Annotated in this window: 41 protein-coding genes, 1 tRNA gene and 1 pseudogene (2 of these 43 only partly in view); 30 read left to right on the top strand and 13 right to left on the bottom strand. The window is 36.3% G+C overall.

From position 1 onward, the window contains the following. On the bottom strand, positions 1-22 hold the beginning of the coding sequence (locus B176_RS0111255; RefSeq protein ID WP_017258914.1) for an amidophosphoribosyltransferase. 1,883 nt of this gene lie to the left of the window's left edge; the window shows 22 of its 1,905 coding nt (coding positions 1-22); its start codon is at positions 20-22; the stop codon falls past the left edge of the window. 420 nt (positions 23-442) lie between these two features. On the opposite strand from B176_RS0111255, the gene B176_RS0111250 reads away from it, so the two are divergent. After that, positions 443-862, top strand: coding sequence for a hypothetical protein (locus B176_RS0111250; RefSeq protein WP_154647956.1), 420 nt, complete (start codon positions 443-445; stop codon positions 860-862). A gap of 10 nt (positions 863-872) precedes the next feature. After that, positions 873-1,415, top strand: coding sequence for a lipocalin/fatty acid-binding family protein (locus tag B176_RS0111245; RefSeq protein ID WP_154647955.1), 543 nt, complete (start codon positions 873-875; stop codon positions 1,413-1,415). 135 nt (positions 1,416-1,550) lie between these two features. Here B176_RS0111245 and B176_RS0111240 read toward each other — a convergent pair whose 3' ends face one another. The 5 genes from B176_RS0111240 to B176_RS0111220 all read right to left on the bottom strand — a co-directional run bounded on the left by B176_RS0111240 (position 1,551) and on the right by B176_RS0111220 (position 6,728). Beyond that, positions 1,551-2,528 (bottom strand): alpha/beta hydrolase, encoded by a 978-nt coding sequence (locus B176_RS0111240; RefSeq protein ID WP_017258911.1) that lies wholly within the window; start codon positions 2,526-2,528, stop codon positions 1,551-1,553. A gap of 4 nt (positions 2,529-2,532) precedes the next feature. Next, complete coding sequence (locus B176_RS0111235; protein ID WP_017258910.1) at positions 2,533-3,723, bottom strand: ABC transporter permease; 1,191 nt, start codon at positions 3,721-3,723, stop codon at positions 2,533-2,535. 4 nt (positions 3,724-3,727) lie between these two features. Further along, the gene (locus B176_RS0111230) at positions 3,728-4,690 is read right to left on the bottom strand and encodes an HlyD family secretion protein (protein WP_026063285.1); all 963 of its coding nucleotides are present in this window, start codon (positions 4,688-4,690) and stop codon (positions 3,728-3,730) included. Positions 4,691-4,703: 13 nt separating this feature from the next. Next, positions 4,704-6,080 (bottom strand): TolC family protein, encoded by a 1,377-nt coding sequence (locus tag B176_RS0111225; RefSeq protein ID WP_154647954.1) that lies wholly within the window; start codon positions 6,078-6,080, stop codon positions 4,704-4,706. 87 nt (positions 6,081-6,167) lie between these two features. After that, entirely contained in the window at positions 6,168-6,728 is a 561-nt protein-coding gene (locus B176_RS0111220) for a Crp/Fnr family transcriptional regulator (RefSeq protein WP_017258907.1), read from the bottom strand. 442 nt (positions 6,729-7,170) lie between these two features. On the opposite strand from B176_RS0111220, the gene B176_RS0111215 reads away from it, so the two are divergent. Beyond that, positions 7,171-9,417: an inorganic phosphate transporter gene (locus tag B176_RS0111215; RefSeq protein ID WP_017258906.1), complete on the top strand. Its 2,247-nt coding sequence runs from the start codon at positions 7,171-7,173 to the stop codon at positions 9,415-9,417. A gap of 254 nt (positions 9,418-9,671) precedes the next feature. On the opposite strand, the gene B176_RS0111210 is transcribed toward B176_RS0111215, so the two are convergent. Next, positions 9,672-10,157 carry a peptide-methionine (S)-S-oxide reductase gene (locus B176_RS0111210; RefSeq protein ID WP_017258905.1) on the bottom strand — a complete coding sequence of 162 codons (486 nt, stop codon included), beginning with the start codon at positions 10,155-10,157 and terminating at the stop codon, positions 9,672-9,674. 245 nt (positions 10,158-10,402) lie between these two features. Then, positions 10,403-12,025 (bottom strand): SIR2 family protein, encoded by a 1,623-nt coding sequence (locus B176_RS0111205; RefSeq protein WP_017258904.1) that lies wholly within the window; start codon positions 12,023-12,025, stop codon positions 10,403-10,405. Positions 12,026-12,344: 319 nt separating this feature from the next. Between B176_RS0111205 and B176_RS0111200 the strand changes: the two genes are divergently transcribed. The 3 genes from B176_RS0111200 (at position 12,345) to B176_RS0111185 (ending at position 20,059) form a co-directional block, all read left to right on the top strand. Further along, positions 12,345-13,946 carry a peptide chain release factor 3 gene (locus B176_RS0111200; protein ID WP_017258903.1) on the top strand — a complete coding sequence of 534 codons (1,602 nt, stop codon included), beginning with the start codon at positions 12,345-12,347 and terminating at the stop codon, positions 13,944-13,946. 1,551 nt (positions 13,947-15,497) lie between these two features. After that, positions 15,498-18,869, top strand: coding sequence for a DEAD/DEAH box helicase (locus tag B176_RS0111195; RefSeq protein WP_017258902.1), 3,372 nt, complete (start codon positions 15,498-15,500; stop codon positions 18,867-18,869). 311 nt (positions 18,870-19,180) lie between these two features. Further along, positions 19,181-20,059 carry a sterol desaturase family protein gene (locus B176_RS0111185; RefSeq protein ID WP_017258900.1) on the top strand — a complete coding sequence of 293 codons (879 nt, stop codon included), beginning with the start codon at positions 19,181-19,183 and terminating at the stop codon, positions 20,057-20,059. A gap of 131 nt (positions 20,060-20,190) precedes the next feature. On the opposite strand, the gene B176_RS0111180 is transcribed toward B176_RS0111185, so the two are convergent. Beyond that, positions 20,191-21,165, bottom strand: coding sequence for a polyprenyl synthetase family protein (locus tag B176_RS0111180; RefSeq protein WP_017258899.1), 975 nt, complete (start codon positions 21,163-21,165; stop codon positions 20,191-20,193). Between the two features lie 119 nt (positions 21,166-21,284). Beyond that, complete coding sequence (rnr, locus tag B176_RS0111175) at positions 21,285-23,417, bottom strand: ribonuclease R (protein WP_017258898.1); 2,133 nt, start codon at positions 23,415-23,417, stop codon at positions 21,285-21,287. A 181-nt stretch (positions 23,418-23,598) separates the two neighbouring features. Here rnr and B176_RS0111170 point away from each other — a divergent pair, with 181 nt between their 5' ends. From B176_RS0111170 to B176_RS0111160, 3 genes are all read left to right on the top strand, one after another. Then, positions 23,599-24,639, top strand: a complete 1,041-nt coding sequence (locus B176_RS0111170) for an aldose epimerase family protein (protein ID WP_017258897.1) — start codon at positions 23,599-23,601, stop codon at positions 24,637-24,639. A 105-nt stretch (positions 24,640-24,744) separates the two neighbouring features. Beyond that, positions 24,745-26,757: a PKD domain-containing protein gene (locus B176_RS0111165; protein ID WP_017258896.1), complete on the top strand. Its 2,013-nt coding sequence runs from the start codon at positions 24,745-24,747 to the stop codon at positions 26,755-26,757. 28 nt (positions 26,758-26,785) lie between these two features. Further along, the gene (locus tag B176_RS0111160) at positions 26,786-29,470 is read left to right on the top strand and encodes a CHAT domain-containing protein (RefSeq protein WP_154647953.1); all 2,685 of its coding nucleotides are present in this window, start codon (positions 26,786-26,788) and stop codon (positions 29,468-29,470) included. On the opposite strand, the gene B176_RS0111155 is transcribed toward B176_RS0111160, so the two are convergent. Then, on the bottom strand, positions 29,444-30,172 hold the full coding sequence (locus B176_RS0111155) for a (Fe-S)-binding protein (protein ID WP_017258894.1): 729 nt from the start codon (positions 30,170-30,172) through the stop codon (positions 29,444-29,446). The genes B176_RS0111160 and B176_RS0111155 overlap by 27 nt on opposite strands. Before the next feature lie 255 nt (positions 30,173-30,427). On the opposite strand from B176_RS0111155, the gene B176_RS0111150 reads away from it, so the two are divergent. The 6 genes from B176_RS0111150 (at position 30,428) to B176_RS0111125 (ending at position 36,049) form a co-directional block, all read left to right on the top strand. After that, positions 30,428-30,501 (top strand) — tRNA-Pro (locus B176_RS0111150). A gap of 517 nt (positions 30,502-31,018) precedes the next feature. Continuing rightward, complete coding sequence (locus B176_RS0111145; protein ID WP_017258893.1) at positions 31,019-32,245, top strand: site-specific integrase; 1,227 nt, start codon at positions 31,019-31,021, stop codon at positions 32,243-32,245. A 104-nt stretch (positions 32,246-32,349) separates the two neighbouring features. Beyond that, a complete protein-coding gene (locus tag B176_RS0111140; RefSeq protein ID WP_017258892.1) occupies positions 32,350-33,510 on the top strand; it encodes a Fic family protein in 1,161 nt (386 codons plus the stop codon). 556 nt (positions 33,511-34,066) lie between these two features. Then, on the top strand, positions 34,067-34,339 hold the full coding sequence (locus tag B176_RS0111135; RefSeq protein WP_017258891.1) for a helix-turn-helix domain-containing protein: 273 nt from the start codon (positions 34,067-34,069) through the stop codon (positions 34,337-34,339). A 221-nt stretch (positions 34,340-34,560) separates the two neighbouring features. After that, positions 34,561-35,103: a BfmA/BtgA family mobilization protein gene (locus B176_RS20295; protein ID WP_154647952.1), complete on the top strand. Its 543-nt coding sequence runs from the start codon at positions 34,561-34,563 to the stop codon at positions 35,101-35,103. Between the two features lies 1 nt (position 35,104). Next, positions 35,105-36,049, top strand: a complete 945-nt coding sequence (locus B176_RS0111125) for a DUF5712 family protein (protein ID WP_017258889.1) — start codon at positions 35,105-35,107, stop codon at positions 36,047-36,049. Between the two features lie 600 nt (positions 36,050-36,649). On the opposite strand, the gene B176_RS21280 is transcribed toward B176_RS0111125, so the two are convergent. After that, complete coding sequence (locus tag B176_RS21280) at positions 36,650-36,940, bottom strand: hypothetical protein (RefSeq protein WP_237739823.1); 291 nt, start codon at positions 36,938-36,940, stop codon at positions 36,650-36,652. A gap of 513 nt (positions 36,941-37,453) precedes the next feature. Here B176_RS21280 and B176_RS0111110 point away from each other — a divergent pair. From B176_RS0111110 to B176_RS0111080, 7 genes are all read left to right on the top strand, one after another. Further along, complete coding sequence (locus tag B176_RS0111110; protein WP_017258886.1) at positions 37,454-39,379, top strand: AAA family ATPase; 1,926 nt, start codon at positions 37,454-37,456, stop codon at positions 39,377-39,379. Beyond that, positions 39,372-40,322, top strand: a complete 951-nt coding sequence (locus tag B176_RS0111105; RefSeq protein WP_017258885.1) for an HNH endonuclease family protein — start codon at positions 39,372-39,374, stop codon at positions 40,320-40,322. Before B176_RS0111110 ends, B176_RS0111105 begins: the two co-directional genes overlap by 8 nt. Positions 40,323-40,626: 304 nt before the next feature. Beyond that, the gene (locus B176_RS0111100) at positions 40,627-41,949 is read left to right on the top strand and encodes a metallophosphoesterase (protein WP_017258884.1); all 1,323 of its coding nucleotides are present in this window, start codon (positions 40,627-40,629) and stop codon (positions 41,947-41,949) included. A gap of 4 nt (positions 41,950-41,953) precedes the next feature. After that, positions 41,954-42,976 (top strand): GTPase-associated system all-helical protein GASH, encoded by a 1,023-nt coding sequence (locus tag B176_RS0111095; protein WP_017258883.1) that lies wholly within the window; start codon positions 41,954-41,956, stop codon positions 42,974-42,976. Then, on the top strand, positions 42,973-43,977 hold the full coding sequence (locus B176_RS20280; RefSeq protein ID WP_017258882.1) for a TRAFAC clade GTPase domain-containing protein: 1,005 nt from the start codon (positions 42,973-42,975) through the stop codon (positions 43,975-43,977). Before B176_RS0111095 ends, B176_RS20280 begins: the two co-directional genes overlap by 4 nt. Beyond that, complete coding sequence (locus tag B176_RS0111085) at positions 43,977-44,822, top strand: TRAFAC clade GTPase domain-containing protein (protein WP_017258881.1); 846 nt, start codon at positions 43,977-43,979, stop codon at positions 44,820-44,822. Before B176_RS20280 ends, B176_RS0111085 begins: the two co-directional genes overlap by 1 nt. A gap of 8 nt (positions 44,823-44,830) precedes the next feature. After that, positions 44,831-47,455: a GAP1-N1 domain-containing protein gene (locus tag B176_RS0111080; RefSeq protein WP_154647951.1), complete on the top strand. Its 2,625-nt coding sequence runs from the start codon at positions 44,831-44,833 to the stop codon at positions 47,453-47,455. 847 nt (positions 47,456-48,302) lie between these two features. On the opposite strand, the pseudogene B176_RS20635 reads toward B176_RS0111080, so the two are convergent. Further along, positions 48,303-48,446 (bottom strand): annotated as a pseudogene (locus B176_RS20635) (site-specific integrase); the annotation flags it as partial. Between B176_RS20635 and B176_RS0111070 the strand changes: the two are divergent. The 8 genes from B176_RS0111070 to B176_RS0111035 form a co-directional block, all read left to right on the top strand. Further along, positions 48,382-49,359, top strand: a complete 978-nt coding sequence (locus B176_RS0111070) for a DUF5712 family protein (RefSeq protein ID WP_017258878.1) — start codon at positions 48,382-48,384, stop codon at positions 49,357-49,359. The pseudogene B176_RS20635 and the gene B176_RS0111070 overlap by 65 nt on opposite strands. 204 nt (positions 49,360-49,563) lie before the next feature. Further along, positions 49,564-50,586, top strand: a complete 1,023-nt coding sequence (locus B176_RS20275; protein WP_017258877.1) for a type IV toxin-antitoxin system AbiEi family antitoxin — start codon at positions 49,564-49,566, stop codon at positions 50,584-50,586. Next, positions 50,579-51,352 carry a nucleotidyl transferase AbiEii/AbiGii toxin family protein gene (locus B176_RS19450; protein WP_154647950.1) on the top strand — a complete coding sequence of 258 codons (774 nt, stop codon included), beginning with the start codon at positions 50,579-50,581 and terminating at the stop codon, positions 51,350-51,352. The genes B176_RS20275 and B176_RS19450 overlap by 8 nt, the downstream gene beginning before the upstream one ends. Before the next feature lie 507 nt (positions 51,353-51,859). Further along, a complete protein-coding gene (locus B176_RS19445; protein ID WP_237739822.1) occupies positions 51,860-52,741 on the top strand; it encodes a site-specific integrase in 882 nt (293 codons plus the stop codon). Beyond that, on the top strand, positions 52,702-53,112 hold the full coding sequence (locus B176_RS21415) for a site-specific integrase (RefSeq protein WP_237739821.1): 411 nt from the start codon (positions 52,702-52,704) through the stop codon (positions 53,110-53,112). Before B176_RS19445 ends, B176_RS21415 begins: the two co-directional genes overlap by 40 nt. Further along, positions 53,112-54,110: a PDDEXK nuclease domain-containing protein gene (locus B176_RS0111050; protein ID WP_017258875.1), complete on the top strand. Its 999-nt coding sequence runs from the start codon at positions 53,112-53,114 to the stop codon at positions 54,108-54,110. The genes B176_RS21415 and B176_RS0111050 overlap by 1 nt, the downstream gene beginning before the upstream one ends. A gap of 679 nt (positions 54,111-54,789) precedes the next feature. Then, on the top strand, positions 54,790-55,923 hold the full coding sequence (locus tag B176_RS0111040) for a FecR family protein (RefSeq protein WP_017258873.1): 1,134 nt from the start codon (positions 54,790-54,792) through the stop codon (positions 55,921-55,923). Positions 55,924-56,048: 125 nt separating this feature from the next. Then, on the top strand, positions 56,049-57,671 hold the beginning of the coding sequence (locus tag B176_RS0111035; RefSeq protein WP_017258872.1) for a TonB-dependent receptor. It continues 1,818 nt past the right edge of the window; 1,623 of the gene's 3,441 nt are visible here — the first part of the coding sequence; the start codon lies at positions 56,049-56,051; the stop codon falls past the right edge of the window.

Genomic DNA, 57,671 nt, shown 5'->3' with positions numbered 1-57,671 from the left:
CGTGTTTGATTTGATCGCTCATTATAGAGTTTTAATGAAGCTCACAAAATTAGCACTTTCTAAGGTTTTGAGAAATATAAACAGTCATATCGTTCACATTTATTTGATTTTTTTTAGAGCGTTTGATTATAAGGTGATTACGAAGGGGCGTAATAAGAAATTCTGCTTACAAAATGTTTTGTTTTAGCCAAGGTTTCGGGTTAACGATGGAAGCGGATACCGGCCAAAAGCTTAAGGCCTGTGGCGTATGAGCGGACAGCGTGTTAAAACGCCCAAAAATTTATTTTTCTGTTAAGCATTTGACAATCTGCTTATTGGATATTTTTTAGCACATAAATAAGTTCGTACATGTTTACTTATCGGTGTTTTAAAGATACTGATGGACGTTTTCAAAAAATGGTCTTCTTATTGTAATGTAGTTCCAAAACAAAATAAGAAAACTATGAAAAATTTAAGAACAGGGATTGCAGTATTGGTTTCACCTTTGTTGATTATGGCTGCATGTAGTAACAAGGACTCGAAGTATAAAAACTTACAGACCGGTGAAAATGTATATATTATTAAGTCTGAAACTGGACAAGCGATTGACAGTGTAAGCGGTAAGCCAGTTGAGTTTTATGTTAATACGGAGACTAAGGACACCATATATGGAGAAACCGGTGTTGTTGTAAATAATAAGGTTATAAAAACTGCTGATGGTGTTTATAAGCTAGATGAAAGTAAGTTTAAGACTGACGTGGAAAAGCTTTTGGAAAGCGGTGACGACGTTAAAGTAAAAGTTGACGGTGATGAGATGAAGATTAAAACCGACGATAAAAAGATTAAGATTGACGGTGACGAAAAGAAAGTTAAGGATAGATAATTAAGGAATTATGAAAAGGATATTTTTAGGTATGGCGGTTGTAACCATGTTAGCAACTGCCTGCAATAACGGAAATAAACCGGATAGCAACGCCGATACTACCAATTTTAACTCGGAAGATGGAACTATAACGGTTGCTGAGCCGGTGGTTAGGGAGGGGGAATACGTAAATTTGGCTTCGGGCGAAAAGGTGACTATTGTTAAAGACCCAACTACCGGGATTGCGATTGACAGTAAAACGCAGATTCCTGTTCAGTTTTATTATGACCCCGTGACTTTGGACACCATGTACCAGAGCGGTATGGTAGTAAACAACTTGTTGATCAAAGAGGGTGAAGGGAAATACAAACTTGACGATATGAAAATTAAGGTTGACGGCGATAAAATAAAAATCAAAACTGATTCGACTAAGTTGAAGGTTGATGGTGAGGAAATGAAGATGAAAACCCCTGATGGGAAAATGAAAGTTGACGGTGAAGACGGTAAAATTAAAACCGATGAGACCAAGATAAAAGTAGAGGATGGTGATACGAAGGTTAAGCCAAGAAACTAGGAAAAAATAAGGTTATAAAGCAGTCTCATAATTTTGAGGCTGTTTTTTTTTGCCCCAAAATGTACTCGGTATATTTCTTGCAAATAACAGAAAAATCTACGAAATAACACGACCGTAATAGGAGTGTTAATTATATCAAAAATTGATGTCCAACCATTCAAATACTTTTTTGTAGGTTAATTCTCTTACTGGTTCTTTGGAGAGGAATAAGTCGTGTATGCCGTTTTCTATCTCGCAAATTGTAACTTTACCTTTAATTCTATTGGCATAATGGCGCATGTCATTTACGTTTAAAACGGCATCTCCTTCTTTTAATATCTCGGACCACTTTTTTTCGTAAACAGATTTACTGCTGTGCAATACAAGCATTGGTACATCTAATATTAAATTATTTTTAATGTTTTTCTGGGCGTTGTGTATTGCGTGGATAAAGCCCAGATTTACTTTTGGGATTTCGAACGGTTTCCAAGCTAAGGAATAGTTCCATTCGCCATATTTTTCGCTATGGAGACTATAGCCATATAAATTTGTAAATCCACTTGGGATCCGCAGGTTTGGAAAATATTTACCTAGAAATGAAAGTATAGGAATTCCTAATTTTCTTTCAATAAGGTTAAGGTTAAATTGGTAAAACGGACTGTTACAGATTACTCCGTGAAATAGGTCGCTGTTTAAATGTCTGCCTGCGTAATTGGTGATGATGAGTCCGCCGGTGGAATGCCCCATCAGAATTACTTCGCTGTTGTTTTCTGATTGGATGATTTGCAAAGCTTTGTTGAGTTCTTCATCATACTCCAATAATGAACGAACGTTGTTCAATTTTTGATGATTTAGGAGAGAGCGGCCGTATTTTCTTAAATCTAGTGCATAAAAATTGTAGCCCTTTGTACAAAATCGGTTTGCTATCTGGGCCTGAAAAAAATAATCATTAAAACCATGGATGTATAAGATAGCCTTGTTTGATGATTTTTGAGATTTTTTGCGCACTAAAGTAGCAGCGGCTTCGCCTTCATAATCGGGCAGTAGTGATAAAGTCAGCTGCTCAAAGCCATCACCCAGTACATCGGGAAAATAATCTATCTCGCTATTACTCATCGTTATTTCTTCTTTCATCTGATTAATTTTGAGTTTCGGGTATTACTCCGATACTTTTTTGTTTTTTTTGAGCAGCAGCAATCTTGAATTGGAGCAGTGCTACCATCGCCAAAAATGCCGCCAAAGTGATCAACACTAACATGTAAATCTCTGATTTAATAGCTGACAGATTGCCTCCATAAAAAGCAATTTTTCTGAAACCGCTTAGAAACTGCGTAAGTGGGATGTATTGTGCTATACTCGTGATGGCATCGGGGATTGCCAAGGTTGGCCAGGTGAACCCGCTCAGTACGAAGGCTGGCGTAGAAATCACCATTAAAAGTTCCGTAGCTTTTAATTGACTGGGGATAGCTATAGAAAAAAGCATACCTATACACATGGATGCCAAGCTTAATAAAACTACCAAAACCAACATCGGGAAATTGTAAATGGCTGCATCGATGTTGAAATAAGGGATAAAAAGGCTAACGAGCATCCACATGAAAGGAATCATGAGTAAAAACGGGGTAGATTTAAGCGCTATATGGTATAAAGACCATTTGCTTTCCTGCACCAAATCAGAAAAATAACCATCTTCAAAATCCCGAGCAAAAACCAAGGCCATGGCTAAAAATATAATCTGTTGCATAATGGCGGCAAGCAATCCCGGAAGCATAAAAGTTACGTAGTTTCCGGTAGAATTATAGAGTTTGTTGAAATTGATTTTAAAACTTTCATAAGCACCCGCGGCCTGGTTAGGATGCATTCCTTGTTTTTTTAATCCCTCTATTTCTATTCCGGCATTCATGGTCATCAATACCTGTTGAATATTATTGCTAGCCGTGTTTGCATTCAATATATTGGCCATGTTTAAATCCACCCGAACTTCCGGATGACGTTTTTGTAGGATATCCGCTTCAAAGTTGCTTGGAAAAGTAACAACTGCCGCATATTGTTCTAAGGGCATTTCCTCCATAATATTTCCTGGGCTGTACCTTAAGTTTTTCACCAATAAGCCTTCATTATCCTCAAAAGCATCAATAATTTTATCTGTGGTAGGGCTTTGGTCTTGGTCTACAATAACAATAGGCAGGTTTAACACCTTTGCTTGCTGATAAACATAGCCAAATAAAGCTCCATATAGGATTGGCGCCCCAAAAAATATAGCGAGCAAAACGTTATTTGAAAATATCCGCTTAAATTCTACGCTAAGTAATCGTATAAACTTTTCCATGCTTTTATTCTTTAATTAAGATGGTTGCGTTTGCATAAAGCAACTGGTTGTTACTTGAAGAAGTTGGAACCACCTTTAACTCGTAAATAGATTCTGACAGCTCGTATAAAGGCGCAGTACTTGTAATATCTGCATACTGCGCCAATTGCTTTATGGCTACAATTTTAGCACTAAACTCTTCTTTGGTGTGCGGGTTGATTAGTGTTAGCTGTTTGCCAACTTTAAAGTTGTAGATTTTTGATTCGGGTACTGTAAACCGGATGTAAACACTGTTTTTTTTATAACCGTTAAACAGTGTAAAGCCTGGCGAAAGCAATTCCCCCTCTTTTAGGCTGATTGTTTCTATAGACATATCTGCCGGAGCGATGATGTATTTTTCGTTGGCAGCAGAAACCACTTCTTCTTTGGCGCCCACGGCCCGGTCTAGCTGACCTTTTGCTTGTGCCAGCTGTTCTACTCTTGCGCCATTGGTCGATTCGGTACGCTTTGCTTCCAATGCGGCTACCTGTGCTTTTGCCATGCTCAGTTTCATTTTTACTTCGTCAAATTGTTGCTGGCTAATCAGCGAATCTTTATACATGGCCTGCATCCTATTAAAAGATTCTTTTGCAAAATCCAGTTGTGCCTTGGCCGAGTTGAGTTGTCCATCGATTTGATTGAGTTGATCCTTGGTTGCACCATTAGAAGCCATATCCAATTGACCTTTGGCAGCCTTAATGGCACCATCCGCTTGGGTCATCTTTGCATTTACTTCAGGTATATCAATAAAGGCAAGGGTATCTCCTTTTTTCACTTCCATACCTTCTTCTACGTAAATTTTACTGATTCTGCCTGCCAGCTTACTGCTGATAGAGATGGTTTCAAACTTCACCTTTCCCCTGTAAGCGGTAATCGGCTCACGGTTTCCACAAGCGCTTAAGCTGATACTTGCAATACCGATAATCAAAATATTTCTGAGTGTGTTCATTTGGTTTCTGTGTTTAGTTATAAAAAGATGTAAGTGTGCCATTGGCATAAAGCAGGTCTGTCAAAGCTCGGCGTTGACCAAAGAAAGACTCCTGTAATTTAAAATTCGCTTTTTCTAAATCGCTTAAAGCATCAAGCACATCGTTGATAGACGATAAGTTATTTTTAAATTGTTTGTTTACCATGTCATAGGTGGCCTTTGCCAAATCAATTTCCTTTTGAACTATTTTGGTGTTTTGAAGGGACGATTCGTAGTTCAGTTGTGCTTTTACAATGCTTAATGAAATCATTTCCTCAGCTTCTTCTATCTGTTCTCTATATTTCTGGCTCTCGGCCAACGATTTTTTACTTTTTAACTTCGATTGAAAACCATCAAACAAATTCCATTTAATACCTACACCTACAAACCATTTTGGATCTAACAACGATAGATCATCTTCTATGAACTCATAATGCCCCTTTAAAGCTACTTTGGGGATAAAGTTGCTTTTTTCCATTTTAGATTTATACAGGGATGCTTGTTCTGCTTGTTCTAATGCTTTAATCTCGTTGCGCTTATCAGTGTTGGGCAGCGAGGTAGTTGAAAAAGACTGCAATTGCGGCCTAAGCATGGTTAGATTTTCCCTGGTTTCGCCAGTAAGCTGGTGCAACAGCTCTATCAGCAAAGTTTTGTTATGATTGAACTCCAACTCTTTAGAAGCCAATTGCTGCTGTGCCAGTTCAATTTTTTTACGACTAATAGGCGTGGCCAAACCGTTTTCAATAGCTTTTTTGACGTAGTGTTCTTGCTCGGTTAGGTAGTTTTTGGAAGTATTTATCGCTTGTTCAGAGGCATATGCCAAGGCCAGTTGATCATAGGTCTCCATAATTTTTAAAGCGATTTTATCCTTTTCGGCGATTCCTAAATAACTCAAGGAAGCTTCTTTATACTTGCTTGCCTTAATGGCATTGCTTACTTCAAATCCACTAAACAAAACCCAGTCTACACCGACAGAGGATTTTAAAAGATTTTTGTTTTGGAGGTTAGGCACTTCTGTTAAGGGAATGCCTGTTGGAAACGGCGAGTTAAACGGAACTCCAACTGCTTCTTTAATCAGCAGTTTTTGTGTGCCAATCAATAAGTTCTGCGTTTCCTGATCAAAAGTAATGTCATCATTTAACCTCGTAAAACTCCCGTTAAGGGTCACTTTTGGCAATAAAACTGCCTTAGCTAAACTTTGGTCTATTTTTGCCTGTGCGGCATCTAAATTATTGATGTTTAAACTGCGGCTTTTGTCTAAACCTTTATTGATCAATTCTTTTAAAACGGGATCTAGCTGTTGAGCTGTAGATTTCATGGGATTGAGCCACGCTAAAGCGATGAAGAGGATACTGATTCGTTTGATACACATTGCAAATGATTTTAAAACTGAATTACAAATATCTTAAGGATATAAAGACTTCCTTTTGACCTATATCAAAAAGTAGGTGCGAGCAGGTTATTCTTTTCTAACCCGACTAAGCGTTTCTTGTGTCATCCCCAAATAAGAAGCAATATGACCAAGCGCTACCCGATGCGAAATGTTTGGGAATTCGGAGGTCATATAATCATAGCGCTCTTTTGCAGTTTGAAACTGAATGGCATTGAGCTTTTGGACAACTTTCGTGAGCATTTGCGTAACTAGCAGTCTAGCAAACTTTTCCATTTGGTGATACTTAGCTAATAATAATTCCATCTTTTCATAAGAGATACAATACAGCACAGATTCCTCTAAAATCTCCACATAATAATCACTGGGGCTTTGGTTAAAAAAGCTGTCGGCACTCGCCATAAATACATCCTCGCCAAAAAACCATTGGGTAATCTCTTTGCCGTCTTCTTTGAGGTAATAACTTCTTCCTATTCCTTTTTCTACAAAATATAGAGTCCTACAAACCTGTCCTTGTTTAACCAATAGTTTGTTTTTTTGAACCTGTTCTTTCTCAAAATGAGAGAGGATGTCGTTGAGTTCATCGTGTGAGAATGATACATAAGTTATTAGAAAGTCTGCTATATTCATTGTTTTAGATTGCAAGTACTCAAATTGGCTGTTCTGCTACAGAACCTTTAGTCAGCAAGTACCAATTTAAGTAAAGATATTGAAGGAAGATGAGGATTAACGGTTTTTCTCTGCCTGCTCTTTCCCGCTTCATCGGGAGGTTGCAGGTTTGAGAGATGGAGAAAAGGAGTTCTCCGTTGCCCTGAAAACTCCTTTTCTCTGCAACTGCCTAAAACAAAAAGTGTCTACAAGCTGTTTAAGTTTGTAACGTCAATAAACCCGGCGTTCTCGAAAAGAGAAACCCTGTTTAGTCTACGGAATTCTCCCCTTTATGCCAGTTAGGAATCTAATATTAACTAAGTTTTAAGGCTGATAAACCGAAATATGTATTTTGGTAACATTAATTTAACATGGAAGTGGAATTCTTACCCGATGTTTGTACCAAACAAAATTCAATATAAGGATGGAGCAGATTTATATCGTGATGTTGATTGCCTTAGGCGTTTTAGCCGTCGTAGATTTGATGGTTGGTGTAAGCAATGACGCGGTAAACTTCTTAAATTCTGCCATCGGCTCAAAAGCCATTTCTTTTAGGCTAACCATGATTGTTGCCAGTGTTGGCGTATTGGTTGGTGCCATGTTTTCTAGTGGGATGATGGAAATTGCCCGAAGCGGTATTTTTGTTCCCAGTATGTTCAGCTTTAACGATGTGATGATCATCTTTTTGGCAGTAATGGTAGCGGATATTGTATTGTTGGATATATTCAACTCCTTAGGCTTGCCCACCTCAACAACCGTTTCTATTATTTTCGAGCTGTTAGGAGCTTCGGTGTGTTTGGCTTTGTATAAAATATACACCACAGATGATACTTTTAACAATCTTGGCGCATATATAAATACGGCGAAAGCCTCGGCAATTGTCTATAGTATTTTGCTCTCCGTAATTTTATCTTTCTCTATCGGTAGTTTTGTTCAGTATATATCCAGATTGATTTTTACTTTTCATTATGAAAAGAAACTCAAATATTTTGGCGCTGTTTTCGGTGGTATTGCCATTACAGCCATCACTTTCTTTATTTTAATTAAAGGTTTAAAAGGTGTTTCCTTTATATCAAAAGCTCAATTTGAATGGATTGATAAACATCAGTTCTTGATTCTGGGGGTAAACTTTGTAGTCTTTGTTTTGCTTTCTCAGGCGCTGATTAGCTTTTTCAAGGTTAATATTTTGCGGGTTATCATCCTGATAGGAACTTTTGCTTTGGCACTTGCCTTTGCAGGGAACGATTTGGTAAACTTTATTGGAGTACCTATTGCTGCGTTTAATTCGTATGAGATTTTTGCGGGCAGTGGCGTTTCTGGTGATGATTTTATGATGGGTGGGTTGGCAAATGATAATATCGTTGCCCCATTTTATTTTTTATTAGCGGCCGGTGTAATTATGGTGATTACACTTTGGACCTCTAAAAAAGCGAGAAGCGTAATTGAAACGGGCGTAAACCTGTCTCGGCAAGGAGATGGTGTTGAAAAATTTACGCCAACTACCGTCTCTAGAGCTATTGTCCGTTTAGCGGTTTACATTGGCGGTGGAATGAATTACTTTTTGCCAAAGCGCTTACAGATTAAAATTGATAGAAGGTTTGAAAGTGTGAAAAAGCCAATTAAAAAGTCAGACGATGAGCCTGCTTTTGATATGGTGAGAGCTTCGGTAAACCTGATGGTTGCCAGTATCTTGATTTCTATTGGTACGTCGATGAAATTGCCTCTTTCTACAACCTATGTTACGTTTATGGTTGCCATGGGAACTTCATTTGCAGATAGAGCTTGGGACAGAGAAAGTGCAGTTTATAGAATTGCGGGCGTTTTTAAAGTAATAGGCGGTTGGTTTGTAACGGCAATCATCGCTTTTATTATGGCGCTTGTTGTTGCTTATATCTTGAAAATTGGAGAGGTTTTCGCTTTTGTTGGTTTGCTATCAATGCTTGGGATTATGCTTTATAAAAGTGCTAGAAAGCACAAACAAAAAGTCCAAGTTGAAACAGAAATCAAGAGTTTGCGTAGGGAAGACGTAGGAACGGTAAACGAGATGATCAAAGAAAGTTCTGCTCAAATTGCAAAAGTGTTCTTTAAAATTAGTGCTTTATATACAGATCTTATCGATAATCTAAGTCAGCATGATTTAGCCAAGTTAAAAAAGAACAAAAAAGACCAGAAAAAGCTAGAGAAAGAGATAGATGAATTAAAGAGCAATGTTTTTTACTTTGTTAAAAACTTGGACGATAACTCTGTGGAAGCCAGTAAATTTTACATCCTTATTTTGGGTTACCTGCAAGACATGGTTCAGTCTATCGACTTTATGACGGCAAACAGCTACGCTCACGTTCATAACAACCACAAGCAACTTAAGCTAAATCAGGTCACTGATCTTAAAACAATTGATACGCAATTGCAACAGTTATTACAATTGTTAGAGGATAGTTTTAAAACGGAAGCTTTTTATAAGATAGACCATATTTTGAGCGAAAAGGATGTGGTTTTAGATACCGTTTCTGAACTGATAACCAAACAGATCAAAAGAATTAGAACCACGGAAACTAGCCCAAAAAACAGTAAACTTTATTTTTCTTTATTGTTGGAAACCAATGATTTAGTTAAATCTGTGATGAACTTGTTGGAACTGTTTAAAGAGTTTAATAAGCTGAATAATAAGTAGGGGAGAAGAATTGATTTTGATGATTTAAGATTTGCCCGTAAATAACAAACGCAGGGTTCTCAAAAGCAGAAACCCTAAATCTCGTTATTTAAGCGACACCGTCATGTTGAACGACAGTGAAACATCTCACAAATAGGTAGCAAACGCTATGTGCAGACCTTGCAAATGAGACGTTTCGTTACCTCAACGTGACGAATTTTCCCTTAACTTAACGACATTGGAGAAACCCTGCTTGGACTTAAATATCTATTTGCTCAACCTTGTTTCAAGTATGCGCTGTATTCTTTTTCGATGAGCTTTAGTTTTGGCGAGATATACCGCTCGCAAAACACACCTTCTTTGTGTTTGTTGTAATAATTTAAGTGTTCTTCTGAATTTAATTTAAACTGACCGAACACAAGGGATTTCGTAATAATGGGTTCGTTAAAATCTGTTTGATAAGTTTCGCTGAGTTTTTGCGCTTCTTCAATTTCTCCATCGAAAACATAAACTGCAGAACGATATTTCTCCCGAAAGCTATGGTTTTTTGTGGATGCGTGGGTGTGTAAATGGATGCCGATTAAAACTTTGAGCGGAATAATTTCTGTGTCGAAGTGTACAATTACAGCTTCCGAAAAAGCATTATTTGGAGGGATAGAATTTATCCAACCTTGTTCTACTCTTTCTACGCCTTTTAAAGATTGAAAATAGGCTTCTGTACACCAATGACAACCGCCACCAAAACCGATTTTTTTGAGCATTGTTGTTTAATTGATTTTTAATTTCATGATGCTCATTTCAATGTTCCTTCTTCAGGGTCGCTGAAATGCTTTTAGGATGGAGAGGACTATGTCCGGTTTTCCAAAGCAAATTTCTAGACTGATAATATTGTTCTATCGATGATTTGAAAAGTCTATTTTTTATACCTGACACAGTCCTCTACTAAATATTTGGATTTAAGAGGTCGCTGACAAAGCGAACACTTAAACCAGTTTGAGAAATATTTTTAGTTGTTATTTTTATCTTCTTGATAAGCATAAGTTAAAAAATCAAGTATGCAAATGCACTTTCTAATATGTGTTGAATATGGGTGCTCTTTTTTTCCGAGCTCCTCCCAGTTTTTTTTCAAAAAAGTTAGTAAGACATTTGTATCGATTTTTTCTTGACTCAAATACGGTATACGTTGTATCGCGTGTATTTCAGAGCAGTCATCAATAAGATCGGATAAAGTATTATATTTTCTCACTAGCTTCATAGTTTTTGTTTTCATCGAATCTACTCGATAATCATCCATCGATATCGAGGCGGACCTAGATAATGTGAAATTTGTACCAGCATGTTGTTTTAAAGAATTGTCTTTATTTAAGTTCTTATATCCACGCTGATATTTAAAAAACGGTACGAAGGTGTTTTGATGCACTACCGATGGTAATAATTTTTCAACAATTTCCGAATAATTGTGTGAAGAAATTTGGTCGAATAGAATATCTTCCATCAAATCACCAGTTTTTAAACCAATAATTCCCTTATCTTCGAGTTTCGAAATATTACCAAACCCAACAACAACTTCTAAATTCTCGATTTTATCTAATTCGTCAATTCCGTTGACAAAAACTTTTCCCATAGGTTTTGAAGTTGTTACAAAATCGAAAACCATGCTTTGTAATTGACGTAGTGTCTTTACGGAAAGTGTTCTAGGTAGCTGGGATAAAACTTCCCAAACATCTATATAATCATGAACCTTAATTTTTATTAAAGGAATTGTGATTGAAGCCATTGTATAGGTAGAGTGTTCTAATGATGGTTCACATGGTTTTGTTTGCCATTCAACAAAGAACAATCTGTTTTTTAGTTTCTCAACATGAAATAAATCCTTATCCAAACACGAAATCAAATTTTTTATAATCAACTCTATATTATGGTCCGAGAGGGAATAACCTACAAACATAATTGGGTATTCTGCAAAGAGGGTCAAAAGCTTTGCGTTGAGATAGTGATTGCTTGCAATAAACTTATGGTAATCTGCAGTTGTTACAACAAGCGATTCTGGCTTTGATGTACATCCGTGGATTTTATAAAGTTCGCCAATTGCTCTTTGGTCAGCAAAAATAGCTTCCTTTTGCCCGATTTCAACTTGAAAATCCGTAAAGGTGTTTTGCATGAAATCATCCCAATTTGTTGTCAAAATACCACTGATAACCGCTGACGAGAGAATATCAATTTCACTTAGCAATTCTTCACTATGTTTTATCGACCTTTCGACAAAATTTGATAGCTCAATTTTAAAAGCTATTTCAGTATCTTGTCCAGCAATTTGCTGATGCTTTTCGCGACTAAGATTGTATTTTTCTGATTTCCACCAATATTCATGAAACTCTTCTGCTAACTTCGACGCAATTCGTAGCGGGTCATTAGAACACTTTGATGAATAATAACCAAACTTATAATCAAAACATTCCCGGTTATCTTCAACAAATGCCTCCAGTAAGTCCATCCATGTTGGGATTGAATAATATCTAATTGATATACCTGATCCAACAAATAAAAATGGAGGTCGTTGTGAATCAACTAAAATATCTCTAAGTTTTCTCTTGAATTCTTGTTTTGTAGACTTTACAATTTCTGTCATTAGAATTTTAATTATTAATAAAGGTTAGAGAAAACTTAACTTAGAAAATCATATCAGCAAAATCTTTTGAAAGTAATTCAAATTTAAGGAGATTCTAAATCAATTATTTTGCAATATATTTAATTTTTACGTTATGAAACGCTCGTTTTTCTTTTAGTTTCCGAAAAAATACTTTAGAATAAATTAGTAACTGCCCCAGAAATCCAAATCTCATCCCTCCAATTTTTTCTCTTATATTTGCGCAAATTTTAAACAAACCGTTTAAAATTAAAAACCGTTACATTTCATTAAGCAAGAAACAAAAACGGCTCTTCAAATTATGACAACATTACAAACAGAAATAGCCAAGAGACGTACTTTTGGAATTATTAGTCACCCCGATGCAGGAAAAACTACTTTAACAGAGAAGTTGCTTTTGTTTGGTGGTGCTATCCAAAAAGCGGGAACGGTTAAGCGAAATAAAGACGAAAAAACGGCAACCTCCGATTTTATGGAGATTGAAAAGCAACGTGGAATTTCCGTGGCGACTTCTGTAATGGGTTTCGAATATAAAAATGCCAAAATCAATATTTTGGATACGCCGGGTCACAAGGATTTCGCGGAAGATACTTACCGTACATTAACGGCTGTCGATTCGGTTATTTTAGTGGTGGATTGCGTAAAAGGGGTAGAGGAACAAACTAAAAAACTGATGCAGGTTTGTAGAATGCGCCATACGCCGGTTATTATTTTCATCAATAAAATGGACCGTGAAGGTAAAGACCCTTTCGATCTGTTGGAAGAATTAGAAAAAGAACTCAATATTTCTACCCGCCCGTTAAGTTGGCCAATCGGTATCGGACATTCATTCAAAGGTGTTTATCAGTTAAACAACAAAATTTTAAATCTTTTCGGTGCCAACAAAAAATCGATAGAAAAAGACCAAATCAGCATTGCAGATTTAGCAGATCCGCAGGTTGATCAATTGGTGGGTGATAGACTTGCTGCTAAATTGAGAGATGATGTGGAGTTGATTGAAACCGTTGCAGAACCGTTTGACAGAAGTTTATACTTAGCAGGTTATTTAGCTCCGGTATTTTTTGGAAGTGCCATTAATAATTTTGGTGTTCAGGAATTGTTGGAAACCTTTATTGAAATTGCGCCAACTCCTCAAGGTCGCGAAACAGACACCAGAAAAGTAGAAAGTTCTGAACCTAAGTTTACCGGATTTGTGTTTAAAATTCACGCCAATTTAGACCCAAACCATCGTGATAGAATTGCTTTTTGCCGGATTTGCTCTGGAACGTTCAAACGAAACACTTTTTATCATCATAACAGATTGAACAAAAAGCTAAAATTTGCTTCGCCAACCAGTTTTATGGCTGACAGTAAAAGTTTAGTTGAAGAAGCTTACCCGGGTGATGTAATTGGTTTATATGATTCTGGAAACTTTAAAATTGGCGATACTTTAACAGAGGGAGAAAGCTTGCAGTTTGTGGGTATTCCGAGTTTTTCGCCAGAAATTTTCAGAGAATTAGAAAATAATGATCCTTTTAAAACCAAACAACTGGAAAAAGGAATTCACCAGTTGAGTGATGAAGGTGTTGCGCAGCTGTTTATCCAAAATCCGGGAAACCGCAAGATTGTTGGTACAGTCGGAGAGTTGCAGTTTGAGGTTATTCAGTTCAGATTATTGAACGAATATGGCGCTGCCTGTACTTTCCGCCACATGAACATCACGAAGGCAAAATGGGTTTCCGCGACTTCTGAAGAGGAATTGAAGAAATTTATTTTAAGACATAGTTCAAAAATAGCTTACGATAAAGAAAGTAAACCGGTGTTTTTAGCAGGTTCTGCTTGGGATATTGAGTATGCTACCAAGCAGTATCCTGAAGTTAGTTTCCATGATACTTCTGAATGGAGTTTGATGGATAAGAAGTAAGATTTGGTTTGTTTGTTTGTTTGTTTGTTTGTTTGTTTGTTTGTTTGTTTGTTTGTTTGTTTGTTTCGCTGGGTGGATATACTGCGTTTAGGCTTCCACACATGCTTTCCGTCCCTCTTGAGCGGGACAAGCTCAAGTTCTTTTTTCCTTGATGAAAAAAGAACCAAAACCCGAGCGGAGCGAACACATGAAAGCCTATAAAAACAATAAATTAATTGAATAAAATCAAGGCTTCAGAATCTTTGTTCATTCCACCTCAATAAATCTTTGAGCGCAATCCAAGTCGTGGGAACGGCAGTGGTTTAACAAATTTTCTACACCATTTCTGCGGATTGCTGACGCCTGTGGTTTAACAAAGGAACTACAAAAGATTTATTCGGCTCCAATCCAAATATTCAGATGCCGGATTTCATAGTGGCTCTGCTAATCCAATACAAGAATAATTTTGAAAAATAGTTTAGAATAAAAGCACTACCATTCATAACCGATAAGTTCGCCCTTGGTCTTTGCGGTATTGATGAAGAACTAAAAGCACTTCCTTTGTAGCAAAGGGCGCAGGCGAGAGTTTTTTTGGTTACTTTTTTGCGGAAAAAAAAGTTACTAGCCTTTCCGGCGGCAATGAGCCGGGGAGATTTCAAAACAAAATTCTACTTTAATTAAAAAAAGACAAAAGTTAGTGCAAAAAAAACGCGGGGATTGCCACAGCGCCCATACACAGCCGACAGCTTTGCTTCGCAATGACGCAGTAAAAGCAAACGCAGGGTTCTCGAAAAGAGAAACCCTGCTTGGACTCGAAGATTTTAAAATAACGAGCTCTTAAAAGCACAACCCTTTCATAACCGATAAGTTCGCCCTTGGTCTTTGCGATATTGATGAAGAACTAAAAGCACTTCCTTTGTAGCAAAGGGCGCAGGCGAGAGTTTTTTTGGTTACTTTTTTGCGGAAAAAAAAGTTACTAGCCTTTCCGGCGGCAATGAGCCGGGGAGATTTCAAAACAAAATTCTACTTTAATTAAAAAAAGACAAAAGTTAGTGCAAAAAAAACGCGGGGATTGCCACAGCGCCCATACACAGCCGACAGCTTTGCTTCGCAATGACGCAGTAAAAGCAAACGCAGGGTTCTCGAAAAGAGAAACCCTGCTTGGACTCGAAGATTTTAAAATAACGAGCTCTTAAAAGCACAACCCTTTCATAACCGATAAGTTCGCCCTTGGTCTTTGCGATATTGATGAAGAACTAAAAGCACTTCCTTTGTAGCAAAGGGCGCAGGCGAGAGTTTTTTTGGTTACTTTTTTTGCGGAAAAAAAAGTCACTAGCTTTCCGGCGGCAATGAGCCGGGGAGATTATGATAGTTAATAAGAAATTTCTTAAAAGAATAAATTAAAAACAAACGCAGGGGTCTTCTGCGAAAGACCATGCTTGGACATAAGTTAGTGCATAAAAAAACGCGGGGATTGCCACAGCACCCTTACGCATTCCGGCGCTTCGCTTCGCCATGACGCGGTAACAAAGGAAGATTTTACTAAATTGCCCCGAAAGAAAAAAACAATTAATGCCCAAAGAATCCCATCCTCAAACCCACCGTTTCGTATTCGAAGATTTTAGTTTTGAGGATTTCTCTGAGCAACAGGTTTTAAAGTATTTAAAATCTGAAATAATAGCCTCCAATTTAAAAGTTCATCCCTTAAATATCCAAATAAATCAAGCTTCGTTCGAGATAGGGGATGGTAAAAAAGCAAGTCCGATTGTAACCTTGGTAAAAGGTGAGAAGCAATTGTTATTAAGCTGTGATTGCGGTTTTAATCATTCCGATCAGTTTTTGTGTGATTACCAAGCAAAGGCAATTTTAACCATCTGCAATAAACCAGAGTACCGAGTTTTCTTTTATAAAAAACAGCGCAACCAAATTTTTAAAGCAGAAGCTTCAGCTTACGGATTGGAAAACGAAGAAGATTTATCCATTTATTTTGAGCTGATTTTTGAAGACAATAGCTATTCCGTTAAAGCGAAAAATCCACAAATTGTTCCGCTAAATTCATTTGCTTTAAAAGCTTTGAAAACAAAACTTGCGGAAGTCGTCTCTCCTTTTTCTCCCCAAATCCAAAACTTTGATAAAACAAAAATCATCGTTTTAAAACAGCATAAATATTACCGTCACTTATGTATCGATTTTTACGAAGCCAATTTGACCAAGGATGGAAGTGTCAAAAATCCACTCGTTCCCCTAAATCCTTTAGATTTTATCTGGAACACCGACCGACCTGAAGAGATTAAGTTTTTTTCGGCTTTACAGAAGTTTGCAAATCCGGTTGAGCAACAAATCACCGCAACCGAATTGAAAGCCTTAAGAGCAATTGTTGAAAACCCAAACAATTATTGTGTTTTTCAACATCAGAATGGTAAAGCTGACCAAATAAGTGCAAGTATTTTAACCATGATAAATTTGCGTAAAGCCAACTTTGAAATTAAGATGGAGGTTTTACAAAACGGCGATTTCTATCACATCAATGCTAGTGTTTCAATCGGCGGAAAGCAATACGAATTAAGTGATATTCACCTACGCTACGATAGTTTTATTACACGTGGAAACGATTTTTACTTGGTGGAACATCCACAAAAATTGGCGGTTATCTCTTGGTTAAAACAGCATCCAGCCGGGATGCAGATTCATCAATCTAAGTACCTCAATTTTAAAAGGACGTTTTTGGAGAATATAGAAGACCAAGTTGATATCCATTATAAATACCTAAAAATAGCGTCGCAAGCGCAGCTCAAAAGCAACGGGTTTTTAGCGCCAACAGAGAAGATTATTTACCTGTCTGATTTTGGTGAACACGTAATGGTTATCCCCGTGATGCGCTATGGAGAAGCGGAAGTGCAGGTGCGGAGCAGAAAACAGGTCTATGGTTTAGGTAAAGGAAACAAAGAGTTTTTGGTGACTCGGGACGATGAAAAAGAAGTTGACTTTATCGCTTTGCTCACCAAGCAACACGCTTATTTTGCCGAGCAGTTGGAAAATGGCCTGCATTATTTTTACTTACACAAAAAGCATTTTTTAAATGAAGAATGGTTTTTAAATACGTTTGAAGAATGGCAAAATCGTGATATTACAATTTTAGGATTTAATGAATTGGAAAACAATGCTTTAAACTTAAATAAAGCTAAAATAACCATTAAAATTATCAGTGGTTTAAACTGGTTTAATGTCAACATAAAAGCTGGCTTTGGCGTAAAGAAAGCAAGTTTAAAGCATCTGCACAAAGCCATCAGAAATAAACACAAATACGTGAAACTAGATGATGGAACTTTGGGGATTTTACCTGAGGAGTGGATAAGTAAGTTTGCTGACTATTTTAATGTTGGCGAGGTGATTGATGAGGAAACGTTACAAATCCCAAAGATTAATTTTACTACTGTTGATGAATTGTTTGATGCGGAGATGCTGGATGAGAAAGCCAGCGAAGAACTTAAATATTACAAAAAGCAGTTTGTAGATTTTGATCGAATAGGCAAAGTGGAAGTGCCAAAAGGATTGCAAACTGAACTGCGTGATTACCAAAAACAAGGTTTAAACTGGCTCAATTTTTTGGATGAATTTAATTTTGGTGGGATTTTAGCGGATGACATGGGTTTGGGTAAAACCGTCCAGATTATCGCGTTTATCCTGTTGCAACAACAAAAATCAAAGCAAAACACCAACTTGCTCGTGTTGCCAACATCGCTTATTTTTAACTGGCAGGCCGAGTTTGAAAATTTTGCGCCCAATTTGAAAGTCCTTACGCTTTACGGAGATCAAAGACAAAAAAGCATTGATAATTTTGGTGACTATCAGGTGGTGATTACTACGTATGGAACGCTTTTGTCCGATGTCAATTTTCTAAAAAACTATCTATTCAACTATATCTTTTTAGATGAATCACAGGCGATTAAAAATCCCGAATCGCAAAGGTATAAAGCGGCGAGATTGCTACAATCCAGAAATAAAGTAGCCATCACCGGAACACCGATAGAAAATAATACTTACGATTTATACGGTCAGCTTTCTTTTGCTTGTCCGGGTTTATTAGGCAGTAAACGTTACTTTAAAGATATCTACGCCATGCCGATTGATATGTTTAAAGACGGTAAAAAGGCTTCGGCATTGCACCAAAAAGTAAAGCCGTTTATATTAAGACGTACCAAAAGCGAAGTGGATTTGCAACTTCCGGAAAAGACGGAAATGGTAATTTATTGCGAAATGGAAACCGAACAGCGACGAATTTACGAAGCTTATGAAAAAGAGTTCCGCGAATATATTTCGGCAATAACCAATGAAGAATTGCGAAGAGACAGCATGAATGTTTTAAAAGGTTTAACTCGATTAAGGCAGATTTGCAATTCTCCAAAACTGTTGAAAGGCGACCGTTTACCGGGAGATCAGTCCGTGAAAATCGATATGTTGATTTCACAAATTAAAGAGCACTCGCCGAATCACAAAATTTTAGTTTTCTCCCAATTTGTTGGGATGTTGGATTTGGTCAAAGCTCAACTAATGCAGGAAAATATTGCTTTCAGCTATTTAACCGGGCAAACGCAAAACAGAAAATCGGTAGTGGAGGGGTTTCAAACTGATGAAAGCATTAAAGTGTTTTTGGTAAGCTTAAAAGCAGGTGGTGTTGGCCTAAATTTAACGGAAGCAGATTATGTTTATTTGATTGACCCTTGGTGGAATCCGGCGGTTGAGAATCAGGCGATAGATCGGGTGCATCGTATCGGGCAAACCAAAAAAGTAGTTGCCATTCGCTTAATCTGCAACAATACCGTAGAAGAAAAAATGCTAGAATTGCAACAAAGAAAGAGGGAACTTTTCCAGAATGTGATTCCTTCTGATAACGAATTTGTTAGTGCGTTTTCGAAAGAAGAGCTGTTGAAGATTATTGGCTGAAAAAGCACAGTTGAATTTAACGATAAAATGACTGCTGCCAGTCTTAATTTGCGTAGGTTGTTCAAATGCAAAACATCCTAAATACTTACCACAAACATCTTCATAGTTGGAATTTTATGCGAACCATCAAATTTCTGATGGCTGTCACTCTTGGATTTGGAGCTATTGCAAATCAACAATATGTGCTACTTTTGTTAGCTGGTTTCTTTTTGTATCAATCAATATTTAACCTCAATTGTTTAGGTAAATAATACTTGTGCTGTGAATCCGAAAGCTAAAACCAAAACTTAGTTTGTTATTTGCTAATAACCATGTATAAATACGTTGAGATATTTTTAGGGTCATATTCTGGTTATTGGAACTACCTAACTGGAGAGATTTTAAACCCGAGCTGGCATAACTATTTTTACTGGTTGATCATGCTTTCTCTGGGGATTTGGCTTTTAGAAATCATTATCCCTTGGCGTAAAAACCAATCAGTTTTCCGTCAGGATTTTTGGATGGACGGTTTTTACATGTTTTTTAATTTTTTCCTATTCTCGTTAATTGCCTATAACGCCATCTCAAACATTGCTGTTGAGGCTTTTACTGATTTTTTAGGATTATTTGGAATAAAGAACATGGTGGCTATACAAGTTCACGAGCTTCCAAAGTGGGTACAGCTATTTGTTCTTTTTGTCGTCGCTGATTTTATCCATTGGAATGTCCACAGAATGTTGCACAGATATTCTTGGATGTGGGAATTTCATAAAGTCCATCACTCTGTAAAGGAAATGGGATTTGCTGCACATTTACGCTTTCATTGGATGGAATCGATTTTCTATAAAACAGCGCAATATATTCCTTTAGCGATGATTGGTTTTGGTCTTAAAGATTTTTTTATCGTCCATATTTTCGCTACGGCTATTGGACATTTGAACCATTCTAACCTAAATCTTTCATATGGCCCGTTTAAATATGTTTTAAACAACCCTAAGATGCACATCTGGCATCACGTGAAGAAATTACCGGCAGGCACTTATGGCGTTAATTATGGAATAAGTTTGAGCCTGTGGGATTATATCTTCAGAACCGTTTATATGCCCGAGAACGGAAGAGATATTGAGCTCGGGTTTGAAGGCGACGAAGATTTCCCGAAAAAATTGAAAGACCAACTAATTCATCCTTGGGAATCAAAAGAAAATAAATAGCGTTTTCATTCTCCGTTCAAAATTGTGAGGCGCTCAATCATTCGCTCCTACAAAATTACAAAGCCATTCCCTTCTTCTCTCATTCAAAATAGCCCGAGCATTCACTCATTCTATCCTTCATTTATTCAAAATTAATTTTCCCGCTCAACTAACATCTCCGCAAAGCTCAAAAGTGTTTTTTTATTTTCTATAGGAGTATCAATTTTCTCAAATGCATCTAAAGCTAGTTTTGCGTATTGTTGCATCACTTCTTCAGACAAGGTTCGGATATTTAAACGGTTGTACAACGTTTTAACCGCTTCCACTTTTTCTTCTGGAACAAAATCTTTTTTATTGATCCAAGCGGTTAAATTTATCAGGTCATCGCCTTGGGCCAGTTCTAAAGCTTTAATCAGTAAAAAGGTTTTTTTGTTTGACATGATATCGCCACCCACCTGTTTTCCAAACTTTTCTGGATCTCCATAAACGTCCAAAATATCATCCTGGAGCTGAAAGGCCAAACCTAAGTTTTCGCCAAACTGGTAAAGTAAGTTGGCATTTTGTGCAGAAGCATCGCCAATTAAAGCACCGATTTTTAACGCACCACCCAATAAAACCGCAGTTTTTAAGCGGATCATTTCCAAGTATTCTTCAATCGATACTTCTTTGCGTAATTCAAAGTTCATATCAATCTGCTGACCTTCGCAAACTTCTATTGCTGTTTTATTGAAAACTTCTAAAACGGCAGTCAAAATCTCAGGTTTAACCTGAATCATCAGCCGATAAGCTTTTACAAACATCACATCGCCCGATAGAATAGCAACAGAATTGCTCCACTTTTCGTGAACAGTTGGCTGTCCGCGACGAATCGGTGCATTGTCCATAATATCGTCATGCATCAAGGTGAAATTGTGGAACATTTCAATGGCCAAAGCCGGAGCCTTTGCATCTTCAATATCTCCCCCGAATAAATCAGTAGCCATCAAAACCAAAGCAGGCCTTAACCGTTTTCCACCTAAAGCCATTAAATAGGCAATAGGTTCGTATAATTCGTTTGGCGTTGTTGGATAATGTATTTCCTTAACTGCTGTGTCTATAATTTGTTGTAATTCTTTGATGCTATGCATTACGATTTTGATGTGTGCGTATTGGTGCGAAAATAGTGTTTTATTTTCCTTAAAAAACATGGAGGTTAGCTCTCATCTTTACTCTTTGTTCGTTATTCCTTACTCTCAAACAAGTATCTCTACTCCACAATCAAACTAAAGTCTATCTGTCTTTTCGCTAAATCAACACGTTTCACTTTAATTTTGACCTCGTCGCCAAGTTGGTAAGTGCGCTTTTTCTTTTGCCCAATGATGCAATAATTCTTCTCGTCTAAAACGTAAAAATCATCAGAAATGTCACGTAGCCTAATCATACCCTCGCATTTGTTTTCCTGGATTTCTACATACATTCCCCATTCGGTAACGCCAGAAATAATACCCATGTAAATTTGTCCGATATTATCTTCCAAGTATTCAGCTTGTTTGTATTTGATAGAAGCTCGTTCTGCATCAGCGGCTTTTTTCTCCATCTGCGAGGCATGCTGGCACATTTTTTCATAATGATCTGCATTTACACTATCGCCACCGGCTAAATAATACTCTAACAATCGGTGAACCATAATGTCGGGATAACGACGGATAGGAGAGGTGAAGTGGGTGTAAAAATCAAACGCCAAGCCATAATGACTACTGCTTTTTGTAGTATAAATGGCCTTCGCCATGGAACGTATAGCCAACTGCGTTAACACGTTCTGCTCTTTTGTCCCTTCCACATCAGCCATTAATTTATTCAGGCTTCTTGCGGTGTCTCTATCAGACTTAGTGGAGATTTTATGCCCGAATTTCGAGGCAAACACTGCAAAAGCAACTAAGCTATCTGGCTTTGGCGAATCATGCGCCCGGTAAACAAACGTATATTTATGTTTTCCTTTTCCTTTTTTAGCAATAAACTCCGCGACTTTCTTATTTGCCAAAAGCATAAAATCCTCAATCAGTTTGTGCGCATCTTTACGTTCTTTTACATAAACTCCGATAGGTTTTCCATGTTCATCAAGCTTAAACTTAACTTCTGTTGACTCAAAACTAATGGCGCCATGTTTAAATTTCTTATCTCTTAAAATATGTGCTAAATGGTTCAGTTTTAAAATTTCTTCGGCATAGTCACCGGCTTTATTCTCGATAATTTCCTGAACTTCTTCATAAGCGAATCTGTGGTCGCTATATATCACGGTTTTACCGAACCACTCGCCAACAATATTTGCGGTCTCGTCCATCTCAAAAACTGCAGAAAAGCACAGTTTTTCTTCTTTAGGGCGTAACGAACATAAATTATTTGATAAAACTTCAGGCAACATCGGGATCACTCGATCAACCAGGTAAACCGAAGTTCCACGGTCATAAGCTTCCTTATCCAAAATACTGTCCGGAATCAAATAATGCGAAACATCTGCAATGTGCACACCAACTTCGTAATTCCCGTTTTCTAAAGTTTTAAAAGAAATGGCATCATCAAAATCTTTGGCATCAAACGGATCGATGGTAAAAGTTAAGGTTTTTCTAAAATCACGTCGTTTAGCAATTTCTTCTGCTGTAATCTCGGGCGAAATTTCCTGAGCCTCTTTTTCAACTTCGTCTGGAAAAGCTAATGGAAAACCGTATTCTGCTAAAATAGCGTTCATTTCGGTGTTGTTCTCGCCTTGTTTTCCTAAAACACTCTTGATAATTCCTACAGGGTTTTTAGCGCCTGCTGGCCAATCTACAATTCTTGCTAAAGCTTTTACGCCGTTTCTTGCACCATTCAAATCCTCCAACGGGATAAAAATATCATGCAACATTTTACGGTCATCGGGGATAAAAAAAGCAAAATGCTGACTCAGTTTAACGATGCCGGTAAACTCCATTTTAACGCGTTCCAAAATTTCCACTACCTCGCCTTCCTTACGTTTTCCCTTACTACTTTCGTAAACGTGGATTTTTACTTTATCGCCGTGTAAGGCTGTTCTCACCTTTCTTGGTGCTATGTAAATATCTTTTTCAAGCTCATCGTCCGGAATTACAAATGCCGAACCATCGTTTGACATCGCTATTTTTCCTGTTAAAAACGCTTTTACCTCGTGTAGTTTATACTTCCCTTTGCCTATTTCTAAAAAAACGCCTTTTTCGGTTTGGCTTTCCAAAACTTCTAAAATTGTGGTCTTAGAATCTGGATCTATAATATTTAACTTATTTGCTATTTGGCGGTGGTTCATAGGCTTGTTGCCCGATTTTTCCAGTACGTTTGAGATTAACTCGGTTAAAATCTTTTTTATGGAATTTCCTTGGTGATTTGACATTGAGATAATTGTTATCTTATTTTAAAGCTCAAAATAGAGATTATGTTTTAATTTTTAGCTTTTATAAATCTTTTAATATTCGTTTAACATTTATTTTTTCTTAAGTTTTACCTGTAAAAAAGTTTTAATCTTCTAAAACTGATCCAATTTTTTATTTTAGCGATATCAATTTACAAAACCTATGTTAGAGAATATACAGAAAGCATTTCAACAGAGTATCGGTAATAAGCAGGTTGCATTATTTTGGTTAAAAAATGAGGAGATAAATGTTGGAATATGTAATTATGGAGCAAGAATAACGCACTTTATTGTTTCAAAAAAAAACATACCTGTTGACATTACGCTCGGCTTTAATTCATTAGAAGAATATATTTCCAAGCAGAACGAACTTTATTACGGAGTTACCGTTGGTCGATTTGCAAACCGTATAGAAGACGCGAAATTTACATTAAACGGTGAAAGATATCAGTTAGATGCCAACAATGGCGGTAACAGTTTGCACAGTGGAAACATCGCTTTTCACAACAAAGTTTGGGACGTAAAAGAAGTGAAAGAGAATAGCATAAAACTGGCAATATTAAGTCCGGATGGGGAAGGAGGTTTTCCTGGGGATTTAACCTGCGAGGTGAGCTTTACGCTTACAGATGATAACGAACTGATTGTTAATTATAGCGCTAAAACGGATAAGGATACCGTTATTAACCTAACAAATCACGCTTACTTCAATTTGAATGGGGAAGAAAGCGGGTCAATTTTAAACCACGAGATTTGCATTAATGCGGATGAGTTTTTGCCCATTAAGGAAAATTGTATCCCAAAAGGCGAGTTTGAAGATGTAGCAAATACACCCTTTGATTTTAGGGAAGGTAAAACAATAGAACAGGATATTCATTTGGAAAATGAACAGTTAAAGTTCGGTAACGGCTACGACCATTCTTTTGCCATTAATCAAACAGAGATTATGAATTTTGCCGCTTCCGCAAAGGGAGATCAAACAAGTTTAACGCTTGAAATTTATACCACAGAACCCGGGATGCAGTTTTATACCGGCAACTATTTAGCTGGTGATAAAGGAAAAAGGGGCACTTCTTACAGCGAAAGAACGGGCTTTTGCTTTGAAACACAACATCACCCAAACTCTCCAAATCAACAAAACTTCCCTTCAACGGTGTTGAAAGCTGGAGAGGAATTTAAATCGATAACAGTTTATAAAGTAAGCTAATCAAGTTTTTTATAACTTTCTTTTGGAAGACAGGTAACAAATCATAGGCTTACTTTATAAGTATTAGATACCTTGTTGTCATTTAAATTTTATAAATTTATTTACATGCGTAAATTTCTGGTTTATATAATCATATTCTTTTTTGGTTTTGCTGTGGATAAAGCGAATGCCCAGGTTCATCCTACGGATACAATTCCAGTTAAAATTAATTATGCATTCAAAGGCGATTCTGTGAGATTCACATCAGAACTACGCCCGCTTAGACCAATCGCTGGGGCGCCAGAACCATTTTACACGTATTTTTGGGAGTTTGGAGATGGAGCATTCTCTTTTCAAAAAGAGCCCCAGCATATTTATAAAACAAAAGGGATTTACCACCCACGTTTATTTGCAACTAACAACTACGATGATGGAAAACCACCGCCACGTCGCCCAGGAACCATCAATATTAAGCAAAACGCCAATCCAACCAAATTGGCTAATGCAACAAAATTTTTCAAAACCGACGAAAATTTAGCCTTAAAGACCAATAATATGCCAAAGCCCGACGAGGAAATGGTGTTGATTTTAGGCTATAAAATGGATTTTATGCTTGGCAGTTTACAAGGCAAAGGGAAAGTGGTTTTGTTTTACAACGATAAGGAATTTGCCAAGGATAATTTTTTGATAGATACCGTAAGGTTGCATCACGGTGAAAAGAAAACAGAAAACACGAATTTTCTACAGATGGCAAACCATTATATGCCTAGCCAAAAATATTATGCGCAAAACGGACCATCTAATGATTTGAATGCATTCGATTTGAAAAGTAAATCGGAATTGATAAAAGAGCGTGTTGCTAAGTACCGCAATATGGACGCTTGGACTTACGATAACCTTGGACAAGCGGAAGAACGTTTTATGTTTTTTAGCATGAAAACTACGCCCGAAATGCTAGCAGATACGAACGCGGTGGTTACTATTTCTGCCATGGTTATTCCAGATAACCCAACGGCAGACGTAAACGTTTACGATTTGGAATTACAGATTGTAGCCTCTCATGATCCAAATAAAATGATGTTGCGCAACCGTTCCATGAATTACCGTTTCATGGGCAAAAATAGACGGTTAAACTATAAAGTCCGCTTCCAAAATACGGGAAAAGGTCCAGCTAAAATGGTGAATGTTGGCGTAAAGATTCCAGAGAACTTAGATAAATCATCGATTAAAATTTTAGATACCAACCCTAAAGTTGCGTTACGAGATTCCAGCTACCTAACTGGCTCTGTTATGGATACCTTAACAAATAAGGATAGCGTGAATTTTGTCTTCAGAAATATTTACCTCAAAGGAATGCAACAAGACGGTGTAAACGATGCCGACTCTACCAAAGGCTTTGTGGAATACAGTATCAAATTTATTAAAAAACCAAAGAAAAAGCCTTTTGATAGTGGCGCCGCAATAATTTTTGATAAGAACGAGCCTATTTACACCAATCAATCAAAAGGGAAATTCCAACCTGGCATTTCACCGGGTGTAATCACGGGCTACGGAATGTTGGGTAGCAATAAAAATTTGAACGATTATGGCGATAAAAGCTATTCGTTGGGCTTTAGTATTTCACCATTTTCTCCGTACAGAAAATACCTACAAGCAGAAATTTATTTAGGGTATTATAATTATTCTAATGAGCTTAAGGGCACTACAAAACTCGACAGAGATACTGTAATTAATATAAATGATGTAAAAAGCAGTTATTTAATTACTGGTAGAGAGTTTTACCAGCAATCCAACCATTTAAATATAGATTTGGTGCCTCTGCAGTTGCGATACAATCTTAATTCTTTTGTCGGAATAGGGGCGGGAGGAATTCTTTCTTTAACTATTAATCAGCGCACTAACAACTATCAACGGTCATTTCTGGTGCAACGTAACAATCAGACAGGAGAGGTCAGTAATTTTACCGATCAAATTCTATTAGCTAAACAAAACTATAATTTTTCGGAGCTTGCAACTGCAGGTTTCGTAGATGTGCAAGTTGGCTTGGTACGTAAAGGTCCGGCTTTAGGTTTTAGGTATATCCATTCGTTTTCGGTAAAGGACGAAAGACTTTTTACTTACCTAAGCTGGAAATTTTAGCTACTTTTAGCTAAATATTTACCTGGTTTTGGCGAGAATTTCAATATTCATCTTCTGTATTTTTATAACTTTTTCCACAACTTTTGGACAAAATACTGATGCTGTATTTCAAAAGAAACTCAGTGTATTTAAGACCGAGGATAGTTTAGCAAAATGGATAGATAGCAGGGTCGATTTTGCTTTAATTCAACCGTCAGAACGATTGTTGTTTCTAATGCAAACCAATAAGTTAGCTTGGAGAGCACCAAAAACTCAACAAGAAAATGAATCGTGGTTGTTTTTACTGGTTAACCAAGGTTACTATCAACTTCAAAACGGTGATATACTGGCGTCTATTACTTGTTACGAGAACGCTTATGAATTCTCGGAAAAACATCCAACTGGTTTAGATATCGAAGAATACATTTTAAAGCCACTATCTAACAATTACACCCGTTTGGGCGATTATGAGCGAGCGATTTACATCCAAAAACGGAGTTTGAATCTGGCTCTAAAGCAAAACAAGTTAGACCTCGCAACCTCAGCCTATTGTAATTTATCTACTTCCTATCGCTCAAAAAACGACTTGAGAAATGCAGAGCAATCAGCATTAGCGGGTTTGAAAATAGCTGATAAAAAAAGTGCGATCTACGGTTTGCTGTTATCTAACATGGCCGATATCAGCAATGAGAATAAAGATTACGCTAAGGCCGAAGGTTTTGTTTCTACCGCGATTAGGCATTTAAAACTCCAGAAATTAAATAGCTCCACCGCATATTGGTTGCTGAGCGCTTATACGCTCGCTGGAGATATTCAGCTCAATCAAGAGAATTTAGAATCGGCCAAAAATTTTTATAAAAATGCACAAAAATTAATATACTCGCTTTTGGGTGGTGGGCGAAAAAGGGAACTTACTTATCTCATTAACCAATTAGGAAGCGTTTATTTAGTCCAAAAAGACTATCAGCAAGCACTTTCACAGTATAATCAAGCCTTGATTTACTTATTGCCAGAGTTTAAATTATTAAAACCCAACGATTTGCCAGATGAGCGTACGCTTTTCGGCGAAAATAAGCTACAGGCTGCTTTAATGGGTAAAGCCGAAGTGTTAGCGCGTTTAGGTGATAAAAAGCAGTCGTTACAGGCATCTATTTTAGCTTTTGCCGTTGCCGAAGAGCTGAGGAAAGAATACACATATGATGTTTCAAAGGAGCGACTTCAAGCAGAGTCCAAAGCTTTGGCAGAACTGGTTATTGAGAAATCGTATGAGTTATGGGTTAAGACTAAGGATGCTGTGTATGCTAACCATATCCTCATGTTTTCTGAGCAAACAAAGTCCCGAATTTTGTTTGATGAACTCAATGCAAGTCAGTCAAGCGATTCTAAAAGAAAGAAAAATCCGCTACAACAGCAAAAGATTAAAATCCAACAGCTTTTGTCGTACTATCAAAAACAAAAGCAAAGCAATTCAAATACTGTTATCTTAAAAAAAATAGCCGATCTAGAGTTTCAGCTTTCCAGCCTACAGAAACAATTGAATCAGAAAAACCCTAGTTTAACGCTTAAAGCCACGCAAATACTGCAAAAAATACCGGTAGAAAAGCAAGCAATTATTTTTTTCTGTGGAGATAGAAATAGCTATATGATTATTGCGAACCATCATAAAGTGAGTCAGGTTATTAAACTTGGAACTACTAAACAGCTTTCAGCCTCGGTTGGTCATTACTTAGAGAAGTACTTTTATAATGGCCCTGCAGAAATGATTAACAATCCTCAAGCTTTTTATAATGCGTCAAATAATATCCAAAAGCTACTATTTTCCCAAGTCAATATCAATAACCAAAAAGTATTACTTATAAAAGATGGAATTTTGAATTTTCTACCTTTTGAAAGTCTGATTACTGAATCTGGTGTGGCTAAAAACGTAGCACAATGGCCTTTTTTAATTAAGAAAGTTGAAATAAGTTATGGTTTCTCGCTAAGTTCTATCCCGTCAGTAAAGCGATCTAAAACAGCTTACAGATACCAATTTACAGGCATATTTTTATCGCGAACAGGGTCCTCAAAAAATGAAATCCCAGCGGTGGTTGCCGAATATGATGCGTTGAAGAGGTTTATTAAAGGAGATTTTTTTAAAAATGAGGATGCCACCGTTGATAATTTTAAACAGGCTATTAACCATTCTGATATTTTGCACCTTAGTAGTCATTCATATCTTACAGATAGCTTAAAAGAACCCGTTTTAGAGTTGTACCACGATAGATTTTATCTTTTGGAATTAGCGAGTCAACAAAAAGTACCAGAACTGGTCGTATTAAGTGCTTGTCAAACTGCTGATGGCGCTTATCTATCGGGTGAGGGCGTACTTAGTTTTTCTCGAGGTTTTATTGCTGCGGGTTCAAAAGGTGTGATTTCAAGCTTATGGAATGTAAATGATCAATCGGGAGCAGATTTGATGGTGAACTATTATCGAACTTTGTTACAACGAAAAACCACAGCAGGTACGTTGGCAAAAACCAAGTTACAATGGCTTAAACAAAAGCATAAAAATCAGATGGTATTATTGCCCTATTATTGGGATAGCTTGATTTATACCGGTGAAGATTTTGGGGTGACGATAGAAGAGCCTGGCCACTTTCTAGTTTATAGTGGTGTTTCTTTATCGATTTTACTTGGTATTGTAGTGTTTTTTTATCGTAAAAAACGATTAAACATTTCCCCAACCCGTGGCTAAAACATCCGCAAGGTGCATCGTTTTAATTTGAATATTATTTTTATCGATGTAAGCTTGTAGTTGTAATAAACAAGATGTGTCAGTTGAAATGATGATTTCTGCGCCCGTGTCTAAAGCGTTCTGAACCTTTTGTTCGGCCATAGCGGTAGAAATTCCATCAAATTTCACCGCGAAAGTTCCCCCAAATCCACAACAAACATCACTGTCTTTCATCTCTACCACTTCCAAACCTAAAACTTTAGAAAGCAACTTCCGAGGCTCTTCTTTTATGTTACATTCTCTTAATCCACTACATGAATCGTGGAAAACAGCTTTTCCCAGTAGCTCAGCCCCAAAATAATCCTTCTTTAATACATTGATTAGAAAATCAGATAGTTCGTAAATATGGCTTTGGATATTTCTACACTTGTTATGGATGGAGGTGTTAAAGAATAAATCGTTATAAGAATTTTTTACCATTCCAGTACAGGAAGCAGATGGAGAAACGATGTAATTCTGTTCAGAAAAATCATTCAGAAATTTACTGCCAACTTCCTTTGCATCGTCCCAAAAGCCCGCATTATAAGCCGGCTGACCACAACAAGTCTGTTCCGGATTATAAATTACATTACATCCTGCTTTTTGTAAAATCTTATAGGTGTTTTTTGCTGTTTCTGGGTAAAGCTGGTCAACAAAGCAAGGAATAAACAATTCTACATTCATAGTTGCGTTCTGATACTAAAATCCAAAATTAAAGAAATAAGATTTAAACTGGCATTTATCGTGTCAATTTTAACGTAAAGCGATAGGTTTAGTTTTTTACAGAAATTGCTGAGAATTTTTTGGAAATTAATATTCTAAAAATCAGTTGATTAAGCTAAATGTTAAATGATTAAGCATTTAAAGCTTATTTTTTGTAAAAATAAATTTGGAGCTAATGATAAAAAAGCTACATTTGCACTCCCAACGATGAATAATCGGGATGTAGCGTAGCCCGGTATCGCGCCTGCTTTGGGAGCAGGAGGCCGCAGGTTCGAATCCTGCCATCCCGACTTTTAGGCTACGAAAAGTCACTAAAACCCCTTAAATTGTATGATTTAAGGGGTTTTTTCATTTTTATCAAACCAATATATATCAATTAAAACCAATGTAAAGGTGTCCTATTCGGTGTCCTATTTTTATTCTCTATATTTGGACTTATAATATTTTAAATATCTGATATTCAATTATTTACTAGTTAATTTTGATTGGTTTTGTGGTTGTTTAATATAAACAGGGTGTCCTATTAAAAAGGGGCAACTTCAAAACCAATCATTTATAAACAAATTAAATGATATGAGTTCAAAACAAAATGTCCTAGGAATTATCCCTTTAACTAGAAAACCTAGAAAAATGCCTCAGAAGTGCTTTTACGGCTACTTGAATAATCATTCGGTGTCCTATTCGGCTACCTGTTTTTATTGCAGTTTTGGAATAGTAAATGACTGATAATTAGAGTTTTAATTAAAAAATTTTGACTGGTTTTAGATTTTTTTCCTTTATAATCAGTCATTTTAAGCTTCAAATGTTATGAATACACCACAAAATACCTTTGGAATGTTCTTTTTTATTAGAAAGAATAGAAAAGATAAAGAGGGCAAAGCGCCTATCTATGTTCGAATCACAGTAAATGGAAAACGCTCAGACATGGCGCTCAAACAAAACATATCTGAAATTAATTGGAATGCAAAGAGAGGAATTGCGAAAGGGACTAAACCAGAAATTGTCAAACTGAACAACTATCTAGAAGAATTTCGGTCTGGAATTGTTGCCACCTACCAGGAATTGGTATTGCAGAAAACCTTGATTACCGCTGAACTCGTTAAGAATAAATTTATCGGAGGGGATAAGCAGGAATTTACCATCCTTAAATTAATTGAGCTTCACAATCAGGAAGAAGGTAGCATTTTGGTTTGGGGTACAATGAAAAACTACTACACCACGCAGAAATACCTTAAAAAATTTCTGAAAGAGAAATACGGCACAAATGACAAATATCTTTCCGAACTGAATTATAAGTTTATTATGGATTTTGATTTTTTCCTTCGCCGGCTTAAAAATAAGCAAGGAAAAATCGCTTTGCAGAACAATGGCGTCATGAAACATTTAGAGCGATTTTTCAAGATGATTAATTTATCGCTAAAACATGAGTGGATAGAAAAAGACCCTTTCCATGCTTATAAATTGAAGTTTGAGAAAACCGAACGTGAATTTCTGACTAAACAAGAACTTAAGAGATTGGAAGAGCATACTTTTACACGTTCGAGCTTGCAGACTGTAAGAGATCTTTTTGTTTTCAGTTGTTACACAGGATTGGCGTATATAGATGTCTTTAATCTTTTGCCTTCAAATGTCGTAAACATAGAAGATGGCGAGCTATGGATAAAAACTTCCCGACAAAAAACCAGTACACCAGTAACTGTTCCTTTACTGCCTAAAGCTATCGACATTATCGAAAAATATAAGGAGCATCCTAAAGCACTCTCTGAAGGGAAACTATTGCCAACTTATTCCAACCAAAAACTGAACAGCTACCTCAAAGAAATTGCAACTGCTTGTGAAATCACCAAACCGCTTACATTTCATATTGCTCGGCATACTTTTGCGACAACCATAACGCTTACAAACGGAGTTCCTATTGAATCAATCAGTAAGATGCTTGGCCATACAAAATTGAGTACAACACAAATTTACGCTAAGGTTGTAGAAAGTAAACTTGGGAGCGATATGGCTTCTCTAAGAAAGATTTTAGGCTGAGATCAATGAGCCGATTAATAAAAATAATCGGCTCATCTTATCAATTTAAATTAGCATTCAACGCATAATTGCGGTAATTACCCACGATAATTACCGCATAAAATATGCATGGTTTTAAAAATGCGGTAATTAAATTTTATATTTACCGCATATTTGCAATGATTATGTACATACACTTTTTAAAACAGTGGCCAGATTTTCAATGGAACTCAGATGTTTTATCAGCAAAGCTTGGTAAAGTTAGACATCAACAAGGTAAAATTTTAGGGCAGGTCAAGGCTTTGGGGTTTAGGTTCCAAGAAGAGACGTTGTTATATACCCTAACTCAAGATGTCTTAAAATCCAGCGAAATTGAAGGAGAGCTATTGAACCCAGAACAAGTTAGGTCTTCAATTGCAAGACGGCTGGGAATAGAAGTTGCCGGAACCATACATGCTGAACGTAATGTGGAGGGTGTGGTAGAAATGATGTTGGATGCAACACAAAACTATACGGACGAGTTAACAGAAGAACGCCTGTTTGGTTGGCATGCCGCATTATTCCCTACTGGAAGAAGTGGAATGTACAAAATAAATGTTGGCGCTTGGCGAGAACACCCAATGCAAGTAACTTCTGGATATATGGGTAAAGAAATTGTCCATTTTGAAGCACCGGAAGCTAGTAGATTAGATAAGGAAATGCAAACCTTTCTAATGTGGTTAAATGGTAAAGAAGAAATGGATGCGGTAATTAAAGCGGCAATAGCACATCTGTGGTTTGTGACTATACACCCATTCGATGATGGTAATGGACGTACCGCCAGAGCCATTGCCGATCTACTACTGGCTCGAGCAGATCAAAGCTCCCAGCGTTTTTATTCAATGTCTGCCCAAATCCAAAAGGAGAGAAATAACTATTATTCAATTCTTGAAAGTACGCAAAAAGATGATTTAGACATTACCGCGTGGTTAGATTGGTTTTTAGATTGCCTTTACCATTCTATGGAAAGCACAGAAAAAACCATCGAAAAGGCATTAGAAAGAGCTAGGTTTTGGGAAGTACATCAGTCATTAGATTTTAACGCCAGACAGCAAAAAATGCTACAGGTTTTATTAGACGATTTCTTTGGGAAATTAAACGTTTCCAAATGGGCTAAAATGACAAAAACCTCAACAGATACTGCTTTGAGGGATATTCAAGATTTATTAAAAAAAGACATCCTCATACAAGAAGGTGCTGGAAGAAGTACCAGTTACAGGATAAAGGAAGATTTTTTAGGGAGATAATCGAAAACATTGGGAATAAAGATGGTTAATACCCGTAAAATATATATTTTAGAACGATCTATTGACCGGTAAAATATCTCAAGTGTTTTATTATCTCTGTTTCAATTCCTAAATCAAGTTTTTTATTGATCACTCTTTCATACGTAAAGAAAACTCAAAAGTCTTTACATATGCAATCCGGTATGTAAAGAAAATTGACTTTATAAATCATATTGATTTGACTTTTAGGTGTTCAATTTCTCAAGAATATTCACAACTTTTCTCATAAAAACGATTCAATATCCTGTCCATTTTTTAGCTAGGATAAACCCATCCATTCTTTTTAACTTTGTAAGAGCCAATTTTGGAGACCGTTTTTCTTTACGGGTTGGCTTTTAGAAAAGGAAAAAACAATCATAAAAAAACTTCACAACTCCGGTTGAGGTTGTGATGTTTATCCAAAAGCAGTTCCGAATTTTGAAGAAGATAACAGTTGATATGGATAGGAAATAAAAGCCTTTATGGCAAAAATTCAGTCCGCACTCAGCGCATTTTACGAACCTACAAAAACAATACTATGTCAGTAGAAATTCTAACCAAAGAAGACCTTTATCAGTTCAAAGCGGAACTGCTTACCGAGATCCACAAAATCATCAGACCCGGAAAATTTGAAGCACCTAAAGAATGGCTCAAGAGTTACGAAGTACGCAAGTTCTTGAATATTTCTCCCGGAACTTTGCAGACGCTTCGTGTAAACGGTACTTTAACTTTTACCAAAATTGGAGGTTCGCTTTATTACAAACGTGAAGACATCATCGGTTTATTGGAAGGCAATGGAGCATCTGAATAATTGCGCTTTGATTTTCCACAAACTATTTAGACGGACGGTCCTATTTTAAGGAGCAAGCGGAAGTTGGGCAGAGCCCTACTTTTCTTGCCCTAAGCTATCACTGAGGGGGTTGAAAGTATCCTCCGGGGATACTTTGCTGGCATTGCGCCTTGGAAACGGACAAAACAGTATACCGAGCGGTATATTCCATTAAGAAAAACAGATACCTACGAGAAATATTTATGAATGTAAAAACAATCAGATTTCCGTTGAAAACCGACGAGAAACTAAAGAAGATAGCGTTCAAACTGGGAAGAACCAAAGTAGATACCTTTATGCAGATGGTGGATTATTTCTACTCCTGCAAGAAAGACCCGAATGATATCAATGACGAACTGCTAAAGAACACTTTGCTGAAAAACCACAAAGATTATATCGGCTTTATCAAGACTCAGGAAAGCGAACTGTTGATTCCGATCAAACGGGATGCCGACCGGATGATCAAAGGTCTGCAACTTTTGACCAATCATTTTACGGAGGACATCTTGGTGCAGAATCGGAAAACGCAAGACCATCAACAACATCAAAAAAGCGAAAGTGAAGAAAACCGGAAGCTGATGATCAAAATCAGCCAGAGCATGAGCACCAAAGAAAATCTGAAATCACAGTTTCTGTATATCTTCAATAATTATGTTACGGCTAGAGATGCTTTTGGTATGATGACTTCGGCGAAAGATAAAGCGGAACTTTCTCAGACAACAATAGCCAATATAAAAATGCTTTGATATGCACATCAACATCACGACACAGGGAAGCAACAAGGGAAGTAGCGGTAGCTTGGTGCAATATCTGGAAAAGGAAAACAGAAAAGAGCTGAAAGATGCTCCTGAAAATTGGTTCAGTTCTCAACAGCAAACCACGGAAGCTTATGAAGTCAGGAGAGCATTGGACAACAATGTTTCTAAACTCGGTAAAGCAGATGCCAAATTTTTCTTGGTCAACATCAGTCCCAGTCAAAAAGAGATTCGGCATTTATTGGATAAATTTGGAGTGCAAGGTGCAAAAGCCGAGCTGAAGAAATATGCAGAAAAAGTAATGGATGAATATGCCAAAAACTTTAAACGTCCCGGAGTAGAAAGCAACCGCGATCTGCTTTGGTTTGGGAAGTTGGAGAATTTTAGGTATTTCAATCATACGGATAGAGAAGTAAAGAACGGAGAGCGCATACGCGGTGAAAAGAAAGACGGCGAGCAGATGCACATCCAGATCATCGTTAGCCGAAAAGATATTACCGATAAGATCAAGCTCAGCCCGATGAACACTTCCAGAGGAAAAAACGAAAATCATTCGCAGAAACTGGGTCAGTTTAACCGTGTTGCTTTCAAACAATGCGGTGAAGAATTGTTTGATAAAACATTCAGTTTTACTCGGGCGTTCAAAGAAACCGCAAGTTATGCGATGATCCAAAAGAATGGAAGTTTACAGCAGAAAGAAAAGCTAGATGTTCTAACAAAAGGAATTGCAATCAACCCCAACGCAAAATCACTTGCCTTTAAACTGGCTAAAGAAATTTCTATGGAAAGAAACCCAGCGTTTTTCAGCGATTTTTTCAAAACCAATTCACAGGAGGGTTTATTGGAAAGCTTGTTGAAAGTTGAGCCGGAAATGGAACAGAAGGAGTTTTATCAAAGTAAAAAGAAGAAGAAAAAATACCGCTCTCATCAGTCGTAAAATACCCCATCGGCAGAAGCCGGTTCTGTCATTCGTTCCGTAAACTCCACTTTTCCTTCACCCGCTTTTGCCTGCGCACAGGAAAACCTTCACTCCGTGCGTCCGTTCAGTGTTTTCCAAGAATTTATAAAGTTAATACTATCAAAATATCAATGAGCCATTTGGTTAGTTAAAGAAATAATCTTTGCAAACTATTGATATGTAGCAGAAATAAAAAGGTGTTCGATTAACCTACGAGCTAGCATAAGGGAAAGGTTCTGAAAATCAGGACTTCCTTTTTTTATGCCTTCTAATTACTGTTAATCAAAAGGATAGCATAAGTAAAAACATTGGTCTGAAGAGTTCTATATCGCATTTCCTCAAAACCCAATTTTCCGGGATCGATCGACTAAATTCTTAGGTTTCTTGCCACTTAGAACATCCTGTACATCATAAAAAAGACTTATTGGTTCATGTTGCCGATCTGCATATTTTAGATCTTTATATGCAGTTACGACAATTTTACCGCAACAAATTGGGTTTTTAATTAAACGACAGGGATTCCCCTTCTTATTAGCCATTTTCCTGATTTGGTCTAGAGCATAAACCCCGTTAGCGATTTCAAGGAACACCAATTTCATTAACTCCGCTTCCGACTTTTAGGTTTAATATACTTTTCACCTTGTGCTCTGAAGTTATATTAATATAACCTAATGGCGCAGTACTCATCCACCAGCTTTCTTTTTTTGCTCTTCGCATACCATTGAAAGTATTCAATGTTCTCCAATCATCTCCCACTTCCAGTGCTGCCAGATAAGAAGCAAGCATGATTTTATTTTCAGGTGCAGAAAGTTCTAAGGGTTGTTCTACAGCCTGAGGTTCAACTCCAAGACTTCTTAAGGTATTAATCAATTCATAGGCATTACCTGCATTTCGGCTGAAACGATCCCATTGGTAAAACAACGCTTGGCTTTCCTTTGGTCTTTCTCAGTTCGACTAGCAGCTTAATCCAGGATGGACGAAGAAAGTTTTAACAGAATGATCTTCATATATTACTTTATGAATTGCAAACCCGTTAATATTTATTAAGCGCTCCTGATTTTCTCTTCATGAATATCCCGTGTCGGCCTGTTCATCTGTACTTACCCTGCTATATAAATCTGCAGTCTTCATTCTTTAACTAATTGAGGAAAAAATATTACAGCCAAAAAAGCGGAACTGGCTAATGTGAATAGCTTAACCCTAAGCAACGAAACCAAAAGGAAGAACCTAACAAACCGGCAGTTCTTACAAAAAAGCCCATACTTATATGCATAAACGAAAATTGTCTGAAAAGCGGACAAGTAAAAAGAAATATTGGAATTTTTATACGTATTTTTCGGATTCTTAATCATAAAATTAAAAATTTTCAATTATCACTTTCCAATGAAAATTATTGCCGTCCGACCACTTAGGGGTTGTGATCCAAATTTCCTTAAGGTATTAAAAAGTAATAACCTTTATAGGTTTTACACTGAATATGAAATTGATTCCCACGATAATCTAACTTTTGAGCGAGAGTTAGTCCAAGACTTTTTTTTTAGTGAAAAAATCTCCGAGCAACTTACCGTAAACATTTCTGCAATTGTCGGGAAAAATGGTTCTGGAAAGAGCAGTTTGATTGAACTTATAATGAGGGCTATTAATAATATTGCCTTTTTGCATATGAAGTCTGACCATAGGCTCTTCTTTATTGCCAAGGTGAATCTTGATCTTTATTTTGAGACTGACGGTGAATTTTATAAATGTCGTCTTAAAGGAAGAGTGATAAACTTTTATAAAAAGAATAAAGACACGAAGAAGATCAATGAATCTGTTGAGAATTTTGATCTTCGTAATTTCTTCTACACCATTGCAGTCAATTATTCTCATTATGCATATAATTCGGGAGATTTTGCGAGTGAGGGCGACTGGCTAAGCGGGGTTTTTCATAAAAATGATGGATACCAAACACCCTTAGTACTTAATCCCTTTAGGGAATCAAATGACATTGCGATTGATAATGAAAAGCATTTAATAAAATCACGTCTTATTGCCAATCTAGCACTTGCGATGCAGAATAAGAACAAAGATATAAGGAAACTCTCCGACGGTGCTGAGGTTGAATTTATCAAGCTTAAAAAAAGGATTGGAATTGAGGGAATTCCAATCTATAGTACCACCGAGGAAAGAAAAGGCCCAGACGGGAAAATGGAATCGGTAGATGTAAAAGTTGCTGTCAGGGATATTTTCACAGAAGACGCGAAAGTCACTTTTCTAAAAAGGCTTGCGGTAATTTACGGGTTCGCATATGATGAAAATCCTAAGGCAAAATACAAAGAAGTTTATGATTACCTAATCTATAAAACAGTCCGCATAGCGATCAAATACTTTAAGAGGGAGCTTGTGTTTTTCGAAAAAGGCAAAAAATTTGATTCAACTAAACAGGATAAATGGATTAGTAATTTACTAAAAGAACCGAGTCATATCACACTGAAGCTTCGTCAAACGATAAACTTTCTAAATGAGGAACATTTCGGATATGAAGATCAAGATCTAGATTTAACAGATCTTGATAAAAAAATATTCGGGGTAAATGAAAATCGCAAGAAAAAAATTGAAACTATAGACCTGGTACCTCCACCAGTTTTTGAAGTTGAGATCTTCCTTAAAACTACTCGTGGAAAAAAGACTATCCCTTTCAGTTCATTAAGTTCTGGAGAAAAGCAACTTACCTACTCAACCAATTCACTATTATACCACCTGCTAAATATTGAATCGGTTTATTCAAATACCTCAAAAAGAACAGCCTACAGAAATGTAAATATTTTTTTAGAAGAGGTCGAACTATATGCTCACCCTGAAATGCAGAGAAAGTACGTCTCAACTATTCTCAGCGGAATCAAAAATCTTGGACTAAAGAAAATTCGGGGTATAAACATTTGTTTTCTTACCCATTCTCCATTTGTGCTCACTGATATTCCAGATTCAAACATTCTCTTCCTCACAGATAATGGAAATATGTTAGAAAAATCGAAATGTCCGAAAACATTCGGAGGAAACATTCATGATTTACTGGCAAATAGCTTCTTCCTAAAAGAAGGAACTATTGGCTCTTTTTCTCACGGAATCATTAACAAACTCATTGGCGAAATAAATAAACTGGATAAGGATGCGCTTAAGAAAGACAAAGACAAGCTGTTAAGCATAATCGAAATTATTGGTGAACCGTTCATCCGTATGAAGGTTCTGGATTTATTTCATTCAAAATTTTCCAAAGAAAATAGGATCTTTGAGCTCGAAGAAGAATTAAGGAGGCTTAAAAATGATTAATATATCTTACGCTGACAATAATGCTGAACAGCACTATCTGGCATTGAGCGATCAGCTGCAGGCAAGATTAAGAAATATTATTAAGTCCCGAAAGGTCACCATTAATAAAGTAAAGTATTCGGTTGACAATGTGCTATTGGTGTATTTAAAAAACCTTCAGACAGAGGCCAACCTTAAAGAACTTATAACAGCTAGACCTGAAAAGTTCCGCAGTATCATTAAGAAACTGCGAACAAGGATTCCGAATATTCTGGACAGCACATCTGATGCCAATAGGGTTTTGTACAACCTATTTATTAAAAGCAGTTATGACCATGAAAGCTTCAAAAAACTCGAATTCATCGAAAGAATCGGAATGGATACCTGCGCTTACTGCAACCGTACTTACACCTTTTCTCTCGAGAAAAAGAATAAAATAAAGCCTGAAATTGATCACTTTATGCCAAAAAGCAAATATCCATTTCTTGGCGTATCCTATTACAATCTTATTCCTAGTTGTCAGGTCTGTAATGGGTTAGATACAAAAAACCAGAATGACCCTAGAGCTTTCGGTGTACGCAATCCCTATGAAATAAAACACTCAGACTTTATATTTCGATATGAACTTAAAACAGGGAATGTTCTTAATACCCTTACTGACCCCGAAAGCATAACACTTTCCTTTTCTAAAAAAATAAACGGTAATCTTAAAATGTTCAAACTTCAGGAGCTGTATGATAAACACAGGGATCACGTAGTGGAACTGATTATTCTAAGTAAGTCAAAATATGTAGAAAATTACCGTAAATATTTAAGACAATATAAAAAGAAAGGTTTAAAATTCAGTGATAATGAAATTGACAGGATGATTATGGGTAATTATGTCTCGGAAAAAGAACTGCACAAAAGACCATTGGCAAAATTATACCATGATATAGGAAAACAATTAGGACTAATAGTGTAGCTATGATGACCAACGAACAGGGCACAGTGCTCCGCTAAGAGTAAAGCTCTTGAGCTAATATCTCAAAGCAATATTAAAAGATTTTGACAAAATTCATCCGAGTTCAGAAATGAGGGAGCTGAAATTACCAGTGAATTACTGGACAAATATCAGGGAAAGGAAGTTGTTAAGGTTAACTTGATTTAGATAATGTCTTATCTAGCTTTCGAAGCTAAATTACTTATATTCGCTATGTTTAAATTTAATAATGCCCACTTAATATCAATTTTCATTGTTGATTATTAGGTATTTAACTTATAATTCAATGTCATTAATTTACATTCATTTATCTGATATACATTTTGGTCAAGAGAAAGGTGGCGACGTCTATACTCATGATGACGTTAAGGAGCAATTATTGACTGACGCTCATGACTATGTTGGCAATTTTGAAACTAACAAAGCCACTGGTATAATTATTTCTGGAGACATTGCTTATGCAGGTAAAAATAACGAATATGATATTGCTGGTAAGTGGCTTGATAGGTTAACCGCCGCTGTTGGATGCCCACTCACAGCAGTCCAAGTCGTTCCTGGAAATCACGATGTAGATCGAGAAAAAATAACTCCAATAACCCAAAATATCATTGACGACATTATTTCAAATGGTGACGACGCACTAGATAAATATTTGGAAAAAGAAGCCGACAGAGATTTTCTTTACAAACAGTTTGAATCCTATCGAGAATTCGCGGAAGGATATGATTGTCCATTAGACACTGACGGTAAATTAACCAAACATCGAATTGTTGAAATTGCACCAGATAGAAGATTAAAATTCCTAGGTATGAACACAGCTTTGATTTGTTCTAGAAGCGAAATTGAAGAAGGTGGGTTGATTTTGGGAAAAAGGCAAAGAGTGATTCCGAATGAACCGGGACTTGAGACAATAGTTATTGCACACCATCCATTACACTGGTTACAGGATTCGGATGACGCAAGTAAATATATAAAAGCAAGAGCTAGAGTATTTATATCTGGACATGAGCATACTCCATCTCATGAATCTCTTCCCGTTGAAGATAATGGCAATCTATTAATGTTAGCTTCAGGTGCAGCAGTACCTCCTGCGCCTGAGACAGGATTTAATTTTAGTTACAATATTTTGGAATTAAGTTGGCAGGAAGAAACCGATTCGCTCGTTATTAAGATACACGGGCGGTGTTGGGATAACGATAAAAAACATTTTACTGCCGATAAAATAAATTTTTCTGATGGAGTACAAACCTATGTTTTGAATTGTCCAAACTTTAAAAAACTACCGTTAAATGTGGTTTCCCAACCGAATTTAAATGAAGAACGCGAAAAATCAAATGTATTTGAAACGTCGACTATGGAATTCTCCGTGGTTAATAAAACAGGAGGTGTTTTGGAAGAAAAAGAATTTCAATTAGTATTGCTAAAGTATTTTAGAGATTTATCAAGCTCTGAAAGATTAATTGTCTTAACCGAACTTAATGCAATTCCAGCAACCCAATCGGATAGATTGACACATTCTCTTGAGCGAATGATTTTTGACAAACTAGTCAGTGATGGAAAACTGCAAATGATACACGAAAAAATTAACGAAATCTTAAATAAAGCTTAAAACTATGGTAGATATTGCAAAACATATTAGAATTTTCATTACTAACCCAACCGATGAATACGTCTCAAAAAGAATTACTGCTATAAATGCAATTGAAGCTGTAATTAAGAAAAAAACTAATATATCGGACATATATGAATTCATTAATGGTCTACTGGATGCTTTAGAAACCCCTGACAAGCCGAATGATTTTGTAAATGCTGTATCCGTTCCAGCTTTGAAAAAAAGCAGTGCCGCCTTTGTTCCTGAAGAAGAATCTCTACAACTGCTTACATGTACCCTGTTAGCAACGGCGCAGTATTTAGAAAAGACTAAATCATTTGGGCAGAAGCCAACACCTGATTTCATTATGGCTGTTGCCTTTTGGAATGCGTTATCTTTTGCGCAACCACTGAAGGGAAAGGAAAAGTTAGAAACACTTCGGAAAGAACTTATTGCTGTTGCAACTAAAATAGCTACTGACATTTCACTCACCTCACGTGAACGCAAAGAGACAAAACTACGTTCACAAATTGTCCTTACCGAAAACACTTTTGCATCTGTAGTAAGTGGAACTGAAGCATCTTATGGCAAGCTTGTTGACGCTTTCCGTTTTAACGCTTACCTAGATAGGGAAGAAATAGATGTTCTATGGTGGGTGTTAGGAGGTTGGAGTGACATACTCGACCAACAATTGTCTACTTTAAATCCAGTTCAATCATCTGTAATTAGCAGTTTAGAAATTGGTAATTTATTGAAGCGCTTTCCATCAAAAGCCCATACATACATTGCTTGCAGAAATTGCGAATTAAATACTGAACTGAATGGTACTGAGATTAGAGAGCAACTAGAAGCACAAATTGATAAAATTATTTCTGCTCTTACTAAAAACGAAATTACCACATTTCCTAAGATTTTCCCAATTAGTTCATTGATAATTAGCAAGGATAAAGTTCCTGGACTTGCCACAAAAAGAACACTTCACGAGTGGGCAGCCCGTTTGTTAGTAGAATTCTCATTGACGAATATTAATAATTTTGCGGAATGATAGCTGGTGAACTTGAGAAAATTTGTAAAAAGGCGAACTGCACCTTCTCTCAAACAGGGCAATGTGTTTTTAATAATGATGCTTTAACTTGCCCTCAACGTTTAGAATCGATTGCCGATTTACCGATTGAAGAAATCAAGCTAGGAAAAATTGTACTTTCTGCTCCAGAAGAGATGGAGAGATTTTCTTCAAGTTTAACATTAACAACTAATGATACTCAAAAATTAACACGTAACCGATATTGCAAAGTTATTGGCATTCTTGGAGTACCAGGAACTGGAAAGACCGCAAGTCTAGTCAGTCTTTATTTGCTACTAGCACACAGTAAACTTGAAGGCTTTCAATTTTTAGACTCAAAATCAATAATGGCATTTGAAGAAATAAGTAGAGGTGCAAGGAGATGGAATCAAGGTCAACTTCCTGACCAATTAACTGCTCACACTAAACTTCAAGATGAAAGGATAGCTGGATACCTCCATCTACGCCTACAAAGATCGATTGATAACACAGCGATGGACTTGCTTTTAACAGATTTGCCAGGAGAATGGACAACTTCATTATTGGAAACCAATAGAGTAGATAGGTTAGAGTTTTTGAAAGCTGCCGATAGAATTTGGTTAACATTAAATGCGGAAGAACTCTCTGTGTTGAAAAAAAGGCAGCAAGTTGTACACCGAGCTTCACTTGTTATAAAACGGATTGTAGAGTATTTAGGTGGAAAAATGCCAGACGTCACAATTGTTGTCACACATTCTGACAAAACTGCATCAGTTGTAGAGCATTTATCTACTTTGCAAACATTAGCCAAAGGTTTCAATATAACTGTTCGAGAAATTGCTTCTTTTTCAGATAACGAGGGTAAGCCAGCCGGTTTTGGCATAAAGGAGTTAGTGGAAGACCTTTTAAATACGACAGAATTTACAAATTCCGAATTTTGGCCTTCTCAACCCTCAATGCCCGATGACAGACATATTTTAAAATTCATCATCAAAAATAACTAATGAAACAAAAATCGATTATTTTAGTTGGTGGCCCAGATTCTGGTAAATCTAATTATTTAGCCCGTTTATGGCTGGCTCTAGAAAGTCAAAACTTTGACCTTATTTCGGCTACCACACCGAATGATATAAGATATGTAGAAAGTATTGCTGAACATTTACTTCAAGGAGAATTTGTTCCTCGCACAGAACCTGAAGAGAAGAACCGCGAATTTCATGTTTCAGTTAAATCAAAAGATGAAAGTCTTTCAGCTGATATTGTAGTGCCGGATATTCTTGGTGAAATATGGGCAAAGGCCGTATCTACATTGGAAATTCCAGAGAAATGGCTTAAAACGCTAAAAAGTGCTGATTCTGCTATCTTATTTATTAGAGCACATTCTGAAAATAACATCACACCCTTAAATTGGGTTACATCGCAGGATTATTTAAAAATGGGTTATGGAGATAAAGAAAAAGATGACGCACTTCCGACTCAAATTGTCTTAATGGAACTATTAAGGTTTATCGATCAAAACATTAATAGAAAAAGCAATCCAAAACCCAAAGTCTCAATTATCATCACAGCTTGGGACTTGCTGGATGTTGAGGAAGCTAAAAAAGGGCCTGAGGAGTATTTGATGAATGAATTCCCGCTTTTCGCAGGCAGGCTTTCCGATATAGATAGTTTGGAAATTAAATTATTTGGAAGCAGTATTGTAGGTGGAGATTTGAAGGAGGATACATTTGTGAATTCATTCCTTGAGAAAGGAATCGATCAGACAGGCTATGTGGTGGAAAGAGATCATAACGGTAATTTGAAGCACAATAATGATGTGTGCCAACCAATAAGTTGGCTTTTGAGTTAATATTTATAATGTCTTATAATTTTCAAATACATAAATACAAAAACGGGCATCAATTAACTGCTTCATCAATTCAATTGGAAAGAATTGATCAAGATATGGTTGATAGGCTATCTGATATATCGGGACAACTAAGACCTGGAGAGACTTTTGATCCATATTTCACTTTCTACCCAGTACCCTCTGAGAATTTTTTTGTTGTCGCAAGAACATGGCAGGATTTATCTGCTCCTCGTGCAGGATGTGTTCTAACTAAGAGCATCATTTTTAAAATAGATGAATGGGAGACGGAAAATCTTGCACTTTTAGCCTTTAATTCACTAAGAGAGTCATCGTTAGATTTAAATCCCCCTTCGATTCATTCCCATCAACAAATCAAACCTATTCCACAGGTTACGAATGCCCCAATCGGTGAATTAACCGAAGCATTGTTTTTAGAACAACGCAAACCTATAGTTATTTTTGATTGCAAGGAGGTCGAGACTTTGGTCATTCGATTATATTCGGTGTTTTGGCCATCTCTAAAGCGAAGTTTTGCAACCTGTACTTATTCGTTAGCCCCTCGATCAATTTCAAATCGACCATTCGATTTACAATTTTCTACTAATAATATGCGGACACGCTTTAGCGACTGGGTTGGTAGACGAATTGATGGGGCAGTTGATAGCAGAAAAATTGCTAGACATCATTGGACAAATGATCTTGCGGCTCGCATTTTTCAAAGTGATCATCCCTCCGTGATTGACGAAAAAACTTCAGCGGTTTTCAACTTCGAAAGTTCTGGAAATGAAAATCTTTTAAGGATAAGTCTACTTTGGGAGGAGCTATACATACGTGCGACAAGAGATTCCTCACCACTGGCAATACTAGGTCTTCTAGACATTATCAATTCTCAACCAGGTCAAGCAAATGTTTTATACCAGACCTTAGAAACTATTATAAAGCGAAACGTTTCCACTGCATTAAATAACCTAGATAACCAAGAAGCTTGGCAGTTCTACTCTGGACTATTGTTAAAACATAAAAGCAAACTTATGGGTAGAGAAATGATGACTGAAGTACAACAAGCTATCAAGTCTCTGACAGTCTTAGATCCTAAAAGTGCCTTAAATTTCATTTCAGATTTTAGCCCATCAATTGAGCGAATTCCCGCATTGCTCTTTGCAGGAATTGGTGATGGTCTAGCTAAAGCACCTTTCATCCAAAAAATTATTTTTGATAAAAAAATATCTGATAAGCTAGGATTACTACTTTTAGCGACAAGCAGTGATTTTGCTGAATCAGTAATGACGAGATTTGAATATAGTTCTAACTCATTAAGTACAATAATTGAAAGATGCCTATCCCTGAGAGATGAAAAATCTGTTAGTAGAGCTATAAATAATTTATATCCGCATATTTCTTCATTCGCACATAAAAGTGTCGCTGAAACCCTCTTAAGAAATGCAAATTCTGAGCAACATCGTCATATTTTAAAAGCAATTGCAGAGAATACTTCATTTGAATATCGAGAATTTGATGATTTAATTTTAAAATCAGCTATAAGTTATGAGTCATTTTGGTTTCTACTGGATTTAATTATCGAAAACAACAGGGATGGAAAAAGCGATGAACTGTTAATTAAGCTTCTTTATGCCCATCCTGGAATGATAAGGAAGTTCTATTTCGATAATCGAATCCAATCTTCGACTAGAGAAAAAGTATGTGTAGAATTATTTAAAAATTTAAATAATGAAACTTTAATTGTTCTCGCTAAGGATAGCAAGTTATTCCTTGGGATTTGTGAAATATTGATTTCTAAAAAACACTTTGATAGAGTTAAACTAGCTGAATTGTTGTTTTTATCGGATATTTCTGAAGAATCGATTTTAGACATATTATCGCAATTTACGTCAAAAGCACTCAGCTCCATTGCTAGTGAAAGATTAGTAGATTTTTTAGTAAAGTGTTTTGACGATTATGAAAATGCAAACTCCTTAAAATCTATCCTAAGTAAGCTAGATCGTATCGTTGCAAACTCGCTTGTATTGATAGTTTTTGATTCTAATAAATCACTTTCAAGGCTTTCTTCAATTTTTGAATTGTTAATGACATCAGGTGTCGAAGTGAAATACAGCTTGATTGAACATGTCGACCTAGTTAGTGAGAAATTAGCTGATAAGTTACCGGGCAAACTCAACGTAAATATCGTTGGTTATTGGATTAGTCTAATGTATGCTTCAAAAGATGTTGAAAAACAAAGCAAAGCAGCGATCTACATACTTGGCTATGGATTTAATAAAAGTCAAGCAGATCCAACTGAATTAATTTTAGCTTCCTTTCCATTAACATACGAAATATTTCGACAAGGAAGAAATTTTGCTCAGAAACTGGCGTACTGGGTTTTTTCTGATTGGGACAAATGCAAAACACTAAGACACGATTTGATTGAAAGGTATCTTGAATCTAATTGGTCAAGATTAGGGTTAATCCAAATTGCGCAAAAGAGTGGGATTTTAAAAGAAACAGTTTCAATTTTAAGTGATACCAAAAAAGGGAAAAAGTTTTTAAGGCAGGCTAATGAAGAACTCAGAATTTCAAAAGTAAAACTTCCAAAGCCTATAATCAAAATGTTAAATAAATTTGAAAATGATTAGAAATGCTAATGCTTATTTAATATATTTTTGAAGGAAATTCTTAATTATAAAATTAGGAATTAGAAATGGCTTATTATCAAATGTTATTTCAATCTGCGATCCTTTAACAACATATGTACCTTTGAATTTACCCGCTGGTGAGACGAAGTCAAAATTTCCATTGCTTGTGTTACCTATGAATCGTCCCTTTAAGTATTTTGATTGCTCTATGCCAAACTTTAATATTTCGCTAATGTCTTCTTTAAATGGAATCAGTATCGTCATGTAATTAATTTTGTAACGTATTCGTCGTTTTGCTACTATTTAAAATATCAAGGTGTTAAAATTACTCATTTGAATAATTATATTGCAAATTTTGTATTGAATACGTGAATTGCATAGATAAGCAATTGCAACCAATACAATTTTTCAAATCGTTTATTATTTTGGGGCACTTATCGCTAGTTATATAATATAGACTACAATTCTCATCCAAAGGATTCAATTCACAGATTGGCAATATCACCCAACTCATAAAAAGTGCCACTATATTGATCAATAAATTCTTCCTTCAGCTAATAGTCTTCATCTCTATCACAAAATGAACAGAATTCATCACATAAGTTAGTAAACGTTTTAGGAAGGAACCCTAAGATGTTTTGATCTTTGGCCATTAATCGTTTCATAATCCGCAAAAATCCGAAATTGTTTCCTAAATCAATGCTGGACCTAGTACTCTAACTTACGGTCGCGCCATAACTATAATCATCCCAATCTAAAAAGAAATCTTCTTTTTTAGATGATCTAGATTTTATTTAACAGTTTTTGAGGATTCTTTATACCATTATTACGGCTACACCCGAGCATTTCAACCCATAGCCATCTTCAACTTTAACTGCCTCATATCTTCACTCAATTTGCTTTCCACGACTTTAGCATAAACCTGAGTGGTGCGAATAGATGTATGTCCCAGCATTTTACTTACCGACTCGATTGGTACGCCATTGCTGAGCAACAAAGGAACTAGCGGTGGGTTGGTGCAATATCTCGAGAAAGAAAACAGAAAGGAATTGAAAGATTCTTTAGAAGTTTGGTTCAGCTCAAAACAGAAAACCGCAGAAGCTTATGAAGTGAGAAGAGCATTAGACAACAACTTTTCTAAACTCGGTAAAAACGACACTAAGTTTTACCTTATCAACATCAGTCCCAGTCAAAAAGAAATTAGGCATCTGCTGGAAAATTTTGGAGAGCTAGAGGCAAAAGCTGAACTGAAAAGATACGCAGAAAGAGTAATGGATGAATATGCCAAAAACTTTAAACGTCCGGGAGTTGAAAGTAATGAAGATTTGCTGTGGTTTGGAAAATTAGAGAATTTCAGATATTTCAGTCATACAGATAAAGAGGTAAAGAACGGAGAGCGTAAACGTGGCGAAAAGAAAGATGGCGAGCAGATGCATATTCAGATTATTGTAAGCCGTAAGGATATCACGGATAGAATCAAACTTAGTCCACTGAATAATTCCAGAGGTAAAAACGAAAGTCATTCTCAAAAATTGGGGCAGTTTAATCGGGTTGCTTTTAAACAATGTGGCGAGGAGCTGTTTGATAAAGTGTTTGATTTTAAACGAGCGTTTAAAGAAACAGCGAGTTATGCTATCATTCAGAAGAACGGCAATTTGGAACAAAAGGAAAAACTCGACGTTTTGGAAAAAGGCGTTGAAATTAATCCACATGCGAAACCAATAGCTTTCCAACTAGCGAAACAAATCTCGATGGAAAAGAGTTTAAGCTTTATGAACGGCTTTTTCAAAAGCAATCCAAACGAAGGTTTACTGGAAAGTTTATTGAGGGTAGAACCGGAAGTGGAACAGAAGGAATTTTATAAGGGTAAGAAGAAAAAGAAATATCGGTCTCATAAATCGTAAACCGTGAGAGAAAAAACCCATCTGCAAAAGCAGGTTCTTTCATTCGTTCCGCAAGCTGCATTCATTCTTTCGCCCGCTTTTGCCTGCGAACAGGAAAAACTTCACTTCGTACCTCCGTTCAGTATTTCCTAAAAAGACATTCGCACACCTATGACGATATTAACTCTTGCAAATATAAATATTGTTCATTAAATTTGAATGTTCATGAATCATGAACATTGTAGAATTGTGAACATGAAAGAGCAGGAAACTTTACAAAAAGCTATTGAAAAGCTATCTCAGATAACAGATGCAAAAATTAAGAATAAAACTGTAGGGAATAGTTCTGAAGAATCACTTGAAATCGAGTTCAAAAACCACACAGAGACTTTTAGTATTCAGATTAGGAATGAGTTGAGAGCACACAATCTTCCTCTTTCTTTAAAGCGTGATAAAAAAGTCAGCATGCCGAGTTTATTGATTAGTCAATACATTCCTATGCCAATCAAACAGGAGCTAAAAAAAAAGAATGTAAATTATTTAGAAGTTGCCGGCAATTGTTTCATTAGCACACCAAAAATTTTCATCTACATCAACGACCAGCAGGTTACCGAAAGTCGAATTTCTACTGAAGGAAAATTATGGAAACCAGCAGGATTGAAATTTACATTTGCAATTTTAAGATTCCCAGATTTATTAAATAAATCTTACCGGATGATTGCTGATGAAGCAGGAATTGCTTTAGGGAATATTGGCGGACTTTTGAAAGAGCTGACTGTTGAAGGTTTTTTGAAAATTGGAAATACTAATGAGGATAAAAATTACTTTATTGAGAATCAAAACCGTTTGATAGAAAGATGGGCAGAAGCCTATAAATCAAATTTGCGTCCTAAACAACTAGTTGGGAATTTTCGGTTTTTGGATAAAGAAACAGTAAAAGCCTGGAAAGCTATACCAAAAGAAGATTTTAATTGGGGCGGAGAAAACGCTGGTGCATTATTAACCAAATTTCTACAACCGGAAAAGTTCACGATTTACACACTTGAAAATAGAGCTAAATTGATGAAGAGTTTAAAACTTGTGCCGGATATCGATGGCAATGTAGAAATCTTAACACAATTTTGGAAGAGTGAAGGTATAGATATAGGAGTTGTACCTCCGTTGTTGGCTTACGCCGATTTAATCACTAGTTTTGATAGCCGTAACCAAGAAACCGCCGATCGAATTAAAACACAGCACCTTGAATAAGTTATTATTAAGTCCAGTTTTTGTTGAAATGCTAAAGAACATGGAGGCTGTTTTTAAAGACTTTGGAATAGATTATTATTTGGTGGGTGCTGTAGCTAGGGATATTCACTTGTCGGCAGATATAGAAGCTGAGGCGTTAAGAAAAACTGAGGATATTGATATTGCCATAACAATTAATGATGCAGGTCAGTACAACGAATTAAAAAAAGCGTTGATCTCCACAGGAAATTTCACTGCTGATCCTACGGAAGCCATAAAGCTTTATTACAAAAGTGCAATTGAGCTCGATTTACTTCCTTTTGGCGCAATAGAAAGCATCAATAGAACAGTTAATCTGAAAGACCCAACCTTCATTTTGAACATGCCAGGTTTTAAGGAGATTTATCCTTTTGTCAATGACATTAAAGTAGAAAGCAACTTTACCGTCAAAGTGTGCACTATGGAAGGAATAATACTGCTAAAGTTACTTGCTAATAGCGACAGACCACAACGAACAAAAGATATTTCCGACATTGAGCATATCATAAACGTATATTTCGACTTATATTCAGGCAACATCTACGACGAGCATTTCGATATTATGGATTCATATAACAGCGATCAAAGCGATTATTTGCAATTGGTATGTAGTAGGGTAATCGGAAGAAAAATAAAACAATTATTAGAAGGTTCCGAACAGTTAAGTCAACGTATTGAGCAAATATTGGCGAAACGTCCAACAGCTTGGTGGCAAGCAATGCTGGATGGAATGAAAGATAATTTATAGCTCAATTAAATTTGCTTGTAATTCAGTAATAGATTATTTATTTTAGCATAAATGTTCATTGAAAATCAGATTAAATAACAATTAAAGAGTTCAAATTAGGTTAATAGGCAATAAAATAAAAGTGTCCTATTAGGCTTCCTAGTCTGGGTTTAATTGATGTATATATCTTATAATCAATAATTTAAGGAATTAGTTTGGCGTACTGCCATCCCGACTGAGACACAGTCTAAATGAGTACAAAACCCTCTAAATATCATAATTTAGAGGGTTTTCTGTTTTTTAACAGTCTATCTTAGTACATCATAATCTACCTGTCATGTGAACAATAGAGTGAACACTTTTAAATATTAGATTTGTTCACGGAAAACGGTTTAACTATCAGTAATACTGAATTTTACATAATAATTTTTAAACTGAAATGTATTCATATGAATCACTTTTTTGATTTTCCTGCGAACTGTTTTGAAAAATAAATTTAAAACAATCCATGTATTAAAAATTAAAAAAATGAGAACGAAAAACACATTCGGAATCCACTATGTACTTAGAAGTAGCCGTGGTGGAAAAGGAAAATCTGCAATCTATGTAAGAATTGTAGTCAACAAAACCCGTAGCGAAATGTCACTGAAGAGGTCGGTTGCGGTTGAAGAGTGGAATGAAGCAAAGGGAATGGCAAAGCCCAAAAACGATTCTTTAAAAGCACTCAATAGTTATTTGGAAGAAATTCGAAGTAAGCTAACATCTTCCTATCAAGAATTTGTATTGGAGAGCGAATTTGTAAATGCTGATGCAGTAAAGAACAGGTTCTTGGGAGTAGAAGAACAGAAACACACCCTGAACAGTCTGATGGACTACCATAACTTGCACATGATAGAAGTGTTGGCGATTGGTACAATGAAGAACTATTATACCACCGAAAAGTACCTCAAAGAGTTTGTTGCCAAGCAGTTCAAAAAAGAAGACTTATATCTTACAGAATTGAATTATGAGTTCATTACGCTTTTTGAATATTTTTTAAGAAAACACCAGCCCGTAGATCATCAAAAAGGAATGACTAATAATGGGGTAATGAAACATCTGGAGAGATTCCGGAAAGTGATAAGACTCGGCGTAAAAATGGAATGGCTGGATAAAGACCCTTTTGTGATGTTCAAATTGAAATTCAACAAAGTAGAGCGGGGTTTTCTAACAAAAGAGGAGCTGTTCGCTATTGAGGATAAAGAAATCAAAATTCCACGAATTCAGTTTGCCAGAGATGTTTTTGTTTTCAGTTGCTATACAGGAATGGCTTACATTGACGTAATGCAACTCACTCCGCATAACGTGATAAAAGGTATCGATGGAAACAAATGGATAAAAACGCTTCGCGAAAAACCGATACAGCCGTAAACGTTCCTTTACTTCCTAAAGCGTTAGCTATCGTAGAACAATACAAAAACCACCCACGGTCCGTCGCCCAGGGAACACTCTTTCCTGGAATTTCTAACCAAAAGCTCAACAGCTACCTAAAAGAGATTGGCGATATATGTGGTATCCACAAAAATTTAACTTTTCACTTGGCTCGTCATACTTTCGCAACCTCGGTTACGCTTTCCAATGGCGTACCTATCGAAACCGTAAGTAAAATGCTTGGGCATACCTCTATAAGAACTACCCAGATCTACGCAAAGGTGGTAGAACACAAAGTAAGCTTCGATATGGATGTACTTAAGAGCAAACTGGAAAATGATAAACACGAGATTTTAAGGAGGGCGTTATAATGAAAGCGTTAAAAACGGATAAATTATTCAATGCTGTAAGGGGTCTTATTGAAGAATCGAGAAGGTCTATTGCGAGGCAAGTAAATACTGCCATGGTGTTTACCTATTACCATATCGGAAAAATGATTGTTGAGGATGAACAGGATGGCGCAGAACGAGCCACTTACGCTAAGCAAACCCTAAAATTGTTGAGCACTAGCTTAACAAACGAATTTGGACGAGGTTATTCAGTAGATAACTTGGAATCGATGAGGCTGTTTTATATTGAATACGGAAATTCCGAGACGGTGTCTCGGATTTCTGAACTCCCTTTCAAGTTAAGCTGGTCTCACTATGTTCAACTTCTAAAAATTAAGGATAAAGCGGAACGATATTTCTACGAAGCTGAAAGTGATCAAAATAATTGGTCGGTAAGAGAACTCAAAAGACAATACAATTCTTCTTTGTATGAGGGGTTAGCATTAAGTAAAGACCACAATGAAATTATTGCAAGTTCACAGAAAGGTAGAATTTCAGAAAGCCCTATAGATACCTTGAAATCTCCATTTGTTTTAGAATTTTTGAATTTAAAAGAAGATTACCATTATTCTGAAAGCGATTTGGAAAAAGCCATCATTGATAAACTTGAACAGTTTATGCTTGAATTGGGCAAAGGCTTTTTATTTGAGAGCAGACAGAAAAGAATAACTTTAGATGGTGACCATTTTTACATTGACCTTTCCTTTTACAATCGTTTATTAAAATGTTTCGTTCTGATAGATTTGAAAATCGGCAAATTGACCCATCAGGATATTGGTCAGATGCAGATGTATGTGAACTACCATGACCGTAAAATTAAATCTCCAGATGAAAACCCGACTATTGGCATCATTCTTTGCAAACAGGAAAGCAAAACTGTTGTGGAGTTTACACTGCCGGAAAATAATGAACAGATTTTTGCGAGGGAATATAAGTTGTATTTACCGAGCAAGGAAGATTTGAAGAGGCAATTATTATAAAGTCCATAAGACACTCTTGTTTATAAGCGTTATAATTAACTCGATTATTTTTTATGGCACTTTAAGTCAACTAAAATAGATTTCAGGTTTTGTGTTATATTAGAGCTGGTTTTGGAAAGACCGTTGTTCTTAAAGGATCTATATGAAAAATGTATTCATTCTAATATTCCAGTATTAGGTCTTAAGGCTGATAAATTATATTCTAACACAAAAGAGGGGTTACAGCAAAGTTTGGGTAATTCAATGCCTGTCTACAGCTTTATTAAAGAGTGTAAATTGAATTTTCAAAAACTTGTAATACTAATTGATCAAATCTAATAATATCTTTTCAGGATTTCCCTAGTATTATCGGACAGTAAGAGCCACAAAATGAAATTGAAAATGAGCATTCGTTCCTTATAGCATTTTATTTACGTAAGGTTTATTTAAAGATTTAAATAAACTTATCTTTGATAGGTTGTATTGAGGAAAAGAATTTTCGTCTATTAAGTGAAAAAGAAATCTATACTTTAATGAATTCATTATTGAATGTAATTAATTCTATGGTCTTAATTACATCCAAAATGATAGTCAGTAATAAATAATTGATATTTTGTTAATGCCAAATTGGTTTCTTCGTTTTATTACAATAAATTGTTTAATTAGTGATCTTTTGAGAAGAAGGTACTTTTAGAGTGGCATGATTTCTAAATACGATAAAATTCGTCAATTATACATAGAACGTCTTTCGGGGATGTTTACAGAAGAAGATGAATTAGGTTTTCAAGAACTTTTAGAGTTAGATGCCAATGCCCGAAAAATTGTCCATGCATTAGAGGAAGAAAGTAATAACAGCCATATTAAAGATTTTCTGAAAGAGACAGATGAAGATGTTGCACTTGAGGAACTAAAACTTAAGTTGAAGCGAAATCAACGTCTTTCAAATTTAACGCCATGGCTAATCGCAGCTACAATAACTAGTGTAGTCGTGTTAACCGTATTATGGCACCCTAAACAAAATATAATACCTGGAAATAAAAATCAGGTTACTCATGATAAATCCGTAACTGTAAGCCTAAAGTTAAGCAATGGAACATCTGTAGAATTGTTAAATGATACTTCTAGTGATACTATTGCTATTGGCAAATTTAGGATTTTAACAAAAAAGAGTACTCTTGAAGGAACAGAAGGAGAAGTTTCCTCGGCCATGAATGTGCTCACTGTGCCAGCAAAGAAAGATTATAAAATTGTATTGTCGGATGGCACTCGGGTTTGGCTAAATTCGCAATCTACATTAACGTTTCCTTTTAAGTTTAAAGGAACTACGCGTGAAGTAACTGTAGAAGGTGAGGCATATTTTGAAGTTGCAAAAAATGCAGCCCATCCTTTTATTGTGCGTACAAAGCAAATAAGTATACGCGTTGTAGGTACATGCTTTAATGTAAATACTTATAATCCAAATCTTATTATAACATCCTTAGTGAAGGGTAAAGTGAATTTGAGTAGTCAGAAAGGTAAAACAATCTCATTAATATCCGGATATGAAGCGCAGTTTAATCCTGATAAAGGATTCGTTCTTCAGGAATTTAATCAGGAAAACGTACTTTCCTGGATAGATGGTATTTATTATTTACAGAACACTCCTCTTGGCAGCCTTAAAGAAGTAATATCTAGATGGTTTGATGTAGATGTCGTTTTCGACAATCCCGAATTAAAAGATTATCAAATTACCGGAATTTTAGAAAAGGGGCAACTATCTGACTTTTTAAAAGACCTGAAAACATCTGCAAAAATAGAATATAGTTATTCTGGAAATATTTTGCATATTAAATAGAATGTTCCTATTCCAGAATTAAAACCTTTCCTTTTCCAATCCTGAATTAATTCAGAAAATTCACACCTAGCCTTCACCCAATTGGTGTTTATTTGTGTAGTTAGCTTAACCAATTAGATATAAATATGCCAAAATTAAGTTTTACAGGCCGTAACTATTTTTACTTTTTTTCTACCCTGATAGGAATTGTTTTTTTTATGCTATTTAATGAAGCAGCTTTTTCACAAGAAAAGCCAGTTTTGCAAAAACTAAGTGTAAAAGGAACAAATATCACACTTCAGCAGGCTTTTCAACAGATTAAAAAAGAAACAGGATTAATTGTTTTCTATACCAATCTGGTTTTAAATGACAAAGAAAAAGTATCAGTTAATTTTAATAATGCTCCCTTAAATGAGGTTCTTAATTATTTGCTTAAAAATAAGAACATTAGTTACCAAATTAGAAGAGACAAAGTTATTGTATTAGAAAAAAAAGTATCTGTAGGAGGGGGCAGTGCTAGTAAAAGTTCTTTCATAGTAAAAGGAATCATTATAGATGTTAAAAATATTCCTTTACCCGGAGTGATTATAAAGCAGAAAAACGGTACCTCTACTGCTGTTTCGGATGCCAAAGGCAATTATTCTATTTCTGTATCTGGCCAGGATGCAAATTTAGAGTTTACCTATATGGGATTTGAAACACAGGAAATTGCAGTGAATGACCTAAAAAACATCAATGTTGTTCTTAAAGAGAAATTAACCGGATTGGATGAAATCGTGGTTATCGGATATGGAACTACAACCAAAAGAGATTTAACAGGTGCTGTAGGAACAGTGGTTATGAAAGACTTAGAGAAAGCTCCGGTAAGGTCTTTTGAAGAAGCTCTTGCTGGTCGAGTTGCCGGGGTAGAAGTGAGCTCTCCAGATGGTCAGCCCGGTTCAGCAAGTAGTATCGTTATTAGAGGAAATAACTCTATTACCCAAGACAACTCTCCTTTATATGTAATAGATGGTTTCCCTTTAGAGGATGTTGACAACAATACTTTAAACCCTGCGGATATTGAGTCTATAGAAATTTTGAAAGACGCTTCGGCAACGGCAATTTATGGAGCAAGAGGGGCCAATGGTGTAATCATAATTACTACTAAAAGAGGGAAAGTTGGTGAGCCAGTAATTAACTATAATGGCTACTATGGTGTGCAAAAAGTAATTAAGGAAATAAAGTTGATGGAGGCTTATGACTTTGTGAAATTACAGCGAGAGGTGAATAGTGCAGGTGCTATTAGTATCTATGGTCCTGTAGTTGATGATGATAGATATAAACTTTCGCCTGGTATAAATTGGCAGGATGAAGTTTTTAAGTCGGCCCCTATGCAAAATAATTATATAAGTATTAACGGTGGAACAAGCAAAACAAAATATTCTATTTCAGGATCCATACTTAACCAAGATGGTATTATTCTGAATACTGGTTTTAATCGTTACCAAGGAAGAGTGGTTTTGGATCAGGCTATCAATAACAAATTGAAAGTAGGGGTAAACTTAAATTATAGCGGAACAGATAGTTATGGTGTGTTAGCCAGTAGCAGTTTCGGAAACACCAGTTCATTAAGTATCATGTCTAGTATATGGGCTTATAGGCCAGTATCTGGTAATGTAAGCGACGAGGATTTATTGGAAGAATTAATTGATCCAAGTATAGAGGAAACTAGTGATTACCGTACAAATCCTAAGAAAACTGCTATAAATACATCGAATAAATTGGTGACA

The organism is Pedobacter arcticus A12 (assembly GCF_000302595.1).
Taxonomy (GTDB): Bacteria; Bacteroidota; Bacteroidia; order Sphingobacteriales; family Sphingobacteriaceae; genus Pseudopedobacter; species Pseudopedobacter arcticus.
This window is presented reverse-complemented; position numbering and strand designations above follow the sequence as displayed.

Coding starts and splice junctions, on each gene's coding strand:
- B176_RS0111250 (WP_154647956.1), top strand. CDS start 443: ATGAAAAATTTAAGAACAGGGATTGCAGTATTGGTTTCACCTTTGTTG.
- B176_RS0111245 (WP_154647955.1), top strand. CDS start 873: ATGAAAAGGATATTTTTAGGTATGGCGGTTGTAACCATGTTAGCAACT.
- B176_RS0111240 (WP_017258911.1), bottom strand. CDS start 2,528: ATGAAAGAAGAAATAACGATGAGTAATAGCGAGATAGATTATTTTCCC.
- B176_RS0111235 (WP_017258910.1), bottom strand. CDS start 3,723: ATGGAAAAGTTTATACGATTACTTAGCGTAGAATTTAAGCGGATATTT.
- B176_RS0111230 (WP_026063285.1), bottom strand. CDS start 4,690: ATGAACACACTCAGAAATATTTTGATTATCGGTATTGCAAGTATCAGC.
- B176_RS0111225 (WP_154647954.1), bottom strand. CDS start 6,080: ATGTGTATCAAACGAATCAGTATCCTCTTCATCGCTTTAGCGTGGCTC.
- B176_RS0111220 (WP_017258907.1), bottom strand. CDS start 6,728: ATGAATATAGCAGACTTTCTAATAACTTATGTATCATTCTCACACGAT.
- B176_RS0111215 (WP_017258906.1), top strand. CDS start 7,171: ATGGAGCAGATTTATATCGTGATGTTGATTGCCTTAGGCGTTTTAGCC.
- B176_RS0111210 (WP_017258905.1), bottom strand. CDS start 10,157: ATGCTCAAAAAAATCGGTTTTGGTGGCGGTTGTCATTGGTGTACAGAA.
- B176_RS0111205 (WP_017258904.1), bottom strand. CDS start 12,025: ATGACAGAAATTGTAAAGTCTACAAAACAAGAATTCAAGAGAAAACTT.
- B176_RS0111200 (WP_017258903.1), top strand. CDS start 12,345: ATGACAACATTACAAACAGAAATAGCCAAGAGACGTACTTTTGGAATT.
- B176_RS0111195 (WP_017258902.1), top strand. CDS start 15,498: ATGCCCAAAGAATCCCATCCTCAAACCCACCGTTTCGTATTCGAAGAT.
- B176_RS0111185 (WP_017258900.1), top strand. CDS start 19,181: ATGTATAAATACGTTGAGATATTTTTAGGGTCATATTCTGGTTATTGG.
- B176_RS0111180 (WP_017258899.1), bottom strand. CDS start 21,165: ATGCATAGCATCAAAGAATTACAACAAATTATAGACACAGCAGTTAAG.
- rnr (WP_017258898.1), bottom strand. CDS start 23,417: ATGTCAAATCACCAAGGAAATTCCATAAAAAAGATTTTAACCGAGTTA.
- B176_RS0111170 (WP_017258897.1), top strand. CDS start 23,599: ATGTTAGAGAATATACAGAAAGCATTTCAACAGAGTATCGGTAATAAG.
- B176_RS0111165 (WP_017258896.1), top strand. CDS start 24,745: ATGCGTAAATTTCTGGTTTATATAATCATATTCTTTTTTGGTTTTGCT.
- B176_RS0111155 (WP_017258894.1), bottom strand. CDS start 30,172: ATGAATGTAGAATTGTTTATTCCTTGCTTTGTTGACCAGCTTTACCCA.
- B176_RS0111145 (WP_017258893.1), top strand. CDS start 31,019: ATGAATACACCACAAAATACCTTTGGAATGTTCTTTTTTATTAGAAAG.
- B176_RS0111140 (WP_017258892.1), top strand. CDS start 32,350: ATGCATGGTTTTAAAAATGCGGTAATTAAATTTTATATTTACCGCATA.
- B176_RS0111135 (WP_017258891.1), top strand. CDS start 34,067: ATGTCAGTAGAAATTCTAACCAAAGAAGACCTTTATCAGTTCAAAGCG.
- B176_RS20295 (WP_154647952.1), top strand. CDS start 34,561: ATGAATGTAAAAACAATCAGATTTCCGTTGAAAACCGACGAGAAACTA.
- B176_RS0111125 (WP_017258889.1), top strand. CDS start 35,105: ATGCACATCAACATCACGACACAGGGAAGCAACAAGGGAAGTAGCGGT.
- B176_RS0111110 (WP_017258886.1), top strand. CDS start 37,454: ATGAAAATTATTGCCGTCCGACCACTTAGGGGTTGTGATCCAAATTTC.
- B176_RS0111105 (WP_017258885.1), top strand. CDS start 39,372: ATGATTAATATATCTTACGCTGACAATAATGCTGAACAGCACTATCTG.
- B176_RS0111100 (WP_017258884.1), top strand. CDS start 40,627: ATGTCATTAATTTACATTCATTTATCTGATATACATTTTGGTCAAGAG.
- B176_RS0111095 (WP_017258883.1), top strand. CDS start 41,954: ATGGTAGATATTGCAAAACATATTAGAATTTTCATTACTAACCCAACC.
- B176_RS20280 (WP_017258882.1), top strand. CDS start 42,973: ATGATAGCTGGTGAACTTGAGAAAATTTGTAAAAAGGCGAACTGCACC.
- B176_RS0111085 (WP_017258881.1), top strand. CDS start 43,977: ATGAAACAAAAATCGATTATTTTAGTTGGTGGCCCAGATTCTGGTAAA.
- B176_RS0111080 (WP_154647951.1), top strand. CDS start 44,831: ATGTCTTATAATTTTCAAATACATAAATACAAAAACGGGCATCAATTA.
- B176_RS20275 (WP_017258877.1), top strand. CDS start 49,564: ATGAATCATGAACATTGTAGAATTGTGAACATGAAAGAGCAGGAAACT.
- B176_RS19445 (WP_237739822.1), top strand. CDS start 51,860: ATGAGAACGAAAAACACATTCGGAATCCACTATGTACTTAGAAGTAGC.
- B176_RS21415 (WP_237739821.1), top strand. CDS start 52,702: ATGGATAAAAACGCTTCGCGAAAAACCGATACAGCCGTAAACGTTCCT.
- B176_RS0111050 (WP_017258875.1), top strand. CDS start 53,112: ATGAAAGCGTTAAAAACGGATAAATTATTCAATGCTGTAAGGGGTCTT.
- B176_RS0111040 (WP_017258873.1), top strand. CDS start 54,790: ATGATTTCTAAATACGATAAAATTCGTCAATTATACATAGAACGTCTT.